The 51,434-nt window shown below is 73.0% G+C and carries 53 protein-coding genes, 4 tRNA genes and 1 riboswitch; of the genes, 32 read left to right on the top strand and 25 right to left on the bottom strand.

Annotated elements, in window-relative coordinates:
• Positions 1-81: 81 nt before the first annotated feature.
• Positions 82-156, bottom strand: a tRNA-Val gene (locus KIK09_RS39965).
• A 441-nt stretch (positions 157-597) separates the two neighbouring features.
• Here KIK09_RS39965 and KIK09_RS39960 point away from each other — a divergent pair.
• Positions 598-1,014: an SsgA family sporulation/cell division regulator gene (locus tag KIK09_RS39960; protein WP_020547189.1), complete on the top strand. Its 417-nt coding sequence runs from the start codon at positions 598-600 to the stop codon at positions 1,012-1,014.
• 150 nt (positions 1,015-1,164) lie between these two features.
• Here the strand turns inward: KIK09_RS39960 and KIK09_RS39955 are convergent, their stop codons facing one another.
• Complete coding sequence (locus KIK09_RS39955; RefSeq protein ID WP_308164602.1) at positions 1,165-1,758, bottom strand: DUF305 domain-containing protein; 594 nt, start codon at positions 1,756-1,758, stop codon at positions 1,165-1,167.
• A gap of 73 nt (positions 1,759-1,831) precedes the next feature.
• Here KIK09_RS39955 and KIK09_RS39950 point away from each other — a divergent pair, with 73 nt between their 5' ends.
• Genes KIK09_RS39950 through KIK09_RS39940 form a run of 3 tightly spaced genes read left to right on the top strand, consistent with a single transcriptional unit; the run spans position 1,832 to position 4,105 of the window.
• Positions 1,832-3,187 (top strand): hypothetical protein, encoded by a 1,356-nt coding sequence (locus tag KIK09_RS39950; protein ID WP_308164601.1) that lies wholly within the window; start codon positions 1,832-1,834, stop codon positions 3,185-3,187.
• On the top strand, positions 3,184-3,918 hold the full coding sequence (locus KIK09_RS39945; protein ID WP_214324675.1) for a class I SAM-dependent methyltransferase: 735 nt from the start codon (positions 3,184-3,186) through the stop codon (positions 3,916-3,918). The genes KIK09_RS39950 and KIK09_RS39945 overlap by 4 nt, the downstream gene beginning before the upstream one ends.
• A gap of 25 nt (positions 3,919-3,943) precedes the next feature.
• On the top strand, positions 3,944-4,105 hold the full coding sequence (locus tag KIK09_RS39940) for a hypothetical protein (protein ID WP_214324674.1): 162 nt from the start codon (positions 3,944-3,946) through the stop codon (positions 4,103-4,105).
• On the opposite strand, the gene KIK09_RS39935 is transcribed toward KIK09_RS39940, so the two are convergent.
• The 5 genes from KIK09_RS39935 to KIK09_RS39915 form a co-directional block, all read right to left on the bottom strand.
• Positions 4,095-4,604, bottom strand: coding sequence for a GNAT family N-acetyltransferase (locus KIK09_RS39935; RefSeq protein WP_214324673.1), 510 nt, complete (start codon positions 4,602-4,604; stop codon positions 4,095-4,097). The genes KIK09_RS39940 and KIK09_RS39935 overlap by 11 nt on opposite strands.
• Before the next feature lie 16 nt (positions 4,605-4,620).
• The gene (locus KIK09_RS39930) at positions 4,621-5,178 is read right to left on the bottom strand and encodes a hypothetical protein (RefSeq protein ID WP_214324672.1); all 558 of its coding nucleotides are present in this window, start codon (positions 5,176-5,178) and stop codon (positions 4,621-4,623) included.
• Between the two features lie 142 nt (positions 5,179-5,320).
• A complete protein-coding gene (locus KIK09_RS39925) occupies positions 5,321-6,151 on the bottom strand; it encodes an aminotransferase class IV (protein WP_214324671.1) in 831 nt (276 codons plus the stop codon).
• Entirely contained in the window at positions 6,148-7,152 is a 1,005-nt protein-coding gene (locus KIK09_RS39920) for a chorismate-binding protein (RefSeq protein ID WP_214324670.1), read from the bottom strand. The genes KIK09_RS39925 and KIK09_RS39920 overlap by 4 nt, the downstream gene beginning before the upstream one ends.
• Positions 7,119-8,027 (bottom strand): LysR family transcriptional regulator, encoded by a 909-nt coding sequence (locus KIK09_RS39915; RefSeq protein WP_250574461.1) that lies wholly within the window; start codon positions 8,025-8,027, stop codon positions 7,119-7,121. Before KIK09_RS39915 ends, KIK09_RS39920 begins: the two co-directional genes overlap by 34 nt.
• Positions 8,028-8,084: 57 nt before the next feature.
• Between KIK09_RS39915 and KIK09_RS39910 the strand changes: the two genes are divergently transcribed.
• Positions 8,085-9,242 carry an NAD(P)-binding domain-containing protein gene (locus tag KIK09_RS39910; protein WP_214324668.1) on the top strand — a complete coding sequence of 386 codons (1,158 nt, stop codon included), beginning with the start codon at positions 8,085-8,087 and terminating at the stop codon, positions 9,240-9,242.
• Positions 9,243-9,321: 79 nt separating this feature from the next.
• Here KIK09_RS39910 and hutH read toward each other — a convergent pair whose 3' ends face one another.
• From hutH to KIK09_RS59590, 3 genes are all read right to left on the bottom strand, one after another.
• Positions 9,322-10,872 carry a histidine ammonia-lyase gene (gene hutH / locus KIK09_RS39905; RefSeq protein ID WP_214324667.1) on the bottom strand — a complete coding sequence of 517 codons (1,551 nt, stop codon included), beginning with the start codon at positions 10,870-10,872 and terminating at the stop codon, positions 9,322-9,324.
• A gap of 14 nt (positions 10,873-10,886) precedes the next feature.
• Positions 10,887-11,600: an ArsR/SmtB family transcription factor gene (locus tag KIK09_RS39900; protein ID WP_214324666.1), complete on the bottom strand. Its 714-nt coding sequence runs from the start codon at positions 11,598-11,600 to the stop codon at positions 10,887-10,889.
• 84 nt (positions 11,601-11,684) lie between these two features.
• Entirely contained in the window at positions 11,685-12,437 is a 753-nt protein-coding gene (locus KIK09_RS59590; RefSeq protein WP_214324665.1) for a class I SAM-dependent methyltransferase, read from the bottom strand.
• 70 nt (positions 12,438-12,507) lie between these two features.
• Between KIK09_RS59590 and KIK09_RS39890 the strand changes: the two genes are divergently transcribed.
• Complete coding sequence (locus KIK09_RS39890) at positions 12,508-13,083, top strand: CGNR zinc finger domain-containing protein (RefSeq protein WP_214324664.1); 576 nt, start codon at positions 12,508-12,510, stop codon at positions 13,081-13,083.
• 19 nt (positions 13,084-13,102) lie between these two features.
• On the opposite strand, the gene KIK09_RS39885 is transcribed toward KIK09_RS39890, so the two are convergent.
• Entirely contained in the window at positions 13,103-13,810 is a 708-nt protein-coding gene (locus KIK09_RS39885) for a siderophore-interacting protein (RefSeq protein WP_214324663.1), read from the bottom strand.
• Between the two features lie 121 nt (positions 13,811-13,931).
• Here KIK09_RS39885 and KIK09_RS39880 point away from each other — a divergent pair, with 121 nt between their 5' ends.
• The 10 genes from KIK09_RS39880 (at position 13,932) to KIK09_RS39835 (ending at position 20,550) form a co-directional block, all read left to right on the top strand.
• A complete protein-coding gene (locus KIK09_RS39880; protein ID WP_214324662.1) occupies positions 13,932-14,402 on the top strand; it encodes a hypothetical protein in 471 nt (156 codons plus the stop codon).
• A 34-nt stretch (positions 14,403-14,436) separates the two neighbouring features.
• Positions 14,437-14,508, top strand: a tRNA-Gly gene (locus KIK09_RS39875).
• Positions 14,509-14,523: 15 nt separating this feature from the next.
• Positions 14,524-14,594, top strand: a tRNA-Cys gene (locus KIK09_RS39870).
• Positions 14,595-14,597: 3 nt separating this feature from the next.
• Positions 14,598-14,672, top strand: a tRNA-Val gene (locus KIK09_RS39865).
• Between the two features lie 336 nt (positions 14,673-15,008).
• On the top strand, positions 15,009-15,197 hold the full coding sequence (locus KIK09_RS39860) for a CbtB domain-containing protein (RefSeq protein ID WP_214324661.1): 189 nt from the start codon (positions 15,009-15,011) through the stop codon (positions 15,195-15,197).
• 8 nt (positions 15,198-15,205) lie between these two features.
• Positions 15,206-15,925, top strand: a complete 720-nt coding sequence (locus KIK09_RS39855; RefSeq protein ID WP_214324660.1) for a CbtA family protein — start codon at positions 15,206-15,208, stop codon at positions 15,923-15,925.
• A 5-nt stretch (positions 15,926-15,930) separates the two neighbouring features.
• Entirely contained in the window at positions 15,931-16,506 is a 576-nt protein-coding gene (locus KIK09_RS39850) for a histidine phosphatase family protein (protein ID WP_214324659.1), read from the top strand.
• Positions 16,503-18,635 (top strand): VWA domain-containing protein, encoded by a 2,133-nt coding sequence (locus tag KIK09_RS39845; RefSeq protein WP_308164599.1) that lies wholly within the window; start codon positions 16,503-16,505, stop codon positions 18,633-18,635. The genes KIK09_RS39850 and KIK09_RS39845 overlap by 4 nt, the downstream gene beginning before the upstream one ends.
• A 2-nt stretch (positions 18,636-18,637) precedes the next feature.
• Entirely contained in the window at positions 18,638-19,240 is a 603-nt protein-coding gene (gene cobO, locus KIK09_RS39840; RefSeq protein ID WP_214324658.1) for a cob(I)yrinic acid a,c-diamide adenosyltransferase, read from the top strand.
• The gene (locus KIK09_RS39835; protein WP_308164598.1) at positions 19,234-20,550 is read left to right on the top strand and encodes a cobyrinic acid a,c-diamide synthase CobB; all 1,317 of its coding nucleotides are present in this window, start codon (positions 19,234-19,236) and stop codon (positions 20,548-20,550) included. The genes cobO and KIK09_RS39835 overlap by 7 nt, the downstream gene beginning before the upstream one ends.
• Here KIK09_RS39835 and cobN read toward each other — a convergent pair.
• Positions 20,505-24,092 carry a cobaltochelatase subunit CobN gene (cobN, locus tag KIK09_RS39830; RefSeq protein ID WP_214324657.1) on the bottom strand — a complete coding sequence of 1,196 codons (3,588 nt, stop codon included), beginning with the start codon at positions 24,090-24,092 and terminating at the stop codon, positions 20,505-20,507. The two genes, KIK09_RS39835 and cobN, sit on opposite strands and share 46 nt — an antisense overlap.
• Before the next feature lie 32 nt (positions 24,093-24,124).
• A riboswitch (cobalamin riboswitch) is annotated at positions 24,125-24,315 on the bottom strand.
• A gap of 16 nt (positions 24,316-24,331) precedes the next feature.
• On the opposite strand from cobN, the gene cobG reads away from it, so the two are divergent.
• The 3 genes from cobG to KIK09_RS39815 are packed head-to-tail and all read left to right on the top strand — an operon-like array spanning position 24,332 to position 27,710.
• Positions 24,332-25,609: a precorrin-3B synthase gene (gene cobG / locus KIK09_RS39825; RefSeq protein WP_214324656.1), complete on the top strand. Its 1,278-nt coding sequence runs from the start codon at positions 24,332-24,334 to the stop codon at positions 25,607-25,609.
• The gene (locus KIK09_RS39820; protein WP_214324655.1) at positions 25,606-26,226 is read left to right on the top strand and encodes a precorrin-8X methylmutase; all 621 of its coding nucleotides are present in this window, start codon (positions 25,606-25,608) and stop codon (positions 26,224-26,226) included. Before cobG ends, KIK09_RS39820 begins: the two co-directional genes overlap by 4 nt.
• Positions 26,226-27,710 carry a precorrin-2 C(20)-methyltransferase gene (locus KIK09_RS39815; protein ID WP_372455739.1) on the top strand — a complete coding sequence of 495 codons (1,485 nt, stop codon included), beginning with the start codon at positions 26,226-26,228 and terminating at the stop codon, positions 27,708-27,710. Before KIK09_RS39820 ends, KIK09_RS39815 begins: the two co-directional genes overlap by 1 nt.
• On the opposite strand, the gene KIK09_RS39810 is transcribed toward KIK09_RS39815, so the two are convergent.
• The 4 genes from KIK09_RS39810 to KIK09_RS39795 are packed head-to-tail and all read right to left on the bottom strand — an operon-like array spanning position 27,701 to position 30,763.
• Positions 27,701-28,426: a cobalt-precorrin-6A reductase gene (locus KIK09_RS39810; RefSeq protein WP_214324654.1), complete on the bottom strand. Its 726-nt coding sequence runs from the start codon at positions 28,424-28,426 to the stop codon at positions 27,701-27,703. The two genes, KIK09_RS39815 and KIK09_RS39810, sit on opposite strands and share 10 nt — an antisense overlap.
• Positions 28,411-29,166 (bottom strand): precorrin-4 C(11)-methyltransferase, encoded by a 756-nt coding sequence (cobM, locus tag KIK09_RS39805; protein WP_214324653.1) that lies wholly within the window; start codon positions 29,164-29,166, stop codon positions 28,411-28,413. The genes KIK09_RS39810 and cobM overlap by 16 nt, the downstream gene beginning before the upstream one ends.
• Positions 29,163-30,380, bottom strand: a complete 1,218-nt coding sequence (cbiE, locus tag KIK09_RS39800; RefSeq protein WP_214324652.1) for a precorrin-6y C5,15-methyltransferase (decarboxylating) subunit CbiE — start codon at positions 30,378-30,380, stop codon at positions 29,163-29,165. The genes cobM and cbiE overlap by 4 nt, the downstream gene beginning before the upstream one ends.
• A complete protein-coding gene (locus KIK09_RS39795; protein WP_214324651.1) occupies positions 30,377-30,763 on the bottom strand; it encodes a pyridoxamine 5'-phosphate oxidase family protein in 387 nt (128 codons plus the stop codon). Before KIK09_RS39795 ends, cbiE begins: the two co-directional genes overlap by 4 nt.
• Positions 30,764-30,826: 63 nt before the next feature.
• Between KIK09_RS39795 and cobF the strand changes: the two genes are divergently transcribed.
• Together cobF and KIK09_RS39785 are read left to right on the top strand one after the other, a co-directional pair.
• Positions 30,827-31,585: a precorrin-6A synthase (deacetylating) gene (gene cobF / locus KIK09_RS39790; protein WP_214324650.1), complete on the top strand. Its 759-nt coding sequence runs from the start codon at positions 30,827-30,829 to the stop codon at positions 31,583-31,585.
• Positions 31,586-31,641: 56 nt separating this feature from the next.
• A complete protein-coding gene (locus tag KIK09_RS39785; RefSeq protein ID WP_214324649.1) occupies positions 31,642-32,055 on the top strand; it encodes a hypothetical protein in 414 nt (137 codons plus the stop codon).
• 13 nt (positions 32,056-32,068) lie between these two features.
• Here KIK09_RS39785 and KIK09_RS39780 read toward each other — a convergent pair whose 3' ends face one another.
• From KIK09_RS39780 to KIK09_RS39770, 3 genes are read right to left on the bottom strand one after another with little or no spacing between them, the layout of a single operon-like run.
• Positions 32,069-32,842 carry a UGSC family (seleno)protein gene (locus tag KIK09_RS39780; RefSeq protein WP_214324648.1) on the bottom strand — a complete coding sequence of 258 codons (774 nt, stop codon included), beginning with the start codon at positions 32,840-32,842 and terminating at the stop codon, positions 32,069-32,071.
• Positions 32,839-33,861, bottom strand: a complete 1,023-nt coding sequence (locus tag KIK09_RS39775) for a hypothetical protein (protein ID WP_214324647.1) — start codon at positions 33,859-33,861, stop codon at positions 32,839-32,841. The genes KIK09_RS39780 and KIK09_RS39775 overlap by 4 nt, the downstream gene beginning before the upstream one ends.
• Positions 33,858-34,151 carry a thioredoxin family protein gene (locus KIK09_RS39770; RefSeq protein ID WP_214324646.1) on the bottom strand — a complete coding sequence of 98 codons (294 nt, stop codon included), beginning with the start codon at positions 34,149-34,151 and terminating at the stop codon, positions 33,858-33,860. Before KIK09_RS39770 ends, KIK09_RS39775 begins: the two co-directional genes overlap by 4 nt.
• A 71-nt stretch (positions 34,152-34,222) precedes the next feature.
• Between KIK09_RS39770 and KIK09_RS39765 the strand changes: the two genes are divergently transcribed.
• The 10 genes from KIK09_RS39765 to KIK09_RS39720 all read left to right on the top strand — a co-directional run bounded on the left by KIK09_RS39765 (position 34,223) and on the right by KIK09_RS39720 (position 45,018).
• Entirely contained in the window at positions 34,223-35,116 is an 894-nt protein-coding gene (locus KIK09_RS39765) for a LysR family transcriptional regulator (protein ID WP_214324645.1), read from the top strand.
• A gap of 89 nt (positions 35,117-35,205) precedes the next feature.
• The gene (locus tag KIK09_RS39760) at positions 35,206-35,961 is read left to right on the top strand and encodes a phosphosulfolactate synthase (RefSeq protein ID WP_214324644.1); all 756 of its coding nucleotides are present in this window, start codon (positions 35,206-35,208) and stop codon (positions 35,959-35,961) included.
• A complete protein-coding gene (locus tag KIK09_RS39755; protein ID WP_214324643.1) occupies positions 35,961-37,622 on the top strand; it encodes a CocE/NonD family hydrolase in 1,662 nt (553 codons plus the stop codon). The genes KIK09_RS39760 and KIK09_RS39755 overlap by 1 nt, the downstream gene beginning before the upstream one ends.
• Positions 37,615-38,658, top strand: coding sequence for a RidA family protein (locus KIK09_RS39750; protein ID WP_214324642.1), 1,044 nt, complete (start codon positions 37,615-37,617; stop codon positions 38,656-38,658). The genes KIK09_RS39755 and KIK09_RS39750 overlap by 8 nt, the downstream gene beginning before the upstream one ends.
• Entirely contained in the window at positions 38,655-40,154 is a 1,500-nt protein-coding gene (locus tag KIK09_RS39745) for an ABC transporter substrate-binding protein (RefSeq protein WP_214324641.1), read from the top strand. The genes KIK09_RS39750 and KIK09_RS39745 overlap by 4 nt, the downstream gene beginning before the upstream one ends.
• On the top strand, positions 40,151-41,077 hold the full coding sequence (locus KIK09_RS39740; RefSeq protein WP_214324640.1) for an ABC transporter permease: 927 nt from the start codon (positions 40,151-40,153) through the stop codon (positions 41,075-41,077). Before KIK09_RS39745 ends, KIK09_RS39740 begins: the two co-directional genes overlap by 4 nt.
• On the top strand, positions 41,074-41,907 hold the full coding sequence (locus KIK09_RS39735; protein WP_214324639.1) for an ABC transporter permease: 834 nt from the start codon (positions 41,074-41,076) through the stop codon (positions 41,905-41,907). The genes KIK09_RS39740 and KIK09_RS39735 overlap by 4 nt, the downstream gene beginning before the upstream one ends.
• Positions 41,907-42,854: an ABC transporter ATP-binding protein gene (locus KIK09_RS39730; RefSeq protein WP_214324638.1), complete on the top strand. Its 948-nt coding sequence runs from the start codon at positions 41,907-41,909 to the stop codon at positions 42,852-42,854. Before KIK09_RS39735 ends, KIK09_RS39730 begins: the two co-directional genes overlap by 1 nt.
• Positions 42,847-43,782, top strand: coding sequence for an ABC transporter ATP-binding protein (locus KIK09_RS39725; RefSeq protein ID WP_214324637.1), 936 nt, complete (start codon positions 42,847-42,849; stop codon positions 43,780-43,782). Before KIK09_RS39730 ends, KIK09_RS39725 begins: the two co-directional genes overlap by 8 nt.
• 9 nt (positions 43,783-43,791) lie before the next feature.
• Positions 43,792-45,018 carry a M24 family metallopeptidase gene (locus KIK09_RS39720; protein ID WP_214324636.1) on the top strand — a complete coding sequence of 409 codons (1,227 nt, stop codon included), beginning with the start codon at positions 43,792-43,794 and terminating at the stop codon, positions 45,016-45,018.
• Here KIK09_RS39720 and KIK09_RS39715 read toward each other — a convergent pair.
• The 5 genes from KIK09_RS39715 to KIK09_RS39695 are packed head-to-tail and all read right to left on the bottom strand — an operon-like array spanning position 45,015 to position 49,494.
• Positions 45,015-45,692 carry an ASCH domain-containing protein gene (locus KIK09_RS39715; protein WP_214324635.1) on the bottom strand — a complete coding sequence of 226 codons (678 nt, stop codon included), beginning with the start codon at positions 45,690-45,692 and terminating at the stop codon, positions 45,015-45,017. The two genes, KIK09_RS39720 and KIK09_RS39715, sit on opposite strands and share 4 nt — an antisense overlap.
• A complete protein-coding gene (locus KIK09_RS39710) occupies positions 45,689-46,144 on the bottom strand; it encodes a hypothetical protein (RefSeq protein WP_214324634.1) in 456 nt (151 codons plus the stop codon). Before KIK09_RS39710 ends, KIK09_RS39715 begins: the two co-directional genes overlap by 4 nt.
• Before the next feature lie 32 nt (positions 46,145-46,176).
• A complete protein-coding gene (locus tag KIK09_RS39705; RefSeq protein ID WP_214324633.1) occupies positions 46,177-47,583 on the bottom strand; it encodes a pyridoxal phosphate-dependent decarboxylase family protein in 1,407 nt (468 codons plus the stop codon).
• Entirely contained in the window at positions 47,570-48,883 is a 1,314-nt protein-coding gene (locus tag KIK09_RS39700; protein ID WP_214324632.1) for an MFS transporter, read from the bottom strand. Before KIK09_RS39700 ends, KIK09_RS39705 begins: the two co-directional genes overlap by 14 nt.
• Positions 48,880-49,494, bottom strand: coding sequence for a TetR/AcrR family transcriptional regulator (locus KIK09_RS39695; RefSeq protein WP_214324631.1), 615 nt, complete (start codon positions 49,492-49,494; stop codon positions 48,880-48,882). Before KIK09_RS39695 ends, KIK09_RS39700 begins: the two co-directional genes overlap by 4 nt.
• Positions 49,495-49,574: 80 nt before the next feature.
• On the opposite strand from KIK09_RS39695, the gene KIK09_RS39690 reads away from it, so the two are divergent.
• Entirely contained in the window at positions 49,575-50,531 is a 957-nt protein-coding gene (locus KIK09_RS39690) for a sulfotransferase family protein (protein WP_214324630.1), read from the top strand.
• 7 nt (positions 50,532-50,538) lie between these two features.
• On the opposite strand, the gene KIK09_RS39685 is transcribed toward KIK09_RS39690, so the two are convergent.
• Complete coding sequence (locus KIK09_RS39685; RefSeq protein WP_214324629.1) at positions 50,539-51,429, bottom strand: glycoside hydrolase family protein; 891 nt, start codon at positions 51,427-51,429, stop codon at positions 50,539-50,541.
• Positions 51,430-51,434: the final 5 nt, after the last annotated feature.

Here is a 51,434-nt window from a genome sequence, read left to right as displayed (position 1 = left end):
GTCGAGATGATCTCTGTTTCCCAAATCGTTCCCAAACATGCGAGAGGCCGCCTCGCCTAACCGGCGAAACGGCCTCTGAGCTGGTGGGCGATACTGGGATCGAACCAGTGACCTCTTCGGTGTGAACGAAGCGCTCTCCCGCTGAGCTAATCGCCCGCCCTGTGTCGGTTCCGTGTGGCGCCGACGGGGAAAACCATACCGCACTCCCGGACGTCCTGACGCATCGGCGCGGCGCATCGGCCCGTGCTGGGAGACGATTCGGGGGAAACGCGGTGGTTGGCCGCCAGCAGGGTGGCCTCGTGGCATACCATCGTCGTGTTCCGGAAGGTGCCGATCGTGATCCTTTGCAGCGAAAGGTTCTGGTGGGCACGCCGGGACAGGCTCCACAACTCGCAAAACCCTTGTAAACCGGACCCGATTGATGTCGTTTAGCCAGGTAGATGCCTAAATGTCCCGCTGTGATGTGCGTTACAGAAGGCCGTAGGAGCGGAATCTTTCCTACAGGTTTCTTCGTTCCGCGTCATAGCTCAGGACGAAGTCCGTGTGAGCAGTGAAAGCCCCGTAGAGGGGACCTACGACGAAAAGGTTTGGCTGACGATGAACAGCACCACCGTCTCCGCCGAGCTTGGCCTTCGGCTTGTGGTCCCCGACCGTACAACCGTCCCCCTGCTCGCCGGACTGAGCTACACAGCCGACGACCCGTACGCCATCCGCATGGCCTTCCACGTAGGGAACGACGAACCGGTCGAGTGGATCTTCGCCCGCGAATTGCTGACCGTGGGCATCGTAAGACGCGTCGGCGACGGCGACGTGCAGGTCTGGCCTGCCCGCGCCGACGGCGAACGCACCCTTCACATCAGCCTGACCTCACCGTTCGGACAGGCGCTCTTCGAAGTCCCGCTGGCACCTCTCACCGAGTTCCTGCACCGCACCTACGAGAAGGTGCCCGCAGGCCGGGAGACCGATTTCATGGACCTGGACGCCGAGCTGACCAACATGCTCTGGCCTTCGTAAACAATCCCCACACCCCCTCCTCCTGTACGGCAAGCCGAGCCCACCGCCCACCGCCGACGTGCCCGCACGTCCCGCAGCGGCCGGTGCGCATGGGTGAATCGGCCGATCGCCGTCACGACGCCAGGTGACCCATCCGACGGCTACGCAGCGTCACCGGGCGGTCGCCTTCATTCTCTCGATCTCGATGCTCTGCCCCGCGTAGACGTCGCGGGCCATCAGCCGCATCCGCTGGTCCTGCCCGTCCGCCAGCTCCTCCTGCGCCATCTTCAGCGCCCCCGTGTGATGCCTGATCATGAGCTGCAGGAACATCCGGTCGAAGTCCGCGCCCTTGGCGGCGGCCAGAGCGGTCAGCTCGGAAGCTCCGGCCATGCCGTACGACGTGGGCCCGTGCGCGTGATCGGCCGGCGCCGGACGGCCCTGCTCGGCGAGCCAGGACGACAGCAGCTTGATCTCCGGTCCCTGCGCCAGCGTGATCTGGTCGGCGATGCGCCTTATCTGCGGGTTCGTGGTGCGGTCCGCCACCAGGCTCGTCATCTCCAGCGCCTGCCTGTGGTGCGGGATCATCGACTCCGCGAAGCGGACGTCCGCCTGCGCGGGCGTGCCCGTCTGTCCCAGGCGCTCTCCCGGGCTTGCCGTACGGCCCGCCGTACCGGGACCCTGGGGGACGATCACCGGGGCGCCCGAGCCGATCGGCGCGGGGCCGTCGGCGGCGGCGGAACAGCCCGCCAGCGCGAGAACCGTCACAGCCGTGAGGGTGAGCGCGCGCCGATGCGATGACATAGCTTCCATACTGGACCACGAGATCAAGGGGGCGCGCGTGCACACTGCCAGGCTGACAGGGATGGTGGCGTGCGCGATGGCGGTCCTGCTCGCGGCCTGCTCGCCCGCTCCGGCGGAGCCGGTCCGACGCTCGGCGACCGCGCAGGGCGACGTCATGACGAGCGAGAACGTCAGGCTGGTCGCCAACGTGCCACGGGCGGCGCCGCTCAACGGCCCCATGGACTGGAACACCGATCTGGCCTTCCAGGGCGACTACGCCTTCGTCGGCAACTTCGGCGGCTTCGCGATCTACGACATCAGCGACCCGGCCAAGCCCAAGACGGTGAGCCAGGTCGCCTGTCCCGCCCAGCAGAACGACGTCTCCGTCTACGGCGACCTGCTGATCCTGTCGGTCGACGAGCCGCGCAGCGACGAGACGTGCGCCTCCACCACGAAGGACCGCAACTGGGAGGGCCTGCGGATCTTCGACATCAGCGACAAGGCCAGTCCCAAGTACGTCTCGTCGGTGGCCACCGACTGCGGGTCGCACACGCACACGATGATCCCCGACGGCGACCGGCTCTTCGTGTACGTGTCCTCGCCCGGGCCGCAGCCCGACTCCAAGACGTGCCCGGCGCCGCACGAGCTCATCCAGGTCGTGGAGATCCCGGTCAAGGACCCCGCGTCCGCGAAGGTCGTGGCCAAGCCCGACATCCTGCCCGAACGGCAGGAGTCCATGAGCGGCTGCCACGACATCACCGCCTACCCGGAGAAGCACCTGGCCGCGGCTGCCTGCTTCGGCGAGGGGTTCCTGCTCGACATCGCCGACCCGGTCAACCCGAAGGTCCTGCAGCAGGTCCGCGACACGGAGAACTTCCAGATCTGGCACTCGGCCACGTTCAACAACGACGCCACCAAGGTCGTCTTCAGCGACGAGCTGGGCGGCGGCTCGATCCCGACGTGCGACAGGCACACGCCCGCGACGAAGGGCGCGGACGCGATCTACGACCTCGTCGGCGGGCGGCTGGAGCGGCGCGGATACTTCAAGATCCCGCGTCAGCAGCAGCCGGACGAGAACTGCGTGGCCCACAACGGCTCGCTCATCCCCGTCAAGGGCAGGGACGTCATGGTCCAGGCCTGGTACCAGGGCGGCGTGTCCATCTGGGACTTCACGGACTCGACGCAGCCCAAGGAGATCGGCTACTTCGAACGCGGGCCGTACCCGCCCGACAGCGCGGGAGGCGTGGCGGGCTCGTGGTCGGCCTACTACTACAACGGCTACGTCTACTCCAGCGACATCCGCATGGGCCTGGACGTCATCCAGATCTCCGACCCCCTGACGGACCCGGCCAAGAAGATCAAGATGCCCGACTTCAACGTCCAGACCCAGAAGTCGTACGGGAACCCCTCATGACCTACGGCGAGCTGGTCAGGGACGCGCTGGAGGCGCCGTTCGAAGGCTGGGACTTCGGCGTGTTCGACGGCCGCTTCTCCGAGGACGCGACCTTGCCGTGGGACTACGAGGCGATGGTGCGTGAGCGGCTGCCCGGCCTCTCGTCGCTGCTGGATCTCGGGACCGGTGGGGGCGAGCTGCTGTCGTCGCTGGCGCCGCTGCCGCCTCGCACGGCGGCCACCGAGGGGTATCCGCCCAACGTCCCCGTGGCGCGGCGGCGGCTCGAGCCTCTCGGGGTGCGGGTCGAGGAGATCGACGATGACGACGCGCTCCCGTTCGGCGACGCCTCCTTCGAGCTGATCACCAGCCGCCACGAGTCCTACGACCCCGACGAGATCCGCCGGGTCCTCTCACCCGGCGGCGTCTTCCTCACCCAGCAGGTCGGCGGCGACGATCTCGCCGGGCTCAACGCCGCCCTGGGCGCGCCGCCGCACGGCTACCGCTCCTGGCGCCTCGAGACGGCGGCCGCCGAACTCGAGAAGGCCGGCCTCGAGATCCTCTGGCAGCAGGAGGCGACGGTGCCTGCGACATTCCACGACATCGGCGCGATAGTGATGTTCCTTCGCATCACCCCCTGGCAGATCCCCGACTTCACCACCGACCGCTACGCCCAGGCCCTCCAGACCCTCCACACCCACATGCCCCTCAAGACCTCCTGCCACCGCTTCACCCTCCTGGCCAGAACCCCCTGACCCTCGCCCGCCCCTGCCTCACGCGATGTTCGGTCTGGACGTCGAGCTCACGCGGGAGGGCCTGAACGCGGTGGGGCACGAGATCTCCGCCGGTAACACCGCGACCGCCGATCAGCGCCGGGACGACGTCCTCGAAAATCAGCCCGTGGTCGACCCCGCCATGAGCACCCGGTGTTCTAGCGGGTGAAGACCGTGACGGTGGCTTCAGGGGTGGTCAGGCGGTGCCAGCCGAGGCGTTCGTAGAGGCGGATGGCGGGGGTGGCCTGGGGAGAGGTGAGGAGCCAGGCTCGGGGGGCGTCGGCGCAGAGGAGGTCGAGGATGCGGGCCGCGAGGCCCTGGCCGCGGGCGTGGGGGGCCACGGCCAGTTCGTCGACTTCGAGGGCGCCTACGAGGTGGGAGTCCACCCGGTCGCCGAGTTCGGCGCGGACGCGGCCGTAGGCGCGGTTCGCGGGGAAGGGCGGTTGGGTGGGCCAGGCCGTACCGAAGCCCGCGGGGCGCCCGGAGTCGGAGGCGAGGACGGCCGTGAAGCCGGGGCGAAGGACGTCGGCGGCCAGGCGCCCGGCGAAGGCGTCGGCCTGGGTGCCGTCCTCGTTCCATGGCGGCTCCGCGAAGGCGGTCCTGTAGAGCTCGACGAAGGCGGGCGTGCGGGCGAGGGCCTCTTCACCGGACAGCCGTTCCAGGCGCATGCGGGCAACCGTATCGTCAGATCTCCTCGACGCGGATCCCGAGGGCGCGCAGAGCGGGCGCGAGCCTGGCGGCGCCGTCCAGGATCGAGAAGCCGACCACCACGTCGTCCGTGAGCCCCACGTAGACGGCCGGGCGCGGCCTGAGCAGGTGGGGGCGCTCGATCACGACGTCGTGGATCTCCTCCAGCAGGATCTCGGCCCCGTAGCGCCGGAACGCCAGCCGGTCGGGGTGGATCACCAGGACGGCCGTGCGGGACGTCTCCCGCCCGCCTATCTCCTCGTACCGCTGGAACCTGACGGCGAACTCGCCGGGGCCGACCCGCATCCTGGCCGCCACCAGCTTCCGCAGTACCAGGTCGGACGGCAGCAGCAGGACGGCGCCGCCCACCAGGACCGCCAGCGCCCACCAGTTGGCGGTCAGCGCCGTGTGCGCCGCCACGACCGCCACCGTGATCAGCGGCGCCACCGTGAAGGCCCGTCGCGCCCTGGCGGCCTCGGCGGCCAGCTGCCGCGCGGAGCCGTGCCCGGATATCCCGGGTGGGCGGGCAGAAATACGTGAACGTGGATCGGACATGCAGCACCCCCGTGCCCCGATACGCTTCCCCTGGTCCCCCGACCGTGTCCGACACCCTAGTGGGTAGGCGGGCCTTTCTGGCGCATGCGGTACGGCGAGCCCGCGCGGGGGGTGGGGGCGGGGTGCGCCCCCACCTGGGGCGTCAGGGGTTGAGGTCGGTGGCCGAGCGGTCGGCGAAGATCTTCATGGCCTCGGCAGTGACGGGGCCGGGGGCGACGGGGAGCGAGGTGTCGTCGACGAGCCCGATGGGCTGGATGTCGCGGGTCGTCGAGGTGAGGAAGGCCTCCTCCGCCTCGTAGATGGCCGACAGGGGCACGTCCTCCTCGACGCCGCCGCACCACTCCAGGGTGAGGGCCCGGGTGACGCCCGCCAGGCAGCCCGACTCGAGGGTGGGGGTGATCAGGCGCCCGCCGTGCACGAGGAAGACGTTGGAGCCCGTGCCCTCGCACAGGTTGCCGGCGAGGTTGCCGAAGATGGCCTCGCCGCCGCCGCGGGCCTTGGCGAAGGCCAGGGCCTTGGCGTTGTCGCCGTAGGAGGTCGACTTGACGCCCGACAGGGCGCCGCGCTCGTTGCGGGGCCAGGGGACGACCACGACGTTGGCCGCGGCGGGGAACGGCTTCTGCTCGTCGACGATGACGACCGAGGTGGTGCCCTGGTCGCCGCGGTCGGAGCCGAGGGGTCCTGGGCCGCTGGTGTAGGTGACGCGGATGCGGCCCAGCGGCCAGGCGGGCGCCTCGGCCAGGCACTTGGCGATGCCGTCGGCGATGGCCGACACGTCGGGGTCCGGCAGGTCCATGCGCTGGGCGGACAGGGTGAGCCGGTCGAGGTGGCGGGTGAGCGCGAACGACTCGCCGTTCACGATCTTGATGGTCTCGAACACGCCGTCGCCGACCATCAGGCCGTGGTCGAAGACGGATACGGTTGCCCGGGCGGGGTCGATCAGCTCGCCGTTGACCCAGACGGGGATGGTCATCTATTGCCTCCTGAGGATGCCAGTGCGATCAGCCTGGACGCCTTGAGCTCGGTTTCCTGCCACTCTCGCCGGGGGTCGCTGCCCCAGGTGATGCCGGCCCCGGTGCCGAAGCGGATCTCGCCGCCGGTCATCCAGAACGTGCGGATCCCGACGGCCAGCGCCGCGGTGCCACGGTCGGCGTCCACCCAGCCGATCGCCCCACAGTACGGCCCGCGGGGCTCCGGTTCGAGCTCATTGATGATGCGCAGCGCCGACGATTTGGGTGCTCCCGTCACCGAGCCGGGCGGGAACGTGGCGTCGAACAGCTCCTGCCAGCCGAAGGCCGGCGCGAGCCGGGCGCGGACGGTGGAGACGAGGTGCACCGAGCCCGGGTAGTCCTCGGCGGCGCACAGCGAGGGCACGGTGACCGAACCGACGGCGGCCACGATCCCGAGGTCGTTGCGGACCAGGTCGACGATCATGACGTTCTCGGCGTAGTCCTTCTCCAGCAGGTCGTCCCTGGTCACGCCGGTGCCCTTGATCGGGCGGGACTCGATCACGGCGCCGTCGCGCGACAGGTACAGCTCGGGCGAGGCCGTGACCACGCTCAGGCCGGGCACCTGGATCACGCCCCCGTAGTTGGCGGGGTTTCCCGACGAGAGCCGCGCCGCCAGGGCCAGCGGATCGGCCGACGGGGGAAGCGGCGCCGACAGCACCCGGCACAGGTTCGCCTGGTAGACCTCGCCCTCGGCGATGTAGCCCCGGATGGCCTCGACGCCGCGCTCGTACCCGGCCTGGTCGAGGGAACTGCTCCACTGCGAGGGCCCGATCCACGGTCCGGCCGCGGGCAGCGGGGCCGGCCGTACCGTGTCGAAGCGGGCGCACGTCGCCTTGCCCTCGAAGTCCACCACGACCGCCCACCAGCCCGACCCGTCCAGCGCACCCAGGTCGGAGGTCAGGTCGCGCAATCCTGTCGCCAGGAGACCGTTCAGATGGGCGAAAGCGTCGTGCACACGTCCCATTCTCCCAGCATTCCGGCGAACTCCAGCGCGGCGGGTAGCGGCTCGTCCGGCAGCACCACGTAGACCCTGCGGGTAGGGGCGTGCTCGAGCAGCGGCCGCAGCACCAGGTCGGTGGGTACGGCACGCGCGGCCAGCTCGGGCACCAGCGTCACGCCGAGCCCGGCGGCGACGAACCCAAACTTTCCCGTCCATTCGGCCACCCGCAGCCCGCTGCGCGGCGTGAACCCGGCCGCCGCGCACGCGGCGACCAGCTGCGTCGGCTGCCCGCTCGGCGCCGCCTCGATCCACACCTCCCCGGCCAGGTCGCGCAGGTCGACGGCGTCCTGTACGGCCAGCGGATGCGTGCGCGGCAGCGCGACGAGCAGCCGGTCCTCAAGCAGCAGCCGCCCGTCGACGGGCAGCCCGGCGGGGTAGTCGCTGACGACGGCCACGTCCAGGGCCCCGGTGTCCAGCCGGTCGAGCAGCCGCGCGCTGAGCCCCTCGACCATCCGCAGCTCGACCCGCGGGTGCCGGGCGGCGAAGGCCTTCATCGTGGCGGGCACCAGGTCGACGTTGGCCGTGGCGAACGCCCCGATGCGCAGCACGCCGCCGCTGCCGGCGTGGATGGCGGCCAGCTCCTGCTTGGCCCGCGCCAGCCGGTCGAGCACGGCGACGGCGTGGCGGTGCAGCGCGGCTCCGGCCGGCGTCAGCCGTACCCCGCGGGCCAGGCGCTCGAACAGGGGGCCGCCGACGGCGCGCTCCAGCGCGGCGATGCGGCGCGACACCGCGGACTGGGTGTAGCCGAGCAGTTCGGCGGCGGCCGTGAAGGACCCGCTCGTGGCGACCTCGTCGAAGAGCCGGAGCGTGGCGGCGTCAAAGGCATTCTCATCGTGCATGGCTGCCATGCAATCTAGTCGGTGGTGGAATGCCTGGCATATGGGTTGACTGTCCGCATGATTGCTTTTCTTGGACAGGGACGCATGGGCGTCCCCATGGCCCGGCGGCTGAGCGAGGCCGGGCACGAGGTGACGACGTGGCGGCGGGGCACGGGCGTGACGGCGGCCGAGGCGGTCGCGGACGCGGACCTGGTGATCACCATGCTCAGCGATCCGGACGCGGTGCGGGAGGTGCTGACGGCCGCGCTGCGGGGGCTGCGGCCGGGCACGACGGTGGTGGAGATGTCCACGATCGGCCCTGAGGCCGTCGCCGAACTGCGGGAGCTGCTGCCGAGCGAGGTCAGGCTGGTGGACGCGCCGGTGCTCGGCAGCGTCGCCCCCGCCGCCGACGGCACGCTGGTCGTGCTGGCGGGCGGCGACCTCGGCGAGGTGCGCGAGGTGCTCGAGGTCTTCGGCACGGTGCGCCCGTGCGGGCCGCTCGGCGCGGGCGCGGCGATGAAGCTGGCCGTGATGAGCGCGATCGTGCCGGCCCAGGTGGTGCTCGCCGAGACGCTCGCGTACGGCGAGCAGCACGGCGTCGACCGGGCCCAGCTGGTCGAGGTGCTGTCGCGGACCCCGCTGGGCGGGCTGGTGGAGCGGGTGGCCAACCCGTCGGCCGAGACCCGTTACGCGCTCGGGCTTGCGGCCAAGGATCTGCGGCTGGCGGCCTGGGAGGGCGCGCCCACGGCTGCCAGGGCCCGCGAGTGGCTGCAGGAGGCCGAGTCCGCCGGGCTGGGCGACCGCGACCTGACGGCCATCGCCCGGTTCGTCGCGCTCAAGGGCGGGACGCCGAAGGCCGTGCCGATCAACGTCAAGACGATCCCGCCCACCAACGGCTACTACTCGCACGCCGTACGGGCCGGTGACACGCTCTACATCTCCGGTCAGGCCGCCTTCGACGAGGACGGCAAGGTCGTGGCGCCCGGTGACATGACCGCGCAGGCGGAGTTCGTCTTCGAGAACATCGCCAAGATCCTCGCGGACCAGGGCGCCCGGTTCGAGGACATCGCGTTCATCCGGACGTACCTGACGGACATGGACCAGCGGATGGAGCTGGGCGCGGTGCGCAGGCGCTACCTGACGGGCACGCCGCCGGCGAGCACGACGGTCGAGGTGTCGCGGCTGTTCATGGAGGGCGTGGTGCTGGAGGTGGACCTCATCGTCGCCCTGCCCTAGCCGTCCGTCACTTCTTCTTCAGCAGAAAGCATGGCGTGGAGGCGGTCTGCCCTTTCTGCGGCTGACCGCCTCCGATCCGCTAGGCGAGGGGGCCGGTCACCGATTCCGCGGCGGTGACGACCGTGCCGTCGGCGACCAGGCGGACCACGCTCTCGATCTCCGGCGCCAGGAACCGGTCGGGACCCGGGCCGGGCACGCTCTCCCTGAGCGCGGTGACCACGGCGCCGGTGGCGGGGGCGGGCTCGAGCGGGGCGCGCAGGTCGATGGCCCTGGCCGCGGTGAGGACCTCGACGGCCAGCACCCGGGTCAGGCCGTCGACGGCCTTGCGCAGCTTGCGCGCCGCGGACCAGCCCATGGAGACGTGGTCCTCCTGCATGGCCGAGCTCGGGATCGAGTCGACGCTGGCGGGCACGGCCAGGCGCTTCATCTCCGACACGATGGCGGCCTGCGTGTACTGGGCGATCATGTGGCCCGAGTCGACGCCCGGGTCGTCGGCCAGGAACGCGGGCAGGCCGTGGTTGCGCGCCACGTCCAGGAAGCGGTCGGTGCGCCGCTCGGACATCGACGCCACGTCGGCGGCCACGATCGCCAGGAAGTCCAGCACGTAGGCGACGGGGGCGCCGTGGAAGTTGCCGTTGGACTCCACCCGCCCGTCGTCGAGCACCGCCGGGTTGTCGACGGCGCTGGCCAGCTCCCAGGTGGCCACGTTGGCGGCGTGCGCGATCGTGTCGCGGGCCGCGCCCGCCACCTGCGGGGCGCAGCGCAGCGAGTAGGCGTCCTGGACGCGGGTGCAGGCGTTCGGGTCCCGGTGGCTGGCCATGATCCCGGAGTCGGCCAGCATCTTCCGCATGTTGGCGGCGGCCAGGGCCTGGCCGGGCTGCGGGCGCAGGGCCTGGAGCTCGGGCGCGAACACGGCGTCGGTGCCCAGCAGCGCCTCGACCGACATCGCGGCGCTCACGTCCGCGGTCTTGAGCAGCTTGGTCAGGTCGTCGATGGCCAGGATCAGCATGCCGAGCATGCCGTCGGTGCCGTTGATGAGGGCCAGGCCCTCCTTGGCGGCCAGCTCCACGGGCTCGATCCCGGCCTGCTTCAGCGCCTCCTGCGCCGGCCCCACATTTCCGGATCTATCCCTTACGACGCCCTCGCCCATGAGCGTGAGCGCCACGTGGGCCAGGGGCGCCAGGTCGCCGGAGCAGCCGAGCGAGCCGTACTCGTGCACGACAGGGGTGATCCCCGCGCTGATCAGCGCGGCGAGGGTCTTGGCCGTGGTGGGGCGGATGCCGGTGTGGCCGGTGGCCAGCGTGTGCAGGCGCAGCAGCATCAGCGCGCGCACCACCTCGGTCTCCACCTCGGGCCCGCTGCCGGCCGCGTGCGAGCGCACCAGCGAGCGCTGCAGCTGGGCGCGCAGCGCGGGGTCGATGTGCCGGGTCGCCAGGGCGCCGAACCCGGTGGAGACCCCGTAGGCGGGGACGGGGCTCTCGGCCAGCTCGTCCACCCGCTGGCGCGCCGCGGAGATCGCCGCGATCGCGTCGTCGGTGAGCTGTACGGCGGCGCCGTGTCGGGCCACTCGGATGACGTCGTCGAAGGTCAGTGGCTCCGGACCGACGTTCACGACTCCGTTGTCGCGCATGTTGCAACTCTCTCTCAGGTAACCGGCGTATGCGATGTTAGCTCCTTACCGGAGAACATCGTTTCGAGGCCCTGCCTGCCCTCGTCGGTGAGGGTGACCGCGCGCGGGACCTTGCCCCGCACGTACCACCCGCGCTCCAGCAGCACTCCCGTGATGGCCGCGCCGAGCGCGCCGCCCAGGTGGGCGCGGCGCTCGGTCCAGTCCAGGCATTCCGCGGCGAACCGCCGCCGCGCCCTCCTGGCCCCTGCGACATCGACTCCGAGGCTTGCGAGCAGGTCCTCGCCTTGTTGTGTTGGTTCCACCCCGTCCAGATAGCCGCCCTCCCTGAGCAGGTCGAGCAGCGCCACGCCCGCCCGTCCGGCCAGGTGGTCGTAGCAGGTGCGGGCCTCCTCCAGCAGCCGCGCCTGGCGCGACTGCCGCAGCGACCGTACGGCCGGCCGCACGCTGATCCTGGCCAGCACCTCGAGCACCTCGGCGATCTCGTGGCCGGACAGCCGGTAGTAGCGGTGCCTGCCCTGCTTGACGACGTCGACCAGGTGGCCGTCGAGCAGCTTGGCCAGGTGGGCGCTGGCCGTGGCCGGGCTCACCCCGGACAGCCTGGCCAACTCCCCCGCGGCCAGCGCCTTGCCGCCGAGCAGCGCGGTCAGGATGGCGGCCCTCGTCGGGTCTGCGATGAGCGCGGCGACGGGAGCGATGTCGGCGTCGCCTGCCACGTATTCCACTGCCATGCTCCCGACGGTAGCCCAACCATATTTCGCCCCCGGGCGAAGCATGCCCTGATGGCCAACACCCGCCGCCCGCCGTACTCACCGTCAGAGGACCGCGCAGAGCAGGCGGTTGTTGCCGCGCTGCCAGAGGGTGCCGGTCTCGGTGAAGCCGGCCGCCTCGAGGGCGTGGACGTGGGTGGACAGCAGGTGGGACTCCGAGCCGCTGTGGCTCGCGCCGGCGGTGGACCTGGCCTCGTTGAGCTCGGCCAGGGCGGGGTCGGCGGTGATGGCGTCCCACCACTGGCGCCAGTCCTCCGGCGGGCTGTCGGCGAATCGGCGGGCCGTCTCCCTGTCGTGCACCGCCCGCTCCAGGCGCGCGATCGCGGGCTTGGTGTCGTCGCCGTCGAGGTGGTCGCCGTTGAGCACCAGGCCGCCGGGCTTGAGGATCGAGGCCAGCTCGCCGTACACGACTTCGAGCTCGGGGCCGGAGATCCAGTGCAGCGCGGTGGTGCTGACGGCGACGTCGACCTGACGGTCGAGGCGGAGCCCGGCGCTCCAGCCGGGGGTGCGCAGGTCGAGCGAGACGAAATTCAGGTGCGGGTAGGCGGCCCGGCCCAGACCGATCAGCAGCGGATCGGCGTCGACGGAGACGACGGTGGCCTCCGGCAGCCGTTCGAGCAGGCGCGCCGACAGCGAGCCGGGGCCACAACCCAGGTCCACGACCACCGGGGCGGGCCCGGCGGCGGCCTCCACGGCGTCGATCAACGCGGTGAAGCGCTCCTCGCGGTCGGGCAGGTAGCCCTCCTGCTGCCGATCCCAGCGCGCGATCCACTCCAGTGCGGCATCGTTGGTGAGCACGAGTCCTCCCGTAACCGTCATTTAAGCTTTGGGTAGTCACACGCTAGAACGTAGGGGTGTAACCGGTCAAGTGAACTTCAACAGTCACACCGATGGAGTGGTCCGCGCGACCGTGGGCCTGATCAACGCGCTGACGCCCGGCGAACGGCGCGGCCGCCCCTACGAGCAGCCCACCGACCAGGTGGCCGCCGTCGCCGAGTGGCTGCGCGCGGGCTATCCCTCCTTCCGGGAACCCACCCCCGGCGAGGCGGCGGAACTGGTGTCGCTGGCCTCGCGGCTGCGCAGGGTCTTCGACGCGGTGGCCGCGGGCGACCTGGACGGAGCTGCCGGCGAGGTGAACGGGCTCCTGAACGAGACCAACGCCCGCCCGCTCCTGTCTCGGCACGACGGCGAGCCCTGGCACCTGCACTTCCACGGGCCCGCGGGCACCATGCCCGGCGACTGGGCGGCCTCCTGCGCCACAGCCCTGGCGATCGTCCTGGGCAGCGAGTTCCACGACCGCCTCGGCGTGTGCACGGCCCCCCACTGCGACCGCGTCTACGTGGACGTCTCCCGCAACGGCACCCGCCGCTTCTGCTCCACGGCCTGCCAGGGCCGCGTCAAAACCGCCGCCTTCCGCGCCCGCACCCGCGACACAACGCCCTGACCTCTCGGCCCGGCGGGGGTTAGTCGAGGCCGCGGCGGCCGGGGGTCCAGAAGGGCTTGGCGAGGACGAAGCGGCGGGGCCAGTTGCGGTCCTTGACGAGGTGGGTGCGGATGGCCTGGATGGTGCGGGCTTCGCCTGCCAGATAGGCGATGCCGGGGGCGTCGGGGAGCGGGAGGTCGGACACCGCTTCGATCAGGGGCGTTGAGGGGGTGGTGTGGGGGCCGCGGCGGGAGACGCGGGTCAGGGGGCGCGGGAGGGCGAGGTGGTCGTCGGAGCCTTCGGCCTCGACCACGCCGAAGGTCTGGGCGGTGGGGCGCAGGGCGCGGAGCATGGCGCCGAAGGCCACCGATGCCGTTTCCTCGCCGATGAAGAGGTGGTAGGGGGCGGCCTGCCGTACCACGAGTTTGCCGTCGGGGCGGGTGAAGGAGACCTGGTCGCCCACTCGCGCGGTGCGGACCCAGGCGGCACCGGGGGCGTCTCCGCCGTGGTCGTAGCCGATCAGGTCGAGGGTCTCCCAGGTGGGGTCGAGGTGCCAGACGGAGTACGTCCTGAGCAGGACGCCGCGGCCGACCAGGACGCGTACGTGCTGGCCCGGTGTCCAGGTCAGGCCGGCGATGGCGGGGCCGCCGATCGTGATGCGGCGCATGCGGGGCGCGACCTGCTCGACCTGCATGATCTCGCCCACCACGAACAGCTTGTCGCGCAGTGCTCGGCCGATGGACGCCATCTCGATACCCCCTAGATACATCACGATATATCGGACAATGCGAAAGCCTAGCGCGATATATCGTGACGCGCCAGGCATACTTCGACGGCGGGCCAACTGTTCCTGGCCCACGATGAGCCCCATGACGGACAACCCCGCACAGCTCGTAGCCGACGCCGTGGACCGCTGCCTCGCCTTGGCCGCCACCTGGCTGGCCTGGGACGGGCGCGCCATCGTCACTGACGGCGACAACATCTGGACCCCCGCCAAGGCGGCCCGCCGCATCGAGGACCACCTGATCGACCACCTGGCCGAGGTCGAGGCGCTGGTCGCCGGAGCGCCGACGGTGCAGGAACCCTGGCACGGCCGGGCGGTCACGCTCGAGCGGGACTGGGCCCGCTTCACCGAACTCGATCTGGCCGAGGCGCGCTCGCGCTGGATCCGCCTGGGCCGGGCGTACGTGGACCGCTACTCAACCGTCCCTGACCAGTGGGACACGCCGCGCGCGCCCAACTGGACTCTGCGCGAGATCGCCGAGCACGTAAGCGAAATCACCTGGTACGCCGAGCAGGTGGGCGAGTTCCGGTTTGGGGAGTCGGCCGGGATTCGCTAGAGTTCTCTACGTCGCCGCGGCAAGCGGTGGCGACGCGGAAGTGGCTCAGTGGTAGAGCATCACCTTGCCAAGGTGAGGGTCGCGGGTTCGAATCCCGTCTTCCGCTCGGAGCTTCCGACTCGGTGGAGTGGCCGAGAGGCGAGGCAGCGGCCTGCAAAGCCGTCTACACGGGTTCAAATCCCGTCTCCACCTCACGGACGATTAGCTCAGCGGGAGAGCGCTTCCCTGACACGGAAGAGGTCACTGGTTCAATCCCAGTATCGTCCACCAGCGGTAACGAAGGCCGGTTCTCGTCTCACGAGAGCCGGCCTTCGCTGCTTGTACGGCAAGCCTCCGCAATACGCGGCGCTCGATCCGCCAGAAGAGGCGGTGCGCCGGCCGGTTGGCGGAGCACAGGGCCGTGGATCCTTGGGTGGCGGCGGGGTTGCTGTTGACGCAAAACCGGGCACGGGATACATTCTGGGAGATTTCACGATCGTCCAAGGGAAATCCGGTGAGATGCCGGTGCGGACGCGCCACTGTATCCGGGACCCAGATCCCGGGAGCCAGGTCACTAGGCGATCGTGACCTCACTGGCCGGGACGCGTCATCCCTGAGGAGGCAAGTATGAGTGGGCTGTCCACTCCTTCCGTCATTCCCCTTCCCCGTCTGGGTCTCTGGCTGCTCACCGTCCCGGTGCTGCTGCTGGTCGCCTACCTCGTCCTGATGGACAACGGCGCCATTTCGCAGGCCGGGTCCTACCTGCACGAACTCATGCACGACGGGCGGCACCTGCTCGGCGTGCCCTGCCACTAGGCACGGGCATGATTCGCACCCTGCTGGTCAGGGGCCTGCTGGTGGGCCTGCTGGCCGGACTGATCGCGGGCGGGTTCGCCTTCGTCTTCGGCGAGCCACGCGTCGAAAGCGCGATCGCCCTGGAGGAGGCGCACGCCGCCCAGAACGCCGGGCACGACCACGGCGAGGAGGAACTCGTCAGCAGGCCCGGGCAGAAGGTAGGGCTGTTCCTGGCCACCGGGCTGTACGGGCTGGCGGTGGGCGGGATCTTCGCCCTGGTGTACGCCGGTCTGCGCGGCCGGGTGGGACCCCGCTCGGAGGGCGGCCTGGCGCTGGCCGCCGCCGGGACGGCCTTCGCGGCGGTCATTCTCGTGCCGTTCGTGAAATATCCAGCCAATCCCCCGGCGGTCGGCGATCCGGACACGATCACCGGCCGGACGCTGCTCTACGTGGTGATGGTGCTGGTCGGGCTGGCGGCGACGGCGATCGCCGTGGCCACGGCCCGCCGCGTCACGACCGGGCCGTGGGCGCGCTGGGTCGCCGCCGTGGCGGCGTTCCTGGTGCCGGTGATCGCCGCGTGGCTGCTGCTGCCGACGGTCAACGAGGTGCCCGCGGACTTCCCCGCGACGCTGCTGTGGCAGTTCAGGCTGGCCTCGCTGGGGACGCAACTGGTGTTCTGGACGGCCTTCGGCGTGCTGTTCGGCTGGCTGTCCGACAGGGCCGCGCGTCCAGCGGCCATCGCGAGCTGAGCGGGGTGCTGTTCGTACGGCAGGCCGGCACCCCCGGCATGCGTACGGCCTGCTTCCCCGACCCCGCCGCGGAGGCCGACCCTGCGGGCCTGGCTCGTGCCGTCTCCCTCGCCGGAGCCATGGCAGGGGCTTCGGACGGGATGGCATGGGTCGGACCCGCGACGGCGGCCCGGCAGACGGCCGTCGCGCTGGGGTGGGAGCCGCACGTGGTTCCCGCGCTTGGCGAGGCGGATTACGGGCGGTGGAGCGGCCTGCCGTACGTGCGGGTCGCCGAGGAGGAGCCGGAGGCGCTGGCGCGGTGGCTGAGCGATCCGGAGGCGGCGCCGCACGGCGGCGAGAGCCTGGGCGCGCTCGCGGCGCGGGTGGCGGCCTGGCTGGAGGGGGTGCGCGGCGTGCCGGGCTCCGGTGGCGGGGTGGTGGTGTGTGATGCGGGGGTCGTCCGTGCGGCGGTGGGGTGTGCGCTGGGGCTGGACCCGGTGCGGGCCGGGCGGCTTGACGTCGCGCCGCTGTCCTCGACCGGGCTGGCCGTCTCGCGGGACGGCTGGCGGGTCACCCATGTCAACCGGAGGCTCGTCCCGTGATCGTCACCTATCCCTTCAGCGCGGTCGTCGGGCTGGCGGACCTGAAGCTGGCCCTGCTGCTGAACGCCGTGTCGCCGCGCGTGGGCGGCGTCCTGGTGCGGGGCGAGAAGGGCACCGCGAAGTCCACGGTCGTCCGCGCGCTCGCCGCCCAGCTGCCCGCCGTGCGGGTGGTGCCCGGCTGCCGGTTCGCGTGTGATCCCGCAGCGCCCGACCCGCGCTGCCCCGACGGCCCGCACGAGCCGGGCGGTGCCGGGCTGGCCAGGCCGGCCGCGCTGGTGGAGCTGCCGGTGGGGGCTACCGAGGATCGGCTGGCCGGATCGCTGGACGTGGAGCGGGCGCTGACCGAGGGCGTGAAGGCGTTCGAGCCCGGCCTGCTGGCGGCCGCGCACCGGGGAGTGCTCTACGTCGACGAGGTCAACCTGCTCCACGACCACCTCGTCGACCTGCTGCTGGACGCCGCCGCCCTGGGCATCTGCTACGTCGAGCGCGACTCGGTGTCGGTACGGCACGCCGCCAGGTTCCTGCTGGTGGGGACGATGAACCCGGAGGAGGGCGAGCTGCGGCCGCAGCTTCTGGACCGGTTCGGGCTGACGGTCGAGGTGCGGGCGTCGCGGGATCCCGGGGAGCGGGCCGAGGTGGTCAGGAGGCGGCTGGCCTTCGACGCGGACCCTGAGGGGTTCGCGGACCGGTGGGCGGCCGAGGAGGCGGCGCTGGCGGCCAGGATCGCGCAGGCCAGGGCCCGCGTGCCGGAGGTGCGGCTGCCCGACGCGCGGTTGCGGCAGATCGCGGCGGTGTGCGCCGCCTTCGAGGTGGACGGCCTGCGGGCGGACCTGGTGACGGCCAACGCCGCCATCGCGCATGCCGCCTGGCAGGGGCGGGACGCGGTCACCGTCGCCGACGTCCGGGCGGCGGCCCGGCTGTCGCTGCCGCACCGGCGGCGGCGCGATCCGTTCGACGCGCCGGGGCTGGACGAGGAGCTGCTCGACGAGCTGCTCGACCGCACGTCGGAAGACGACGACCCCGACGACCCACCCCAGGGGCCGGACGGCTCCCCGCCTCCGGGCCCGGACGATTCCCCGTCCTCCGACTCGGGGGAGGACGGCGGATCCCACGATGGCGACCCGTCCTCCGACGGGCATCAGGAAGAGGTGGATGGCCGCGAGCCCGACCAGGCGCCGCGCGATGGGGCGGACCGCGGTGGCGGTGCGGAGCCGGGGAGCGGCCGGGGCGAGCATCCCGAAGCGGGCGGGCGGGCGGATGGCGGTGTGACCGGTGACGAGGGGAATCCCGAGGTGAACGTGCCCGGGTCGGTGGTCGTGCCCGGGGCGACGCATCGGGTGCCGTTACTGGAGGTTCCCGGGCTGGGTGAGGGCGCGGCGGGGCGGCGGTCCAGGTCGAAGGGGGCCGGGGGCCGGGCCGTGGGTTCGCGGCGGCCCGGGGCGAAGGTCACCGACGTGCACGTGCCGGCCACGGTGCTGGCGGCCGCGCCGTACCAGAAGGACAGGGGTCGCGGCGGGCGCGGGCTGGAACTGCGCGCGGGCGATCTGCGGGAGGTGCGGCGCGAGGGCAGGGAGGGGAATCTCGTCCTGTTCGTGGTGGACGCCAGCGGCTCGATGGCGGCGCGCCGGCGGATGGGGGCGGTGAAGGCGGCGGTGCTCAGCCTGCTGCTCGACGCCTACCAGCGGCGCGACAAGGTGGGCCTGGTGACCTTCCGCGGCTCGTCGGCGGAGGTGGCGCTGCCGCCGACCTCGTCGGTGGAGGCGGGCGCGGCGCGGCTGCGGTCGCTGCCGACGGGCGGGCGCACGCCACTGGCGGCGGGCCTGGCCCGGGCGGCGCAGGTGCTGCGGGTCGAGCGGCTGCGGGACCCCGCTCGCCGTCCGCTGCTCGTGCTGGTGACCGACGGGCGTGCCACACACGGCGGTGACCCGGCCAGGGCGGCCGCGCTCCTGGCCGGTACGGCGAGCGTCGTCGTCGACTGCGAGAGCGGCCCGGTACGGCTCGGCCTGGCGGCCGGGCTGGCGGCGCGGATGGGCGCCAGGCTCCTCCCCCTCGACGCGCTGACCGACCTCGGCTCGGTCGTCCGCGACCACAGAACGGACCAGCCCAGGAACTACAGGAAGGCAGGCTGAGGATGCCGCAGGGCAAGCCGGCCGTCGTGCCGGACGACGGCCTCACCACCCGGCAGCGCCGCGCGCGGCCGCTGCTGATCGTGCACACCGGCCCGGGCAAGGGCAAGTCCACCGCCGCCTTCGGGATGGCGTTGCGGGCGTGGAACCAGGGCTGGCCGATCGGCGTGTTCCAGTTCGTGAAGTCGGCCAAGTGGCGCATCGGCGAGGAGCGGGCACTGCGCGTGCTCGGCGAGACGGGCGAGGGCGGCCCGGTGACCTGGCACAAGATGGGCGAGGGCTGGTCGTGGATCCAGCGGGCCGGCACCGAGGAGGACCACGCCGCCGACGCCCGCGAAGGCTGGGAGCAGATCAAGCGGGACCTGGCGGCCGAGACGTACCGCTTCTACGTGCTCGACGAGTTCACCTACCCGCTGAAGTGGGGCTGGCTGGACCTGGACGACGTGGTGGAGACCCTGAAAGCCCGCCCTGGCAACCAGCACGTGGTGATCACCGGCAGGGACGCGCCCGGGCCGCTGCTCGAGGCGGCCGACCTGGTGACGGAGATGGCCAAGGTCCGCCACCCCATGGACGCCGGTCAGAAGGGGCAGAAAGGCATCGAGTGGTAGTACCCCGGCTCGTGATCGCCGCGCCGTCGTCGGGCAGCGGCAAGACGACCGTGGCGACCGGCCTGATGGCCGCGCTGCGGGCGCGCGGGCTGCGGGTCTCGCCGCACAAGGTGGGCCCCGACTACATCGATCCCGGCTACCACGCGCTGGCCACCGGCCGCCCCGGCCGCAACCTGGACCCGTGGCTGGTCGGCGAGGACCTGGTCGCCCCGCTGTTCGCGCACGGCGCGGCGGGGTGCGACGTGGCGGTGGTCGAGGGCGTGATGGGCCTGTTCGACGGCAGGGCCGAGACCGACTTCGCCTCGACCGCGCACGTGGCCAGGCTGCTCGAGGCCCCGGTGGTGCTGGTCGTGGACGCGGCCAGGCAGAGCCGGTCCGTCGCGGCGGTGGTGCATGGTTTCGCCACCTTCGACCCGCGCGTGACAGTGGGCGGGGTGGTGCTCAACCGGGTGGGTTCCGACAGGCACGAGGAGCTGTGCCGGGCGGCGCTGGCCGAGGCAGGCGTGCCGGTGCTGGGCGCGATCCGCCGCGACGACGCCGTCGCCACGCCCTCCCGCCACCTGGGCCTCATCCCCGCCGCCGAGCGCGAAGTCGAGGCGGTGCGGGCCGTCGACCGGCTCGCCGCGCTCGTGTCACGCTCCTGCGACCTGGACGCCCTGGTACGGCTGGCCGCCTCGGCACCCCCGCTCACGGCCACCCCTTGGAGCCCCGGGCGCGTCAAGCAGAGCCGGGCCGTGGTGGCGGTGGCGGGCGGAGCCGCGTTCACCTTCGGGTACGCCGAGCACGTCGAGCTGCTGCGCGCCGCCGGGGCGGACGTGGCGGTGTTCGACCCGCTCAGGGACGAGCGCCTGCCCGAGGGCGCCGGCGCGCTGGTGATCGGCGGCGGCTTCCCCGAGGTGTACGCGGCCGAGCTGGCCGCCAACGAGCCCCTGCGCGAGCAGGTCGCCGCCTTCCCCGGCCCGATCGCCGCCGAGTGCGCCGGGCTGCTGTACCTGTGCCAGGAGCTGGACGGCCGCCGGATGTGCGGCAGGATCCCGGGCACCGCGCGCATGACGGACCGGCTCACGCTCGGCTACCGGGACGCCGTCGCGCTGAAGGACTCCCTGCTGACGCGGCGAGGCGAGCGCCAGCGGGGCCACGAGTTCCATCGCACCGCCGTCCAACTGGACGCGGAGCCGCTGTACCAGTGCACCGACGGGTACGGCGACCCCCTCGTCACAGCGTCCTACCTGCACCTGCACTGGGCGGGGACGCCGCAGGCGGCTCAGCGGCTGGTGTCGTCCTCCAGGTCGCCCTCCGTCTTGAGGTAGACCTCGCGCAGCCCGCGCAGGATCTCCGGATCGGGGTGCTGCCACATGCCGCGGTCGGCCGCCTCCAGCAGCCGCTCGGCGATGCCGTGCAGCGCCCACGGGTTCGACCGGGCCATGAACTCCTGGTTCTCCGGGTCCAGCACGTAGGCCTCGGTGATCCTGTCGTACATCCAGTCGGCCACGACACCCGTGGTGGCGTCGTAGCCGAACAGGTAGTCCACGGTCGCGGCCAGCTCGAAGGCGCCCTTGTAACCGTGCCTGCGCATCGCGGCCAGCCAGCGCGGATTGACCACCCGGGCACGGAAGATCCGCGAGGTCTCCTCCGACAGCGTCCGCGTCCTGACCGCGTCGGGGCGGGTGCTGTCGCCCACGTAGGCGGCCGGCGACTTGCCGGTCAGCGCCCGCACGGTGGCGATCATGCCGCCGTGGTACTGGAAGTAGTCGTCGGAGTCGGCGATGTCGTGCTCGCGGGTGTCGACGTTCTTGGCGGCCACCGCGATCCTGCGGTAGGCGTCCTCCATCTGCGGGCGGGCGGCCACGCCGTCCAGGTCGCGGCCGTAGGCGTAGCCGCCCCACACGGCATACACCTCGGCCAGGTCGGCGTCGTCGCGCCAGTTGCGGCTGTCGATCAGCGGCAGCAGCCCGGCCCCGTAGGCGCCCGGCGCGGAGCCGAAGATCCGCATCGTGGATCCTCCTGGCTCGTTGACGTGGGCGCGCACGTAGTTGTCCGCGTCGGGCTCGGGTTGCGCGGCGGCCAGCCGTACGGCGTCGTCGAGCATGACCACCACGTGCGGGAAGGCGTCGCGGAAGAAGCCGCTGATGCGGACCGTCACGTCGATCCTGGGGCGGCCCAGCTCGTCCATCGGGATCGGGCGCAGGCCGACGACCCTTCTCGACGCCTCGTCCCACTCGGGGCGGATGCCGAGCAGGGCCAGCACCTCGGCCACGTCGTCGCCCGCCGTGCGCATCGCGCTCGTGCCCCACACCGACAGGCCGACCGAGCGGGGCCAGGTGCCGTGGTCGGCGCGGTAGCGCTCGAGCAACGAGTCGGCCATGGCCTGGCCGGTCTCCCAGGCCAGCCGGGATGGTACGGCGCGCGGGTCGACCGAGTAGAAGTTGCGGCCGGTCGGCAGCACGTTGACCAGGCCGCGCAGCGGCGAGCCGCTCGGGCCCGCGGGCACGTAGCCGCCGTCGAGCGCGTGCAGGACGTGGTCGAGCTCGTCCGTGGTCCGGTCGAGCCGTGGCACGACCTCCGTGGCGGCGAACCTCAGGATGCCGGCCACGAGCTCCCGATCTCCTAGTGCTCCGTCCAGGACCGCGGCCGTTGCCTCGGAGGCGGCCGCCGGGTCCCAGCGTCGGGCCTCCATCGCCTCCACCAGGGCGCGGGCCGTCGCCTCCACCCGGTCGACGTCCTTCAGCGACGCGCCGCCGTCCTCCCGGAGACCGAGCGCCTGGCGCAGCCCGGGCAGCGCCTCCCTGCCCGCCCACATCTGCCTGGCCTGCAGGATGGCCAGCACCAGCCCCACTCTGGCCTCCCCCACCGGCGCCTGGCCGAGCACGTGCAGGCCGTCGCGGATCTGGGCGTCCTTCACCTCGCACAGCCAGCCGTCCACGTGCAGGATGAACTCGTCGAACTCGGCGTCGTGCGGCCGGTCGGCCAGCCCGAGGTCGTGGTCGAGCCGGGCGGCCTGGATGAGGGTCCAGATCTGCGCCCGGATGGCCGGAAGCTTGGCCGGGTCCATGGCGGCGATGCTTGCGTGCTCGTCGAGCAGCTGCTCGAGCCTGGCGATGTCACCGTAGGACTCGGCCCTGGCCATCGGCGGCACCAGGTGGTCCACGAGCACGGCGTGCGCGCGCCGCTTGGCCTGGGTGCCCTCGCCAGGGTCGTTGACCAGGAACGGGTAGACCAGCGGCAGGTCGCCGATCGCGGCGTCGGCGGCGCACGAGGCCGACAGTCCCGCGGACTTGCCCGGCAGCCACTCCAGGTTGCCGTGCTTGCCGACGTGGACCATGGCGTGCGCGCCGAAGCTGCTCGACAGCCAGCGGTAAGCGGCCAGGTAGTGGTGGCTCGGCGGCAGGTCGGGGTCGTGGTAGATGGCGATCGGGTTGTCGCCGAAGCCGCGCGGCGGCTGCACCATCAGCACGACGTTCCCCGCCCGGAGGGCGGCCAGCACGATGTCGCCCTCGTGCACGAACAGCTCGCCGGGCGGCGGACCCCAGTGCCGCTCGATCCCCTCGCGCAGGTCGGCGGGCAGCGTGCCGTACCACTGCGTGTAGGCGGCGGCGGGGATGCGCACCGGGTTGGCCGCCAGCTGCTCCTCGGTCAGCCAGTCCTGGTCCTGCCCGCCCGCCGCGATCAGCGCGTGGATCAGCGGGTCGCCGTCCTCGGGGAAGCCCTGCCCGAGGTCGTAGCCCGCGTCCTTGAGCCTGGCCAGCAGCCGGACCGTGCTGGCGGGGGTGTCCAGGCCGACCGCGTTGCCGATGCGGGAGTGCTTGGTCGGGTACGCCGACAGCATCACGACCAGGCGCCGCTCGGCGGGCGGGGTGTGCCTGAGCAGGCCGTGCCGTACGGCGATGCCCGCCACCCTGGCCGCCCGCTCGGGGTCGGCGACGTAGACCGTCAGCCCGTCCCTGTCGACCTCCTTGAAGGAGAACGGCACCGTGATGATCCGGCCGTCGAACTCGGGGATCGCCACCTGCGAGGCCGCGTCGAGCGGCGACAGGCCGTCGTCGTTCGCCTCCCAGGCCTGCCTGCTGGTGGTCAGGCAGAGGCCCTGCAGGATCGGCACGTCCAGCTCGGCCAGCGCGCCGACGTCCCACGCCTCGTCGTCACCGCCCGCTCCTGCCGTCGCCGGGCGCGTTCCTCCTGCCGCGAGTACGGTCACCACGAGCGCGTCCGCGGCGCGCAGCGTGTCGAGGAGTCCCGGCTCGGCGGTGCGCAGGGAGGAGCAGAAGACCGGCAGCGCCCGGCCGCCCGCGTCCTCGATCGCCTCGCAGAGCACCTCGACGAACCCGGTGTTCCCCGCCACGTGATGCGCCCGGTAGAAGAGCACCCCGACCACAGGCCCCTCACCCTCCGGCACGCCGACCTCGGGGCCCTCGCCGCGTGGCTCGCGATCCAGGACGCCCCAGGAGGGGGTGGGTGCGGGTGGGGCGAAGCCGTGGCCGGTCAGCAGGACGGTGTCGGACAGGAAGGCGTGCAGTTCGGCCAGGTTGGCGGGGCCTCCGTGGGCCAGGTACGCGTGCGCCTCGGCGCAGACGCCGCCGCTGACCGTGGACAGCTCCATCAGCTCGGCGTCGGGCGCCTGCTCCCCGCCCAGCACCACCACCGGCCGCGGCCCGGCGAGTAACGCGTCGAGCCCCTCCTCCCAGGCCCGCCGACCACCGAGCAGGCGGACCACGACCAGGTCGACGCCCTCGAGCAGGTCAGGCAGATCGCCGGTGGCCAGCCTGGCGGGGTTGCCCAGGCGGTAGTCGGCGCCGCTGGCGCGCGCGCTCAGCAGATCGGTGTCGGAGGTGGAGAGCAGCAGCACGCCAGGCACGACGGAGTCCTCCCTCGGGGTCCTCGCCCCGGGTCGCGGGTGTCGCGACGGCTGGAGTCTCCTGGCTCCCGGATCAGCGCTCTCCCCGGCCTTCCCACCCGTTTCCGGGCAGTGGCCTGCGGTGGGGTTCGCTCCCCGGTCACAGTGGCGGGACCGCGCCGGTTTCGCACCGGCTTCCTCCCTTGCCATCGCCTACGGAGGAGCCTACGGCACAGCGAACTGGCGTTACCATCCTCTTCGTGTCCATAGCCGACTTTTCCGGACGTTTGCGTCCTGACGCCTGTCCGGGGGCGCTCCAGGTGCACGAGGCGGCGGACGGGCCGCTGGCCCGTGTCCGCGTACCGGGCGGGGCGATCTCGGCGGGGCAACTGCTCGAGCTGGCCGCGTGCGCCGCCGAGCTCGGCTCGGGCGTGATCGAACTCACCTCCCGCGCCAACGTCCAGGTCCGCGGGCTGCGCTCGCCGTCCGCCTTCGCCGCGCGGATCGCCGAGGCCGGACTGCTGCCGTCGGCGGCACACGAACGGGTCCGCAACATCGTGGCCTCACCGTTAGGCGGCCGGGGTCCCTCGGGCGCGCTGGATCCGCAGCCGCTGGTGGAAGCCCTTGACCGGGTCCTGTGCGCGCGGCCTCGCCTGGCCGGGCTGCCGGGCCGTTTCCTGTTCGCCGTGGACGACGGCACGAACGACGTGACCGCCCTCGCCGCCGACGTCACCTACACCTCGGGACACCTCCTGCTGGCAGGCATGAACTGCGGCGCCGCCACAATCTCCGGACGCACGGAAAGCCCGGCCCTGACCGCCAGACGCGCAGAGAGCGCAGCCGCGACCGCCGGACACGCGGACAGCGCAGCCCCAACCGCCGGACGCGCGGACAGCGCGGCCGGGCGCGCGGAGAGTGCGGATGCGGGACGTGTGGAGGCGGTCTCTGAGGTGGTGGCGGTGATGATCGCGGCGGCTGAGGCGTTTCTGGATGTGCGCGGGGATGCGTGGCGGATCGCTGAGGTGGCCGGTGGGGCCGCGGCGGTCGCCGCCCGGTTGGGGCGTGCGGTCGAGCCTGGCCCGGACCCCCGCGTCCCTGACCCGCATGCCGGGCCGATCGCGCAGCGTGACGGCCGCACGGCGCTGGAAGTGGTGGCGCCCCTCGGACGCCTGTCCGCCGACCAGGCCCGCGTCCTCGCCACAGCCGCGAACGCGCCCACCGACGCCAAGGTACGGCTGACGCCGTGGCGGACCGTGATGCTGCTCGACCTCGACGACCCCGCACACGCGGCAGGGATGCTGGAGGCCGCAGGGCTGGTGACCGATCCCGGGTCCCCGTGGGTCGGTGTCACGGCGTGCACCGGGCGGCCCGGCTGTGCCAAGGCGCTGGCCGACGTGCAGGAGGACGCCCGAGGCTGGGTGGCCGCCCAGAAGCGGGCCCAGCCGGCCCGCGTCCACTGGTCCGGGTGCGAGCGGCGCTGCGGGCTTCCCCGAGGAACGGTCACCCAGCGGGTGGCCACCGAGAACGGATACAGGTGACCGACTACATCCGCGATGGCGCCGAGATCTACCGGCGCTCCTTCGCCACGATCCGCGCCGAGGCCGACCTGACGGGGATGCCGCCCGACGTGGCGCGCGTCGCGGTCAGGATGATCCACGCCTGTGGCATGACCGACCTGGTCGGCGACCTGGACTGGTCGCCCGGCGTGGTCTCCCGTGCCAGGCGGGCGCTGGACGGCGGCGCGCCGGTGCTGTGCGACGCGATGATGGTCGCCTCCGGCGTCACCAGGCGCAGGCTGCCCGCGGACAACGACGTGGTGTGCACGCTGGGCGACCCCGGGGTGGCCGAGCTCGCCCTACGGCTCGGGACGACGCGCAGCGCGGCGGCGCTGGAGTTGTGGCGCGACCGGCTCGAGGGCGCGGTGGTGGCGATCGGCAACGCGCCGACGGCGCTGTTCCGGCTGCTCGAGCTGGTCGCCGAGGGCGCGGGACGGCCGGCCGCGGTGCTGGGCGTGCCGGTGGGCTTCATCGGCGCGGCCGAGTCCAAGCGCGCGCTCGCGGACAGCGATCTGGAGTACCTGGTGGTGCACGGCCGTCGCGGCGGCAGTGCCATGACGGCGGCGGCGGTCAACGCCATCGCCAGCGAGACGGAGTGATGGCGTTGACGGGACGGCTGTACGGTGTCGGGCTCGGTCCCGGCGATCCCGAGCTGGTCACGGTGAAGACGGCCCGGCTGATCGGCGAGGCCGACGTGATCGCCTATCACGCCGCCAGGCACGGGCGCAGCATCGCCCGCTCCATCGCGCTGCCGTACATGAAGGACGGGCAGGTCGAGGAGCTGCTGCTGTACCCGCTGACGACGGAGACGACCGACCATCCCGGCGGCTACCAGGGGGCGCTGGACGACTTCTACGCCGACTGCGCCGAGCGGCTGGCCGCGCACCTGGACGCGGGGCGGACCGTGGTGGTGCTGAGCGAGGGCGATCCGCTGTTCTACGGCTCCTACATGCACCTGCACAAGCGGCTGGCGCACCGCTATCCGACCGAGGTGGTGCCAGGCGTCACGTCGGTCAGCGCCGCCTCGGCCGTGCTCGGGCGGCCGCTGGTCGAGCGGGACGAGGTGCTCACCGTGCTGCCCGGCACGCTGCCGCAGGACGTGCTGGCCGAGCGGCTGCGGGACACCGACTCGGCGGCGGTGCTGAAGCTGGGCCGCACGTTCGGCAAGGTACGCCAGGCGCTGGCCGAGGCCGGGCGGCTGGACGACGCCTGGTACGTCGAGCGGGCCACGATGGGCGCCGAGCGGGTCGCGCCGCTGAAGGACGTGGACGCCGAGGGCGTGCCGTACTTCTCGCTGGCGCTGCTGGCCAGCCCGGCCGAGCGCACCTTCGTGCCGTCGCCTCAGGCCGCGCGCGGCACGGGCGAGGTCGCCGTGGTGGGGCTGGGCCCCGCCGGGCGGCCGTGGCTGACGCCCGAGGCGCAGGAGGCGCTGGCGGCGGCCACCGACCTGGTCGGTTACGGCCCCTATGTGGACCGGGTGGCGCCGAACCCGCGCCAGCGCCGCCACCGCACGGACAACCGGGTCGAGGCCGAACGCGCCAGGCACGCGCTCGAGCTGGCCCGCGAGGGCGCCCGGGTGGCGGTGGTGTCGTCCGGCGATCCCGGCGTGTTCGCCATGGCCAGCGCGGTGCTCGAGGTCGCGGCCGACTTCCCCGGCGTGCCCGTCCGGGTGGTGCCGGGGGTGACGGCGGCGCAGGCGGTGGCGAGCAGGATCGGCGCGCCGCTCGGCCACGACTACTGCGTGCTGTCGCTGTCGGACCTGCTCAAGCCGTGGGAGGTGGTGGCCGACCGGATCGCCGCCGCCGCCAGGGCCGACCTGGTGCTGGCGATCTACAACCCGGCCTCGAAGAGCCGCACCTGGCAGCTGGCCGCCGCCCGCGACCTGCTGCTGGAGCACCGCGGCCCGGAAACGCCCGTGGTGGTCGGCCGCGACGTGGGCGGCCCCGAGGAGAGCCTCACCGTCACCACGCTGGGCGAGCTCGACCCGGCTCGGGTGGACATGCGCTGCCTGCTGATCGTCGGCTCCTCGACCACCCGGGTCACCGGCACCGGCCAGGTCTACACGCCCCGCCGCTACCCCTGAGCCCAGGCCGCCGCCTCCGCCACGGTATCCACCAGCCGGACCCCCGCGGGCGGCGGCGGCCGGTCCACCATGATCACGCGCAGCCCGAGCTCGCGGGCCGCGTCCAGCTTGGCGGTCGTCATCGAGCCGCCGCTGTCCTTGGTGACCAGCACGTCCAGCCGGTGCTCGCGGATGAGCGCCAGCTCGCCTTCCAGGGTGTACGGCCCGCGGTCCAGCAGCACGCGCACGTTGCCGGGGACGGGCGGCTCAGGCGGATCGACCGACCGGGCGAGCAGCCACACGCCGGGCAGCCCGGCGAACACCGGCAGGCTGCGCCGCCCCGTGGTGAGGAACACCCGGTCGCCGTGGCCGAGCAGGTCCGCGACGGCCCGCAGGGAGCCGGTCCGCTCCCAGGCGTCGCCGGGGCCCTCCCGCCAGCCGGGCCGCCGCAGCGCCAGCAGCGGCACGCCGCTCACGCCCGACGCCTCGGCCGCCGAGGCGGACATCCGGACGGCGAAGGGGTGCGTGGCGTCCACCATCGCGTCGATCCGCTCGGCCGCCAGCCAGGCGGCCAGGCCGGCGGGGCCGCCGAAGCCGCCCTCGCGCACCTCGCCCACCGGCAGCCGCGGGTTGGTCACCCTTCCGGCCAGCGACGACACCACGTGGCAGCGCCCGTGCAGCTCGGCCGCCAGCGCCCTGGCCTCGGCGGTGCCGCCCAGGATCAGGACGCGCCGCACGACCTGTCCCGGTGCGCGCTGTAGAGGTGGCTGTCGGGGAACTCCTCGGCGGCCAGCACCCGGCCGACCACGATCACGGCCGTGCGCCTGATCCCCGCCTCGTGCACCATGGCCGCGATGCCGGCCAGGGTTCCGCGCAGGATCACCTCGTCGGCCCTGCTGGCCCGGGCCACGACCGCCACCGGGCAGTCCGCGCCGTAGGACGGCAGCAGCTCCGCAACCACCGCGTCGATCCGCTGCACGGCCAGGTGCAGCACCATGGTCGCCCCGCTCGCCCCGAGCGTCGCCAGGTCCTCGCCCTCGGGCATCGGCGTCGCCCGCGCCGAGGTGCGCGTCAGGATGACCGTCTGGCCGACGCCCGGCACGGTCAGCTCCCTGCCCAGCGAGGCGGCCGCCGCCGCGAACGCCGGTACCCCTGGGACGATCTCGTACGGCACGCCGAGCGCGTCCAGGCGGCGCAGCTGCTCGGCCACGGCGCTGAACACCGACGGGTCGCCGGAGTGGAGCCGTGCCACATCCAGCCCGGCCCGGTGGGCGGCGGCCAGCTCCTCGACGATCTGGCCGAGCGTCAGGTTCGCGGTGTCCACCAGCCTGGCGCCGGGCGCGCAGTACTCGAGCAGCTCGGCCGGCACCAGCGACCCGGCGTACAGGCACACCGGCGACGAGCGCAGCCGCTCCAGCCCGCGCAGCGTGATCAGGTCCGCGGCGCCTGGGCCTGCCCCGACGAAGTACACGGTCACGGCGTTGTCTCCTTCACGACGGTCCATACGGTGACCGGCATCGCGGGGCGCCAGGCCGTGAACGAGCCGACGGGCGAGGCCCGCTGGACGGCCAGGCGGACCAGGTCTCCGCCGAGCCTGCCGTACCACGTGGTGACGAGCGCCTCGGACTCCAGGGTGACGGCGTTGGCCACCAGGCGGCCGCCGGGCCTGAGCGCGGACCAGCAGTGTTCGAGCAGCCCGCCGGCCGTCAGGCCGCCGCCGACGAAGACGGCGTCGGGCGTGGGCAGGCCGTCGAGCGCGGCGGGCGCCCTGCCCTCCACGACTTGCAGCCCGGGCACGCCGAGCGTTTCGGCGTTGCGGCGGATGGCCGCGGCGCGGTCAGGGTGGCTCTCGACGGCAACGGCGGCGCACGCGGGGTGGCTGCGCATCCATTCGATCGCGATGCTGCCCGCGCCCGCGCCGACGTCCCACAGCAGCTCGCCGGGCAGCGGCGCGAGCCGTGACAGGCTGACCGCGCGCACCTCCCGCTTGGTGAGCTGGCCGTCGTGCTCGAAGGCGTCGTCGGGCAGGCCGGGCACGCGGGCCGGCGGCCGGGTGCCCGGCGCGGCGACGCACTCGACGGCGATCACGTGCAGGGCGGAGGGCGCCGGCCCGGTCCACCCGGCGGCGGTGCCCCGGAGCACGGACTCGGTGGCCGAGCCGAGGTCGGCGAGCACGTGCAGCTCGCTGGGGCCGTAGCCCCGCTCGGCCAGCAGCCCGGCGACCCTCGCGGGCGCGTCGAGTCCCGCGCCGAGCACGACGAGCCGCCGTCCGAGCAGCACGGCCGCGTTCAAGGCCGACAGCGGGCGGCCCACCAGGCTCACCACGTCCACCTGCTCGACGGGCCAGCCGAGCCTGGCGCAGGCCAGCGACAACGACGACACGTGCGGCAGCACCCTGACCCGCTCGGCGCCCAGCAGCCGCACCAGCGTGGCGCCGATCCCGTAGAACATCGGGTCCCCGCTGGCCAGCACGCACACCTCGCGCCCCGCGTGCCGTTCCATGAGCCCGGGCAGCTCCGGGAGCAGCGGCGACGGCCAGACCACCCGCTCGGCTTCCGCGGTGTCGGCGCCAGGCAGCAGGTCAAGCTGGCGGGAGGCGCCCATGACGACCTCGGCGCCGCGGAGGGCCCGGCGGGAGGGCTCGGCGAGGCCGTCCCAGCCGTCAGCGCCGATACCGACGACCGTGATCACACGTTGCCCAGGACGCGGGTCACCTGGATCTCCACCACCACTCGCCTCGGGTTGGGCCTGGGCGGCTTGTAGCGGGCGGCGTAGCGGCGCTCGGCGTCGGCGACCTGCTCGGGCTCGGTCCGCACGACCGCCCTGCCCTCCAGCGTGGACCAGCGGCGGCCGTCCACCTGGCTCAGCGACACCAGCGCACCCTGCTCGCCGACGAGCCTGGCCTTGACCGACGTGCCCGACGTGATGACCCTCGCCGTGCCGGAGTCCAGGTCGAGCGTCGCGCCCACCGGCACCACGTGCGGCGGCAGGCCGGGACGGGCGGTGGCGAGCGTGCACAGGTGACGCTCCTGCCAGAACGCGGCGAATCCCTCGCCCAGCTCGGCCAGGTTCACGGTCCTCCTTGGGTGGTTTGGGCAGCGATATCGTATAGCGCGCACTCTGGCACACTCTGTCGGGTGAAGCGGCTACTCATCATCGGCATTGGCGCCGGAGACCCCGATCACCTCACCCTCCAGGCGGTCAAGGCGATCGCCGCCACGGACATGTTCATCATCGTGGACAAGGGCGAGGTCAAGCAGGAACTGGTCCAGCTGCGGCAGGACCTTATCCACGAGCACGGCCGCCGGCCGTACCGGATCGCGGAGGCGCGCGATCCGGAGCGGGACAGGAGCGCCGCCGCCTATGTCGAGGCCGTGGACGACTGGCGGGCGCGGCGGGCGGTGGCGTGCGAGGCGCTCATCCAGGAGCTCGGCGACGACGAGACCGGCGCGTTCCTGGTGTGGGGCGATCCTGGCGTGTACGACAGCACGCTGGCCGTGGTCGAGGAGATCCTGCGGCGCGGGAATGTCACCTTCGACTACGAGGTCATCCCGGGGATCAGCAGCGTGGCCGCGCTGACGGCCCGTCACCGCATCGGCCTGACCCGGGTGGGGCGGCCGGTGCACCTGACCACCGGGCGGCGGCTGGCCGAGCAGGGGGCCACCGCCGACGACATGGTGGTGATGCTGGACGCGCACTGCTCGTTCGCCGCGCTGCCCGACCACCACGTCTACTGGGGCGCCTATCTGGGCACGCCCGACGAGATCCTGGTGTCGGGGCCCGTCGCCGAGGTCGGCGACCGCATCCGCGAGCTGCGCGCCGAGGCCCGGGAGCGCAAGGGCTGGATCATGGACACCTACCTGCTGCGCCGCCAGGAGGGTACGTTGTCAGGGTGACGCACATCACACTCGGAGCCTTCAACAATCGCGGGGGACGTGCACTCATACGGTGCATGAGCCTGACGAGGAAGGCCGCGGTCGTGGCCATCACCAGCGTGACACTCGCCTCCGGCCTGGCCGCGGCCGGCGGGGCCGCGGCTTCGGCGCAGACGCCCAAGGCCGTCGTGCTCAAGGCCACCGCGACGGTGCGCCACCAGCTCGCCGACGCGTTCTGGAACCATTCGACCAGCTTCAAGCGCAGCAAGGTCGACGGGCCCACCCAGGTCCGCTACGGCAGGCTCGGCAACGTGTACTGGGCCATCGGCGGCATCGGGATCAAGGGCAACCCGGTCAGCTACCAGGACGGCCCGCACGTCTGGCGCAAGGTCGGCAAGGGCCACTGGGCCTACCGCGGCGACACGGGCGGCTGCCTGGAGAAGGTCCCCCGCGCCATGCTGAAGGCCTGGAAGGTCGAGCGCGGCTGCTGACACACCGTCGTGATCACGGCTTGAGCTCGACGGCGACGGGGGCGCCGAAGTGGTCGGTCAGGGCGCGGGTCGCCAGGGCGTGGATCGTCGGCTCGGGGAGCACACAGGTCGCGCAGGCGTCGTCCGCGGTGGACAGGCCGAGCCGTACGACTCCCTGCTCGACCTGGACGGTGAGCGTGACGCCGTCGGCGGCCAGCGCGGAGCGGAGCGGGGCGAGCGCCTCGTCCGCCGAGCGCGCCGTCGGGCCGGGTGAACGGAGCGCGGGAGCGCCGAGCAGCAGCGCGGCAAGCGCGGGGGCCGCCTGGGCGGCGCGCTCGCGCAGCAGGTCGGGGGCCAGCCTGGTGACGGGGTGCGGGATGACGGCGAAGCCGTAGCCGGGGGCGCCGTTCATGGCCGCGATGGCCTGGACGGTGGGCACGAAGGGCTCGGTGATGAGGACGGCGCTGGGGATGCCCTCGCGTTCGAGGCGGATCCCGTCCACGACCGAGCAGGAGCTGCACGAGCCGCAGTCGCCGATGGCCGACAGCACCACGGTGCTGTGCTCGGCGAGCTGCCGCCACTGCGCGGCGGTGGGCGGCTCGCTCGGGTGCGGCTTGGTGATCCGCAGCACCTCGCCCAGCGCGTACGTGCGGGACAGTTCGGCCACCACGGCATCGAGCAGGAACTCGCCGTGAGTCTTGCCGTTGGCGAGGAGCCCGAGCCGCGCGCCGTCGAGCGTGGCGGGCCGCGGCGCGGGCTCGAAGTCCTCCCGTACGGCGCGCAGCGTGGGATCGACCAGCCGGATCATGTGCGTACTCCCTTGGTGACGGCGAGGCTGCCGCGGACGCGGCTCCATGAGGGGAAGAAGGCCGAGTGGCCGCCGGCGTCGGCGCCGCCCACGAGCACGTGGATGTCGGCCGGGGACTGGCCGCGGTGCACCCAGACGTCCTCGTCGCCGGGGTCGGGCTCGCCCGCGCCGTCGATCTTGCCGGCGCTCTTGAGGTCGGCCAGCCGGCGCCGGGCGCCCTGGAAGAGGAACTCCCGCACGTCGGCGCGGCTCCAGCCGGCGGCGCCCAGGATGGCGGCGTGCTCGGGCGACAGCACCAGCAGCGACTCGCCCGCGCTGAAGCTGCCCATGGCGGCCATGGTGTCGGCGGCGATGGCCAGCAGCCGGTCGGGCCTGTCGGTGCCGTGGCACAGGATGTTGTGCCCCGACTCGGCGGCGAACACCGTGACGGCGCTGTCGGCGGCGTCGAAACCGCGCGACACGTGGAACGGCTCCCACGGGCTGGCCTGCTCGTACTCGCCGAAGCAGCCGCTGTACTTGGCGAAGCTGCCCTGCGTGGAGCGGTCGAGCACGCCTGGCCTGGCGTCGAGGCAGTTCAGGAAGATCAGCCGCAGGGCCCTGCCGATGGTGGCGTTGGCGCGGCGGGCGGACCCGAACAGGTCTCCCCGGTAGTTGAGCTCGATCCGGTCGCGGATCGGGCCGTTGACGACGATGAGCGGCGCGGCGCCTCCGGTGCTGGTGACCGTACCGTGCAGCTTGTAGCGCGGATCGCTGACCGCGGCCAGGACTGCGGCCATGACGGGCAGGTAGGACGGCAGGCAGCCGGCCATCACGCAGCAGGCGGCCACCTGCTCGGCGGGCAGCTTGCGGCCGCGGACGGGTTCGACGGCGAGCACCTCGGCCGGGTCCCAGCCGGCGTGGGCGAGGAACTCCTCGACCCGCTCGGCGGTGGGCGGCACGATCGGGGAGCCGTCGGTCCAGCCCCGGGCGTGGCAGTACTCGACGGCCTGCCAGTAGTCGTCGACGTGGTGCCCGCTCATGCGATCGCGTCCAGCGCCGCCTCGAGCTCGGCCCTGCCTCCCGATCCCGACAGCACGGTCGTGACCTGGCCGTCCCGCACGATCAGCACGGTGGGCAGCCGCATCACGCCGTAGCGCGCGGCGAGCTCGGCTTCGGCGTGCGCGTCCACCTCGGTGAAGGCGACCCGGTCGCCGTACCGTTCGGCGAGCTCCTCCAGGACGGGCCGCAGGCTCCGGCAGCGGGCGCAGCCGGGCGCCCAGAAGTCCACGAGCACGGGCCGTCCCTGCTCGGTCAGATCGCTGATGGTCATGCGGCTCATGACAGCCGTGCCCGAGCCTCATGGTCAAAGATGAAAAAACGGCAGGCCGGTAGGTTGCGCCTATGGATGCGCGAAAGCTGACACATTTCCTGGCCGTGGCGGAGAACGGCAGCTTCACCAAGGCCGCCGAGGCGCTGCACATCGCTCAGCCTTCGCTGTCCCAGTCGATCAGGGCGCTGGAGCACGAGCTGGGCTCGCCGCTGTTCCGGCGGCTGCCGCGCGCGATCGAGCTCACCTCGGCGGGCGAGGCGCTGATCGTGCCCGCCCGGCGGGCGCTGCGGGCCATGCAGGACGCCCGGGAGGCGGTGCGGGCCGTGTCGAGCGTGCAGGGCGGGGAGCTGGAGATCACCGCGCCGTGGGCGCTGATGGTGAACCCGGCGACGGAGCTGGTGACCGAGTTCCGCCGCAGGTTCCCGCGGGTCATGGTGCGCATCGAGGGCGCCGAGGACTCCGCCGCCGCGGCCGAGCGCGTGCGCAGCGGCCTGTCGGAGGTGGCGGTGCTCGAGCTGTCGTCGGCGGGTCCCGGGGTGCGGGTGCGAGAGCTGGCCGACTACGAGCTGTTCATCGCGCTGCCGCCGGGCATGGACCCGCCGGAGCAGACGGCGCTTCCCCGCTCGGCGCTGCGTGAGCTGCCGCTGGTGGCCTTCCCGCAGGGCACGGTCACCCGCCGCATCATCGACGCAGAGAACGCGGGCGAGGCCGTCAACGTCGAGGTGCCCTCCGCGCAGGCGCTGGTGGAGCTGGTGCTGGCGGGCGTGGGCGGCGCGCTGCTGGTGGAGCCGCACGCCAGGCGGGCCGCCCGCGGCGGCGCGCACATCGTGCCGCTCGATCCGCCGCTGGTGCACCGGGTGGGCCTGGCGATCAGCGAGGGCGAACCCGCGCCGGCCGTGCGCGAGTTCGTCAAGGTCGCGGCGGACGTCTTCCCCACGCCCCGTACCAGGCGGCCTGCCGATTGATTCCTATGCCCCTATAGGTGATGCGTCTTGGACCTGTTCCGCAGCGTGGGTCTTGAATTCTCGAAAACCCGCGTCGGAGGAGCAGCTCCATGATCCCTTTTCCTCGAGTACCGGTCACCGTCCGTACGGCCAAGCCGCGCCGGACCGGTCTGACGATCACCGCGGACTTCGGGCTGGGCCCGCTGGCGCAGGAGGACCTGCTGCGCACCTGCGGTGAGACGGTCGACCTGGCCAAGCTCGTGGTGGGCGTGTCGGCGATGCTGCCGTTCGACGTGCTCGCCGAGAAGGTCACCGTCTACCGGGAGCACGGGGTGGAGGCGTTCCCCGGCGGGATGTTCCTCGAGCACGCGGTGTTCCGCGACGCCGCCGACGCCTTCCTCGACGGAGCGCAAGAGGCCGGGTACCGGGTGGTCGAGGTGTCGGAGAACGCCAGGCCGCTGGGCGAGGAGGTCAAGGCCAAGCTGGTGGCCGCGGCGCTCGAGCGCGGGCTGACCGTGCTGGGCGAGGTGGGCAGCAAGCACCACAGGACCGGCCCGGCCGAGCTGGTGGAGGGCGCCAGGCGGCTGCTTGACCACGGCTGCTGGAAGGTCCTGATCGAGGCGGCCGAGCTGGTGCGCGCCGACGTGCTGGAGGCCGTCGAGGCGGCGCTGCCGATCGGCGACGTCGTGTTCGAGCTGCCCGGGCCATGGATCCCCGGCATTCACCACCACGAAGTGCAGGCCATGCAGCTGATGCTGGTGCGGCGCTTCGGCCCCGACGTGAACCTCGCCAACGTGGCGAGCGAGGACGCGCTGTTCCTGGAGGCCACCCGGCGCGGCATCGGACCGAACGCGGTGACCGGCTGATGGACGTCATCAGGGACGTGGCGGCGCCGATGCGCGACGGGACCATGCTGCGCGCCGACGTCCACCGTCCGCCGGGGCCCGGTCCGTTTCCGGTGCTGCTGCGCCGTACGCCCTACGGCAAGCAGGCCTTCGCCGGGCTGGCCAGCGAGCTGGCCGCGCGTGGCTACCTGGTAGTGGTGCAGGACATCCGCGGACGGCACGCCTCCGACGGCGCGTGGGTGTGGGCCTTCGCCGAGACGGCGCAGCGCGTCGAGGCCGAGGACGGCTTCGACACGGTGGAGTGGGCGGCGCGGCTGCCTGACGCCGACGGGCGGGTGGGCGCATTCGGCCACTCCTACGACGCGTGGGCGAGCTGGCGGCTGGCCGCCGAGCGGCCTCCCAGCCTGCGCGGCATCCTGACGGCCGGGATCACAGCCAGGCTGCTCGACGTCACGCACGGCATCTTCGACCTGGGCCGCCGCCTGGAGTGGTGCTACCTGGAGGCGGCCGAGGCGCGCAGGCGCGCGGGCGGGCGCGGCGGCCCGACGAGCTACGCGGAGGCGGAGCGGGACTGGGCGGAGGTCGAGCGGGGCAAGTGGCTGTGGTTCACCCCGCTGGACGACATCCCCTCGCACGTCTTCTCGCTCGTCACGCCGCAGCTCAAGCGGTTCCTGCGCGAGGTGGACAGGGAGCTGTGGGCGCTGGATGAGATCCATCCCCTGGTCGAGGTGCCGGTGTGTGTGGTGACCGGCTGGTGGGACAGGTTCGTGCACGGCGTGGACCACTTCACCGGCATGCGCCGCAACGGGCCCGCCGCCACCCGGGACGCGCACCGGCTGATCGTGGGGCCGTGGAGCCACGACCCCGACGGGTACGGCGAGCCGTTCCCCGCCCTCGATCCCGGACCGGCAGGCAAGCTGTCGTTCGCCCAGATCGTCGACGACTTCTTCGCCCCGCTCCTGCGCGGCAGGCCACGTGACGACGGCCCGCCCGTGCGCGTGTTCGAGCTGGGCGGGAACCGATGGCGGGCCGAGCCCGACTGGCCGCCCCGCGGCGCCTCGCCGACGCCGCTCTACCTGCGTGGCGGCGGGCGCGCCAACACCGCCTTCGGCGACGGGCGGCTCTCCCGCGACCTGCCGGGCGACGAGCCGTCCGACCGCTACACCTACGACCCGCGTGACCCGGTGATGAGCCTGATGGGCGCCGACTCCCAGCTCGCCCCCACCGACCAGGCGCCCAACGACGGGCGGGCCGACAAGCTCGTCTACCGCACCGAACCGCTCGAGGCGGGCCTGCGCGTGGCGGGTCCGGTGAGCGCCGTGCTCTGGGCCGCGAGCTCTGCCCCGCAGACCGACTGGGTGGCCCGCCTCATCAGGGAGGACGCCGCCGGGCGCGCCGTCAACCTGGCCGAGGGCGTCCTGCGCGCCGCCATGGAGCCAGGGGTGCCTCGGGAGCTGCACATCCGGCTGACTCCCGCGTGCGTGGCGTTCCTGCCCGGCGAGCGGATCCGGCTGGACGTCACCAGCTCCGACTTCCCCAATCACGACCGCAACCACAACACCGGCGCCGACTTCTGGAGCGACCGTGAGCTGCGCCCGGCACGGCAGGAGATCTTCCACGCCGCCGCCCGGCCCTCCCGGCTCGTGCTGCCGATCCGACCTGGAGGAGACCTGGATGGCTAAGCAATGGGTGGACCTGCCCGAGGACTTCGGCACGCTGGGCGTCCCCGTGCCCTTCTGCAACGCCGTCCGCAGCGGCGACCTGGTGTTCGTGACCGGTCAGACGGGTGACGGGGCCGATCATGACAGCGCCGAGAACGACCTGGTGGACGTGCTCAAGGCGGCCGGGGCCGGGCCCGCCGACGTGGTCAGGCTCAACGGCTACCACGTGGGCGGCGAGCCGTGGGTGCCCAGGCGGTTCCCGCGTGGCACGCCGTACACCTCAATGGACGTGACAGACCTGATGACGCCGTCGCTGCTGGTCGAGGTGGACGCGATCGCGGTGGTCGGCGTGCGGAAGGCGTACTCGCCGCGCGGCGGCGTCCGCGCCGGAGACATGATCTTCGTCGAGGGGAAGACCGACGTGCGGCACCCGGGCGACGCGGCGGCGCAGACGCGGGCGATCCTCGGCAACATCGCGATCACGCTGGAGGAGCTGGGCGGCACCCTCGCCGACGTCGTCAAGACCACCGTCTACCTGGCCGACGAGGGCGACTGGGCGGAGACCGCGCGGGTGCGCTCACAACTGCTGGGGCACGGGGTGGCCACCACCGACGTGGTCGCGCGGGCGCTGCCGCCGGGCGCGCTCATCCAGATCGAGGCCGTGGCGATGGTGGACACGCCGACGACCTTCGCCGACCCGCCGGGCGTGACCGCCTGGCCGGAGCCCACCGCGTTCCACGCCGGAGTGCGCGCCGGCGACCTGGTGTTCGTCTCGGGGCAGGTCGCGCTCGGCGTCGAACGGGACATGGCCGCCCAGACCCGCGTCGTGATGGACAACCTGCGCGCGGTGCTGGCCGAGCTCGGCGCGAGCACCGACGACGTGCTGCGCAAGAACACCTACTACGTGGGTCTCGACCCTGACGCGTGGATCCAGGCGGCGCCCATCCGCGCCGAGTACTTCACCAAGGGACCGTGCGCGACCGGGGTCGGGGTGGCCGGGCTGGTCTCCCCCGGGCTGCTGATCTGCGCGGAGGCCGTCGCGATGGTGGACCGATGAGAGCCCTCCTGCTCGCGGTGCCGCTGCTGCTGGCCGCCGCCTGCGGCACCGGCGGAGCCGTCCAGGACGCGCGGCAGCTGACGATCGCGGTGGACGAGCAGTTCGACGGCTTCGAGCCCACCGACCTGGCCGGCACCAACGTCCAGGCCGGCGTGATGCGCCAGCTGTACGACACGCTCACCCTGCTCGACGCCGACAGGAACGTGCAGCCGCGCCTGGCCCAGTCGTGGAAGCAGGGCGACGGCGGCCGGACCCTCACCTTCACGCTCAGGCCGGGGCTGAAGTTCAGCGACGGCACCCCGCTGACCGCCAAGGACGTGGTCTGGAACGTCCAGCACGCGCAGAGCGCCGCCACCGGCGCCACCGCCCGGCCGCTGTTCCTGACCACCCAGGGCGCCGCCGCGCCGGACCCGGCCACCGTGCGCGTCACCTTCCGCAAGCCGCTGGCCGCCCCGTTCGACCTGTTCGACTACCTGTTCATCGCCAAGCCGCAGGACGGCCGCGACCAGCTCAAGAACCACCCCGTCGGCAGCGGCCCGTTCCTGCTGCAGAGCTGGCAGCCCGCCAGCCAGGCGGTCCTGGCGCCGAACCCGCACTTCTGGCGGCAAGGCGTGCCCAAGCTCGAGCGGCTGGTCTTCCGCGTCACCGGCGACGCTCAGTCCTCGCGGCTGCTGTTCCAGTCGGGCCAGGCAGGGTTCCTGTTCGACTCCAGCTGGCAGGACTTCGCGAACTTCGCCAAGGACCCCTCCGTGCAGACCCTCCAGGCCGGCGAGGGCGGCCGCGTCGAGATGCTGCTGATGAACACCGCCAAGCCGCCCTTCGACGACGTCCGCGTACGGCAGGCCGTCGCGGCGGCCCTCGACCGCAAGGCCATCGTCGGCGCCGTCTACAAGGGCAGGACGGAACCGTGGTGCCTGCCGTGGCCCAAGGGCTCCATCGGCTTCGACGCCTCACCCGAGCAGGCCAGGAGCTGCCCGCCCGACCCCGCCAAGGCCAAACGGCTGCTGGCGCAGGCCGGGCACGGCTCCGGCCTGGACGCCTCCATCCTCACCGGCGGCGGCGTGGACGAAGCGGTGTCGCAGATCCTGCAGCAGCAGCTCGCGGCGGTCGGCGTCAGGGCCCGCATCGACCTGGTAGACGACGCCATGTTCAACACCAGGATCGACAACGGCGACTGGACGATCCTGACCTCCAACGTCCAGCGAGTCGCCCACGACAGCGGCTCGTCCATCGTGCTCGGCCAGCCTCTGGCCAACGGCAGCGTCCACGGCTACTCCTCCGGCCGCTACGCCAAGCTGATCGACGACGCCCTGCACGAGCCCGACCGCGCCCAGCGCCTCGAGTCGCTGCGCCAGATCAACGACCTGCTGCTCAATGAGGACTTCTTCGTGGCCATCACCACGCAGACGCCGCACTACGTCTACGCCCGCGACGTGCACGGTCTGCAGGTGACGCTCGACGGCTACCTCATTCTCGAGAACGTCGAGCTGCGATGACGGCCGGATTCCTGCTGCGCAGGCTCACCCAGATGGCGCTGGTGCCGGCCGGCGCGTCGGTGGCGGTGTTCCTGGTCATCCGCCTGATGCCGGGGGACGCGGCGCGGGCGCTGGCCGGGCCGTTCGCCGGGCCCGAGGTGGTGGCCGCCGTCCGTGCCCGGCTCGGGCTCGACGCCCCGCTGCCCGTGCAGTACGCGCTGTGGGTGAAGGCGCTGGCCACCGGCGACCTCGGGGTCTCCACGACCAGCGGGCTGCCGGTCGGCGAGCTGATCGGCCAGGCGCTGCCCAACACCGTGCGGCTCGCCCTGTCCACGCTGGCCGCCGCCCTGGTGGGCGGCGTGACGCTGGGCCTGGTCGCGGGGACGCGCAAGGACACCTGGGCCGACCGGCTCGTCTCGGTGCTGAACACCGGCGCGCTCGGCATCCCGAACTTCTGGCTGGGGCTGCTCCTGCTGCTGCTGTTCACCGTACGGCTGCGCCTGCCGCTGCCCGCCCTCGTGCTGCCGACCCTGGCGCTGGCCGCGGCGCCGGGCGCGGTGCTGGCCCGCTTCACCAGGAGCGCGGTCATCGAGGTGTCCGGCGAGGACTTCATCAGGACGGCCGCGGCCAAGGGCATGAGCCGGCTGCTGACGATCCGCCGGCACGTGCTGCGCCACGTCTGGCTCCAGCTGCTGCCGGTGGTGGCGATCCTAATGGGGTCGCTGCTGACCGGCGCGGTGATCATCGAGGCGGTGTTCACCATCCCCGGCGTGGGGCGGCTGATCATCGACGCCACCGCCAAGCGCGACTACGGCGTGCTGCAGGCACTGCTGGTGATGTTCGTCGGCACGTTCCTGGCGGTGACGTTCCTGGCCGACCTGCTGTACGCCGTGCTCGACCCGCGGGTTCGGTCGCACGTGCTCGGGAAGGAGGCGGGCGCGTGACGACCCTGGCCGTGCCGCTGGCCGCGGTCCCCCGGCACCGGAACATGATCGCGGGCGGCCTGGCCGTCGGGATCGTCCTGGTGCTGGCCGCGCTGGCGCCCTGGATCACGCCGTACGACCCGGTGCGGCTGTTCACCGGGCACGAGCTGAGCCCGCCGGGACCACAATTCCTGCTCGGCACCGACGCGCTCGGCCGGGACGTGCTGTCGCGGGTCGTGGTGGCCTGCCGTAACGCGGTCCAGGTCGACGTGCTCGGGGTGGCCGTGGGGGCGCTGATCGGCAGCGTGATCGGGCTGCTGATCGGCTACTTCGGCGGGTGGCTCGACAACGTGGTGATGCGGCTGACCGACATCGCCTTCGGCTTCCCCGAGATCATCGTCGGCATCGTCGTGGTGGCGCTGACCCGGCCCGGGCTCGGCGCGATCACCTGGGCCATCGCGGCGTTCAACGTGCCGACGTTCGTGCGGATCATGCGCGGGTGCGCGCTGCAGCTGCGCAACCGGCCGTTCGTCGACGCGGCGGTGGCGGCGGGGCTGCGCGACAGGGAGATCATCGCCAGGCACGTGCTGCCCAACAGCCTGCCGATGTTCGTCATCCAGGTGGGGCTGGCGCTGCCGGACGCCGTGCTGCTGGACGCCGGGCTGTCGTTCATCGGGCTGGGCGCTCCTCCCCCGGCGCCGACGCTGGGCGGGATGCTCAGCGAGGCCAGTGCGGTGCTCGATGCCACCTGGCTGGCGATCGTGCCCGGCGCTGCCCTGTGCCTGTTCGTGATGGGACTGAACCTGCTGGCCGACGGCGTCCGCGACGTCCTGGACCCGGGAGGGCGCTGATGGTGCTGGCCGTACACGAGCTGAGCGTCGACTGCGGACCGACCCGCCTGGTCGACGGCGTGTCCCTGGCGGTCGAGGCGGGCGCCACCCGGTGCGTGGTCGGCGAGTCCGGCTCGGGCAAGAGCATCACCGCGATGGCGGTCATGGGGCTGCTCCCGCGCGGCGTGGCCGTCTCCGGCGGGCGGGTGCTGTTCGGCGGGCGGGACCTGGCCGGGCTGCCGGAGCAGGAGCTGCGCAGGATCAGAGGGCTGGAGATCGGGCTGGTCGCCCAGGACCCGATGACGACCCTGGACCCGCTGGTCACCGTGGAGCGGCAGGTCGCCGACGCGGTGCGGGCGCACGACCGGCGCGCCGGCCGGGCCGCGCTGCGGGCGCGGGTGGCCGAGCTGCTGCGCAGCGTCGGGATCTCCGGACCGGCGGGACGCTACCCGCACGAGTTCTCCGGCGGGATGCGGCAGCGGGTGGGCATCGCGATGGCGATCGCCAACCGGCCGCGGCTGATCATCGCCGACGAGCCGACGACCGCGCTGGACGTGACCGTGCAGGCGCAGATCCTCGACCTGCTCGACCACGCGCGGGCCGAGACCGGCGCCGCGGTCCTGCTGATCACGCACGACCTGGGGCTGGTGGCCGAGCGAGCCGATGCCGTCACCGTCATGTACGCGGGGCGAGTGGTCGAGCAGGGCTCGGTCGACCGTGTCCTGCGCGCGCCGCGCCACCCGTACACGCTGGCGCTGCTCGGCTGCTCGCCGGGGGCGCGGCCGGCCGACGCCGAGCTGATCCCGATCCCCGGCCAGCCCGCCAGGCCGGGCGCGCTGCCCGCGGGGTGCGCCTTCCATCCGCGGTGCGGGCACGCGCGCGAGGTGTGCCGTACGCGCACGCCGTCGCTGGAGGCCGGTTCCGCCTGCCATTTCCACGCCGAGCTCGAGGAGGCCGCCCGTGGCTGAACCCGTCCTGCACGTCGAGGAGGTGACCAAGAGCTTCCGCGTGCACGGTGCCGCTGCGCGGGCCGTGGCCGGGGTGTCCCTGCAGATCGCGGCCGGGGAGACGCTCGGCCTGGTGGGCGAGTCAGGATCGGGCAAGTCGACGCTGGCGCGGCTGGCGATCCGGCTGGCCGAGCCGGACGGCGGGCGGATCGCCCTGGACGGGCGTGACATCACCCACCTGCCGCGCAGGCGGCTGCGTGGCGTCCGCCGCCAGGTCCAGATGGTGTTCCAGGACCCGTACGCGTCGCTGGACTCCCGGATGACCGTCGGCGGGATCATCGCCGAGCCGCTGCGCAGCCACCGCACCCACGACCGGGCCGGAGCCAGGGAAAGGGTGGCCGAGCTGCTGGAGACCGTGGGCCTGCGGGCCTCGGACGCCGGGCGGCATCCGCACGCCTTCTCCGGCGGGCAGCGGCAGCGCATCGCCATCGCCCGGGCGCTGGCGCTGCAGCCCAGGCTGGTGATCCTGGACGAGCCGGTGTCGGCGCTCGACGTGTCGATCCAGGCGCAGATCCTGCGGCTGCTGTCCGACCTGCAGCAGCGGCTCGGCCTGGCCTACCTGTTCATCACGCACGACCTGCACGTGGCTCGGCGGGTGGCGCACAGGATCGCCGTGATGCACCTGGGGCGCATCGTCGAGACCGGCACGACCGCCGCCGTGTTCGGCGCGCCGCGCCATCCCTACACGCAGGCGCTGCTGTCGGCCGTGCCGTCCGTGGGCGAGCGCGGCGAGCGGATCGTGCTGCGCGGCGAGGTGCCCAGCGTGACCGACCCGCCGTCGGGCTGCGCCTTCCGCACCCGGTGCCGCGCCGCCCAGGCACGCTGCGCCGAGGAGGAACCCATCCTGTCCGGGGCGGGCCACGCAAGCGCCTGCCACTTCCCCCTGTAGGAGGCGTACGTGCCCACCGATCCCGAGCTGGCCGCCTTCGTGTCCGGTTGGCTCGCCTCGCGCGCCGCCGAGCCGCCGCGGCCCGCGTTCCCGCGGCAGGAGTACGACCTGCGGCTGGCGCGGCTGCGCACCCTGATGGCGCAGGCGCGCCTGGAGACGCTGCTGCTGACCTCGCCGGAGTCCATGTGCTACCTGCACGGCTACACCGCCCGCTACTACCGGGCGCACTCCCCCACCGCGTGGCCGCCGCTGGCCACCACGGTCGTGCGCGCCGACCGCGACGAGGTCACCCACTTCGACCTGCCGCGCGAGGCCGAGCTGCTGCGCGTCACCTCGGTGGCGCGCGACGTGCGGCTCTACCCCGAGGCCGGGCTCGGCTTCCTGGTGGAGGAGCTGCGCAGGGAGGGCGCGCTGCGCGGCAGGGTCGGGCTCGAACTGTGGAGCCCGGTGCCCAATCCCGCGGTCAGCCGGATGGTGGAGGAGGCGCTGATCCTGGAGGGCGCCACGGTCACCGACGGCAGCGCGGTGATCAGGGCCGCCCGCCGGGTCAAGACGGCGGCCGAGCTGGACCGGATCGAGCGCGCCGCCGCCGTCGCCGACGCCGGCCTGCTCGAGGTCGCCCGTACGGCGCGGCCCGGCCGTACCGAGCTCGAGGTGTGGGCGAGCATGATGGCCGCCATGGCCGCGGCGGGCGGCGAACCGGCCGCGATCCATGAGCTGGTGCTGGCCGGCGGGCTCGAGCGCGGGCACGCCTGGTCGGGCAGGCGGCGACTGCGGGAGGGGGACTGCTTCCTGGCCGACCCGTGCGGCGTGGTGGACCGCTACCACGCCAACACCGCCCGTACGTTCACGCTGGGCGAGCCGCCCGCGCCGCTGGCGCGGCTGCTCGCACTGGCGGGAGGCGCGGTGGAGGTGCTGTGCGAGACGGCCAAGGCAGGCACGCCCGTCGGCGAGGTGAATGCGGCGCTGCGGCGCTACTACCAGGACTGCGGCATCTGGGAGCTGGCGACCTGGGCAGGCGGTTACGAGCTCGGGCTCAGCTTCCCGCCCGACTGGGTGGGCGAGTCGGTGTTCGACGTCGAGGAGGTGGACGTGGACGGTGTGGTCGAGGCGGGCACGGTGACCAGCTTCCACAGCAACTTCCACTTCGCGCTGGTGGAGACCGTCGTCTTCACCGACTCCGGCACCCGCCCGCTGTCGCGCCTGCCCTGGGGGCCGATGAGGGTCGGGGGCTAGCGCAGCAGGCGGAAGCGCTGGGCGACGACCGGAGTGTGATCGTCGATCACCGGGTCGTGGCCGCCGAGGGCGGCGACCATCTCGGGGCTGTGCCAGAAGCGCTCGTGGGTTGCCCGCCACTCGGCGACCGTGGTGTAGCCCTCGCCCTCGGCCACGGCGAACTCCACATCGATCTCCCTGATCGGCACCACCCTGACCTCCACCGTCTCGATCAGCGCGACCGGCCGCCCGCCTGAGTCGAGGACCGCGCCCCACTCCCCGGCGACGGGGAGCGGATCGCCGGCGTACTCGTAGTCGGCCAGCAGCCCGGTGGTCGTGGTCTTGTCGCCGCTGAGGATCGCCGCCACGAGCTGGTCGCGCAGCGGCCCGGGGAAGGCGAACTCCTCGGCGGCCGGCTCGCCCAGCGGGAACAGCTCCTCCGCCCGCCAGCCCGAGCCGTCGAAGACCGCCAGCGCCACCCCCGACACCTGCCACGCCGAGGCGGGCGGCGGGTCGGTCAGCTCGCCTCCGACGGCCTCGGCGAGCTCCCGCAACCGGGACTCCTCCAGCCCGAACGGCCGCCACCCGGCGAGCCTCTCGCGCACCCCGGCGGCGCCGTCGGAAACGAGCCGCAGCACCACCGCATCGGGAACGTTCACCACCAGGGCGCTCTGCCCCACGCCATAGCCGCTCATGTGATCTTGTTGTACACGACGTCGAAGTCGTAGGCCCAGTCGGTGCCGTCGGTGGCGCGTTCCCAGCGGCCCGTGATCGTGGCGGGCTCGAGCGTGGCGGTGAAGCGCTGGAAGAAGCCCGGCGCGTCCCGCCGCAGCGTCCACCCGCCCTCGTGGAGGGTCATGGCGTACACCCGGAACACGCCGCGGGCGTCGGAGTACAGCAGGGCGTAGTTCTCCAGCGAGTCGTCCACGCCGATGAGCGACGTGACGGGGAACGGCGAGTTGGCCGCCCAGAGCGGCGGGGCGCCCGACAGGTCCGCGTCGGCGGTCTGCCGCAGGAACGCCCCGTCCTCGATCCAGTCGAACCTGGTCCAGCCCCGCCCGGTGGCCTCGCCATGGACGGAGGGCACCATCTCCCAGTTGCCGACGAGCGGATCCAGCCGGCGCAGCAGTTCGTGGGTGGCTGCCATGCGCCCCAGTGAATCACGGCACGGCCCTCACCTCACGCGTAGATGAGCGACAGGAACCGCACCAGGACCGCCTCACGGTGGGCCACCGGCAGGGCGTCCAGGATGGCGTTCACGACGGCGAGCTCGGGCTGGCCCGCGCCTGGCCGCAGGTCGACGCCGACCGCGGCGGCCAGTTCGGCGAACGCGGCGTCGTCGAGGGCCTCCAGGTCCAGCCCGGCGACGAGCTCGACCAGCCCTTCGGGCAGTACGGCGGGGCCGCGCCGCCTGGCCGCCGCCGCGGACTCGGCGATGACCTCGAGCATGGCCTCGACCCCGGCCAGCGTCACCCCGGTGACGGTGATGTGCAGGTTGGCGGGGATCCCGGCGAAGGACAGCTGGGGCTGCAGGAACCAGCCGCGCGCCCGCGCCTCGTCGGCCAGCGTGAACACGTCGTCGCCGGTGAAGGCCACCAGGGCCGACTCGGGCTCCCCGAGCACCCTCAGTCCTGAAATTTCGGAAATGCCGGACCGGAGCCGCCTCACCGCCTCCCAGGTGGTCCGTCCCAGCTCCAGGTACCCGTCGCGGCCCAGGGCCTGAAGCGTCGCCCAGGCCCCGCCCAGCGGCCCGGCCGAGCGCGAGCTCTGCACGGTCGTGTTGATCACCGTGTACCCGGGCCAGGCGGCCGAGGCGAAGTAGGCCTTGCGGCGCATGGCCGGGTCCTTGAACAGCACGACAGAGGCCCCCTTGGGCGCGTAGCCGTACTTGTGCAGGTCGCACGAGATCGAGGTCACCCCCGGCACGGACAGGTCGAACGCGGGCACCTTGGCGCCCGCCTCCCGCAGCCAGGGCAGCAGCCACCCGCCCACGCACGCGTCGACGTGGCACGGCACGCCCGCCGCGGCGGCCGCGGCGGCGATCTCCTCGACCGGGTCGACCACGCCCTGCGGATAGGAGGGCGCGGACGCCACGACGAGCACGGTGTCCTCGTCGATCGGCAGCCCGCCGGCCGCGGCGCGGAACGTCTCCAGGTCCACGGGCACGGGCCGCACCTCGACGCCGAGGTAGTGCGCGGCCTTGTGGAAGGCCGGATGGGCGGTCACGGGGAGCACCAGGTTCGGGCGGGCGCGCCCCATGAGGTCGCGGGCGGCCTTCACCGCCAGCATGATCGACTCGGTGCCGCCGCTGGTGAAGATGCCGTGCCCGCCGCCGAGCTGGTCGGCCACGGCGCCGACGACCTGGCGTTCCATCTCCACGATGCTCGGGAACGCGGTCGGGTCCAGGCTGTTGACCTCCAGCATCTCCAGATAGACGCGCGCGGCCGCGTCGTGCACCGCCGCCCGCCCTGTGTCGTAGACGTAGGCGGTGACCTGGCCGCCGCGCACCGGCAGGTCGTGCTCCTTGAGCCGGGCGACCTCCGCCAGCAGCTCCTCGACGCTGCGTCCGGTCTCAGGCAGGTTCACGGGTCTCCTTCCGTACGGCGATCCTGCCGTACCAGGTGATGAGCGGGAGGCTGAGCAGCATGAGCAGCGCGGGGAGGACGGTGAAGCCGAGCAGCAGCCCGGTCAGCGCGGAGGGCGCCTGGGCGACGGGCGACTCGACCGGCGCCGAGGCGAAGCCGGAGGCGGCCAGCACCAGCGCGAACAGGCCTGGCCCGACCGCCAGCCCGGCGGTCTCGCCCGCGGTCCACAGGCCGGTGAAGGCGCCCGCCTGCGCGTGGCCGGTGCGCGCCGTGTCGGCGTGCACGGTGTCGGGCAGCATGGCCAGGGGCAGCAGCTGCAGCGCGGCGTAGCAGACGCCGGCCAGCGCGGTGAGCGCGAGCGTCGCGGCCAGGGATCCGGCCGCGATCGCGGGCACGAGACCGAGCGCCACCAGCCCGAACCCGGCGGTGGCGGCCAGGTAGCAGCGCACGTGACCATAGGCGCGGGCCAGCCGCGCCCACCCGGGCACGGCCAGCATGCTGGGCCCGACGAGGCAGACGAACATCACCGAGGTCAGCCCGTAGTCGCCCAGCCGGTAGGAGGCGATGTACGGCGCGCCGGCCAGCATGACGGCCACCCCGAGCGCCTGCGTGACGAAGGCGGCGAGCAGCGCGAAGAACGGCCGGTTGCCGCGCGCCAGCCGGAAGGCGGCCACCGGACCGAGCTGGTGCGGCCCGGGCCTGGAGCGCACCCATCGGGTGGCCAGCGTGGCGGTCAGGAGCGCGCCGGCCATGACGGCGCCGATCGTCACGCCCATCACGGCGTATCCGGGCCTGCCGCCACCGGCCAGCCCCACCACGGCGGGGGCCAGGCCGCCCGCGACGAGGATGCCGACGGTCAGGCAGACGACCCGCCACGACATGATCCGGGTCCGCTCGTCGCTGATGGGCGACATCTCCGCGGGCAACGCGACGTAGGGCACCTGGAAACAGGCGAAGGCCGTGGCCGCGACCAGGAACGCGCCCCCGGCCCACACCGCCCCCGGCACGGCGCCGGGCACGGCGAACATCAGCGCGAACCCCACGGGCAGCGCCACGGACCCGGCGAGCAGCAGCCGGGTCCGCCGCCCCGTGCGCACGGCCTCGCGGTCGCTCGCGGCGCCCACGAACGGGTTGACCAGCACGTCCCAGATCTTCGGCGCCACCAGCACCCCGCCGGCCAGCGCCGCGGGCACGCCCAGCGTGTCGGTCAGGTAGTACAGCAGCAGCAGTCCCGGCACGGCGGAGAACACGCCGGTGCCGACGGAGCCGATCCCGTAGCCGAGTAACCGCCCGGCGTTCATGGCGCCTGCCCGGGCAGTCCGAGCGCGCGGTGCATGGTCTGGTGCAGGTGGGCGCGGAAGCGGCGGACCACCGCCGGGTCTCCCCCGGCCCTGCGGCGGCCGTCGGTGTCGAGCACACCGCCCTTGGTGAAGCCGTGCACGCACCAGATGGTGGTCCAGATCGCGAATTGCAGGTCGACGTCCTGGTCGATCGCCCCGGCCGCGACCGCGGGCTCCAGCGCGGTGGCGACGGCCGCCACGAGCGGCTGGACGTACTCCTTCTCCAGTTCGGTCAGGTCGCCGGCGTCCGACAGCCACCGGTGCATCCACAGCGCGGGCACCTCCGGGTGCTCGACGCAGAAGTCCAGGTAGTCGTCGATCAGCCCGTGGATGGCCACGACCGGGTCGTCGCCGGGGAAGCGGGCCAGCGAGGCCTCGAGCGCGGCCCGCTCGTCCTGGTGGGCGCGCTCGATCACGGCGAGGTAGAGCTCGCGCTTGCCGCCGACGTGGTAGCTGACGGTCGCGATGTTCAGCCCGGCGGCGTCGGCGATCTGCCGGGTGGAGGTCCCGTCGTAGCCGAGCGCCGCGAACAGCTGGGTCGCGGCCTTGAGGATCACCTCGACCTGGGTCATGCCGTCCACCGTATCCAATCAATCGCTTGATGGATATACTTCCCATATATTTGGTAGGGATTCTAGGTTAACGTGTGGGCATGCCGATGCCGACTTTCCTGGTGATCGGTGCGCCCAAGGCGGGCACGACGGCCCTGCACGCCGCACTACGCGCGCACCCCGGTCTCTACCTGTCTCCCGTCAAGGAGCCGAAGTACTTCCTCACCGACGGACCGCCGCCGTCCTCGGGGGGGCCCGGCGACGCCAGGACCTACCGCGAGCACGTCTGGCGCCGCGGTGACTACGAGGCGCTGTTCGCCGCCGCTCCCCCGGGCGTGCCGCGGGGCGAGTCCACCCCGTTCTACCTCTACGACCTGGACGCCCAGCGACGCGTCCACGCCGCCGTCCCGCACGCCAGGCTCGTCGTGATCCTGCGCGACCCGGTCGAGCGCGCCCACTCCAACTGGACGCACCTGTGGTCGGCCGGGCTCGAGCCGATCGGCGACGTGGTGCGCGCCTGCCAGGAGGAGACCCGCCGCATCGCGCTCGGCTGGGCGCACTTCTGGCACTACCTGAGCCTGGGCAGGTACGGCGAGCAGCTCGCCCACCTGTTCACGCTCTTCCCCCGCGATCAGGTGCTCGTCTTCCGCTACCGGGACCTGGTGGACAGGCCCGCCGACACGCTCGACAGGATCTGCGCCTTCCTCGGGGTGGAGCAGGGCCTGCTGTCACAGGTGCCGAGGGAGAACGTGACCGCGCACCCGGCTTCGGGTCACGGCCACCGCCTGCTGTCGTCGCTGCGGCGAGGCCTGCCGGGCCCCCTTGGCGAGCCGATCGAACGGCTCCTCCAACGGCGCGGACGGGCCCGGCGGCCGCTCACCTGGGATCAGCGGCAGCGACTGATCCCGCACTTCGCCGAGGACGTGGAGCTGTTACAGCGGATCCTCGGCGAGGACTTCGGCGACTGGCTGCGGCCGAGGGAACGCGCGGGCGGCCTGATCGGCCATCGCCCAGCAGGCCAGCGCCAGGCCAGGAACGGCCGCCCCCGGCCAGGATGACCCTGGGTCAGGCGCGCAGCTCGGTCAGCAGCTCGTGCGTGCCGTCCCCGCGGGTGTACTCGTAGTACAGCCGCACTCCCCCTTCGGGCAGATCGACCACGTCCAGGTAGCGCAGCCCGCCGTGCGGCGACCGGGCGGCGGGCTCCTGGCCCAGCGGGGTGAGCGAGTCCGGTTCGACGCCGTAGGCGACGCCGGTGCGCTCCTCGTAGTTCTCCGCGGCGTCGGCCCGGCCGTCGTAGAAGGCCAGCACGCCATTGCCGGTGAAGCGGACGGCGCTGATGCGGGTGCCCCTGGCGTCCCACATGCCGGGGCGGCCGCTCAGCGCGGTGCCGTGCCAGGTCCATTCCAGGCCGTCGGGGCTGGTGGCGTAGTCGGTCACCATCCGGTCCTCCTCGCCGGCCCGGCCCAGCGGATGGCAGGAGGCCCACAGGTGCCACACGCCGCCGCGCCGTACGATCACGGGGTCCTTGACGCCCGTCTTCGGGTCGCCGGGCAGGACGGTACGGCGCTCGCGCGAGTCGAAGGCGGCCGGGTGGTCCGCCTCGAGCACCTCGACCCGCCAGTGCTTGGTGCCCGTGGTGGCACAGCTCAGGTAGAGCCGCCAGCGGCCCTCGGGCGTCCGGACCAGGGCGGGGCGCTCGAGTGACTCGGCGTCCATCTCCTCGCGGGCGATCGTCGCCATCGTCTCGAAACGCACGCCGTCGGCCGAGCGGGCCAGCGCGACCGCGTGGCCGCGCCCCTCACCGATCGGGCGACGCAGGCGATAGGCCAGGTAAACCAGTCCGTCGGCGGCGACCGCGCTGGGCGCGCCCACCCAGTGGCCGGCACCCGCCGCGGGCGCGGGGACGGCCGTCATGGCGCGCTCCGGGTCGGGGAGCAGCTTCTCGTCGATCGACATGGGCA

Source organism: Nonomuraea sediminis (genome assembly GCF_018531495.1).
Classification (GTDB): Bacteria; Actinomycetota; Actinomycetes; order Streptosporangiales; family Streptosporangiaceae; genus Nonomuraea; species Nonomuraea sediminis.
This window is presented reverse-complemented; position numbering and strand designations above follow the sequence as displayed.

Bases quoted from the DNA above. Each gene is read 5' to 3' on its own strand.
- KIK09_RS39960 (WP_020547189.1), top strand. From the start codon at position 598: ATGAACAGCACCACCGTCTCCGCCGAGCTTGGCCTTCGGCTTGTGGTC.
- KIK09_RS39945 (WP_214324675.1), top strand. From the start codon at position 3,184: ATGACCTACGGCGAGCTGGTCAGGGACGCGCTGGAGGCGCCGTTCGAA.
- KIK09_RS39940 (WP_214324674.1), top strand. From the start codon at position 3,944: ATGTTCGGTCTGGACGTCGAGCTCACGCGGGAGGGCCTGAACGCGGTG.
- KIK09_RS39935 (WP_214324673.1), bottom strand. From the start codon at position 4,604: ATGCGCCTGGAACGGCTGTCCGGTGAAGAGGCCCTCGCCCGCACGCCC.
- KIK09_RS39930 (WP_214324672.1), bottom strand. From the start codon at position 5,178: ATGTCCGATCCACGTTCACGTATTTCTGCCCGCCCACCCGGGATATCC.
- KIK09_RS39925 (WP_214324671.1), bottom strand. From the start codon at position 6,151: ATGACCATCCCCGTCTGGGTCAACGGCGAGCTGATCGACCCCGCCCGG.
- KIK09_RS39920 (WP_214324670.1), bottom strand. From the start codon at position 7,152: ATGGGACGTGTGCACGACGCTTTCGCCCATCTGAACGGTCTCCTGGCG.
- KIK09_RS39915 (WP_250574461.1), bottom strand. From the start codon at position 8,027: ATGCACGATGAGAATGCCTTTGACGCCGCCACGCTCCGGCTCTTCGAC.
- KIK09_RS39910 (WP_214324668.1), top strand. From the start codon at position 8,085: ATGATTGCTTTTCTTGGACAGGGACGCATGGGCGTCCCCATGGCCCGG.
- hutH (WP_214324667.1), bottom strand. From the start codon at position 10,872: ATGCGCGACAACGGAGTCGTGAACGTCGGTCCGGAGCCACTGACCTTC.
- KIK09_RS39900 (WP_214324666.1), bottom strand. From the start codon at position 11,600: ATGGCAGTGGAATACGTGGCAGGCGACGCCGACATCGCTCCCGTCGCC.
- KIK09_RS39885 (WP_214324663.1), bottom strand. From the start codon at position 13,810: ATGGCGTCCATCGGCCGAGCACTGCGCGACAAGCTGTTCGTGGTGGGC.
- KIK09_RS39880 (WP_214324662.1), top strand. From the start codon at position 13,932: ATGACGGACAACCCCGCACAGCTCGTAGCCGACGCCGTGGACCGCTGC.
- KIK09_RS39860 (WP_214324661.1), top strand. From the start codon at position 15,009: ATGAGTGGGCTGTCCACTCCTTCCGTCATTCCCCTTCCCCGTCTGGGT.
- KIK09_RS39855 (WP_214324660.1), top strand. From the start codon at position 15,206: ATGATTCGCACCCTGCTGGTCAGGGGCCTGCTGGTGGGCCTGCTGGCC.
- cobO (WP_214324658.1), top strand. From the start codon at position 18,638: ATGCCGCAGGGCAAGCCGGCCGTCGTGCCGGACGACGGCCTCACCACC.
- KIK09_RS39815 (WP_372455739.1), top strand. From the start codon at position 26,226: ATGGCGTTGACGGGACGGCTGTACGGTGTCGGGCTCGGTCCCGGCGAT.
- KIK09_RS39785 (WP_214324649.1), top strand. From the start codon at position 31,642: ATGAGCCTGACGAGGAAGGCCGCGGTCGTGGCCATCACCAGCGTGACA.
- KIK09_RS39780 (WP_214324648.1), bottom strand. From the start codon at position 32,842: ATGATCCGGCTGGTCGATCCCACGCTGCGCGCCGTACGGGAGGACTTC.
- KIK09_RS39775 (WP_214324647.1), bottom strand. From the start codon at position 33,861: ATGAGCGGGCACCACGTCGACGACTACTGGCAGGCCGTCGAGTACTGC.
- KIK09_RS39770 (WP_214324646.1), bottom strand. From the start codon at position 34,151: ATGACCATCAGCGATCTGACCGAGCAGGGACGGCCCGTGCTCGTGGAC.
- KIK09_RS39765 (WP_214324645.1), top strand. From the start codon at position 34,223: ATGGATGCGCGAAAGCTGACACATTTCCTGGCCGTGGCGGAGAACGGC.
- KIK09_RS39760 (WP_214324644.1), top strand. From the start codon at position 35,206: ATGATCCCTTTTCCTCGAGTACCGGTCACCGTCCGTACGGCCAAGCCG.
- KIK09_RS39755 (WP_214324643.1), top strand. From the start codon at position 35,961: ATGGACGTCATCAGGGACGTGGCGGCGCCGATGCGCGACGGGACCATG.
- KIK09_RS39750 (WP_214324642.1), top strand. From the start codon at position 37,615: ATGGCTAAGCAATGGGTGGACCTGCCCGAGGACTTCGGCACGCTGGGC.
- KIK09_RS39745 (WP_214324641.1), top strand. From the start codon at position 38,655: ATGAGAGCCCTCCTGCTCGCGGTGCCGCTGCTGCTGGCCGCCGCCTGC.
- KIK09_RS39740 (WP_214324640.1), top strand. From the start codon at position 40,151: ATGACGGCCGGATTCCTGCTGCGCAGGCTCACCCAGATGGCGCTGGTG.
- KIK09_RS39730 (WP_214324638.1), top strand. From the start codon at position 41,907: ATGGTGCTGGCCGTACACGAGCTGAGCGTCGACTGCGGACCGACCCGC.
- KIK09_RS39715 (WP_214324635.1), bottom strand. From the start codon at position 45,692: ATGAGCGGCTATGGCGTGGGGCAGAGCGCCCTGGTGGTGAACGTTCCC.
- KIK09_RS39710 (WP_214324634.1), bottom strand. From the start codon at position 46,144: ATGGCAGCCACCCACGAACTGCTGCGCCGGCTGGATCCGCTCGTCGGC.
- KIK09_RS39700 (WP_214324632.1), bottom strand. From the start codon at position 48,883: ATGAACGCCGGGCGGTTACTCGGCTACGGGATCGGCTCCGTCGGCACC.
- KIK09_RS39695 (WP_214324631.1), bottom strand. From the start codon at position 49,494: ATGACCCAGGTCGAGGTGATCCTCAAGGCCGCGACCCAGCTGTTCGCG.
- KIK09_RS39690 (WP_214324630.1), top strand. From the start codon at position 49,575: ATGCCGATGCCGACTTTCCTGGTGATCGGTGCGCCCAAGGCGGGCACG.
- KIK09_RS39685 (WP_214324629.1), bottom strand. From the start codon at position 51,429: ATGTCGATCGACGAGAAGCTGCTCCCCGACCCGGAGCGCGCCATGACG.